The sequence below is a fragment of the Shinella fusca genome (assembly GCF_014203155.1).
In the GTDB taxonomy this organism is placed as follows: domain Bacteria; phylum Pseudomonadota; class Alphaproteobacteria; order Rhizobiales; family Rhizobiaceae; genus Shinella; species Shinella fusca.
Genome location: NZ_JACHIK010000003.1, coordinates 56,139 through 110,561 on the forward strand (window position 1 = coordinate 56,139; position 54,423 = coordinate 110,561).

The window sequence follows — 54,423 nt, forward strand, 5'->3', positions numbered from 1 at the left end:
CGCGTGTCGCCGACCGTCGCCGAGCCGAGCGCGTTGACGGCGACGAGGGCGCCGACGGTAAAGCCTTCCTCCGTGACGGCGGAGGCCGAGCCGAGGCCGCCCTTGAACGTGGCGGTGAGGGCGCCGGTGCCGGCTCCCGCGCTGCCGGTTTCAAAGGTTGTCGAAGCAGCGGTGAGCGCCGCATGGCCGAGCTCGCGATAGGGCGGGTAGCGGCCCCAGTCCTTCTCGCCGCCGTTCATCAGGTCGAAGAGGATGGCGGCCGGGACGATGGGCACGCGATAGGGACCGACGGCAAGGCCTCGGCCCGTCTCGCGCAGGCCCGCCTGCACGCCGGAGGCCGCATCGAGCCCGAAGGCCGAGCCGCCGGAGAGCACGACGGCATCGACCGTCTGCACGGTGTTGTGCGGGGCGAGCAGATCCGTCTCGCGCGTGCCCGGCGCGCCGCCGAGCACCTGCACTGCCGCCACCGCCGGTTCCTCGCAGAGGACCACCGTGACGCCGGAGCGCAGGGCATGATCCTCGGCATTGCCGACGCGAAGGCCGGCGACGTCGGTGATGAGGTTTTTCGGCCCCGGCCTCATTCCGCGCGATCCTCCGCAGGCACGAACGCCCCGGCACGCCAGACGAGCAGGCGATAGGGATTGTCGCGCAGCTCATGGTCGGCGCCGAAGGAAAGCGGGCCGATGGCCGTCGTGAAGCTGCCGGCGGCGAGCCGGTCCGCAAGGTCGCCGCCTTCCGTGGCTGCGGCGGCCGCAAGGGCGGTCATCGCCGCATGGGCGGGCAGCACATAGCCTTCCGCGACGATGCCCTTTTCCTTCATGGCATCCGCGACCGGGCGGCCCTCGGGCGTGAGCGCATAGTCGGGCAGGGCGATGGCTTCCACGCCGTCCGTCATCGGCACGGCGGGGTCGGCGCCGACGAGCGCCTCGCCGCCGAGCAGGCGGAAGGGTGCCTTCTCCGCCTTCGCATCGCGGGCGATGATGGCGGCATCCGTCCGGTCGCCGCCGATGAAGACGCGGGTGACGCCGGTTTTCGCAAGGCGCCGCACGAGGGCGATCTGCTGTTCCTGCGCGGGGCGGAAGGTGTCGACGAAGGCGGCCTTCATGCCGACGTCCTCCAGATGCAGGCGAACGGTCTCCACCAGTTCGCGCGCATGGATCGTGCCGTCGTCGATGAGGGCGAAGGGCTCGGATTTCCAGTCGCGGGTGATGGTCTCGACGGCCTTTTCCGCCTCGGCCTTCGGGCCGGGCGCGAGGCGGAAGAGTGGCCATTTCTTCTTCAGCGCATCCTCCATGAGGATGCCGGAGCGCACGGAAAGGGTGATGGCGGGCACCTTCGCCTCGGCGAGCGCCGGCAGGGAGGCGGAAAGCCCCTCCGTGCAGAGGAAGCCGATGGCGGCGGCGGCGTCCGCGGCGAGAACCGCCTTGGCGATGCCCGCTCCGTCGCTCTCGTCGCAGGCTTCGGCAATCTCCACCACCGTGTCGCCGTCCGCTTGCGCCGCAAAGCGCGCGCCGTCGCGGACCTGCTGGCCGAGAATGGCAAGGGGGCCCTCCTTCGGCGCGACGACGGCGACGGTAAGGCCCCAGGCGGCGGCCGGGGGAGCGGCAAGCGCCAGAGCGCCGATGAGGCTGGCGAGAAGGGCGGTCTTCATGCTCGATCCATGGCTTGCGATCCCGCCCTTTGTAAGGATCAGGCCCGGGGCGTCAAAGGAAATATCGCGGCTTTCCCTTTGCCCGCCCCGCGCCGTGCGGGAAAATTCCGCCGCAGGGGTTACATTTTTCTTCATTTTCGCCATGTATCTCTTTTGTCGAAGGAGAACAGCGTGTTGGACAGATTGGTGGTGGATCCGTCGCTCTACCGGGACGCCATGAGCCGCTATGCAGGCCATGTGCAGATCGTGACGACGGCGCACGAGGGCGAAAAGCGCGGGGTGACGATCACCGCCGCCTGCTCGGTGTCGGACAATCCCGCCATGGTCCTTGCCTGCGTCAACGCCTCCAACCCCAAGAACGCGATCTTCGAGAGAAGCGGGCGCTTTGCGCTCAACACGCTTTCGGCCGACCAGATCGACCTTGCCAACGCCTTTTCCGGCCGCGATCCCTCGCTCACCTCCGAGCAGCGTTTTGCCATCGGCAACTGGCAGGAACTCGTCACGGGCGCGCCCGTCCTTTCGGATGCGCTTGCCGCCTTCGATTGCCGCCTCGTCGAGCTCAAGGTCATGGCGACGCACATGATTTTGATCGGCGAGGTGATGGGCGTCACCTTCGGCGAGACGAAGCCGGCGCTTCTTTATATGGACCGTAGCTACCGGGCGCTATAAGTTCTCTTCCGGACCCGGAGGAACGACGTGCCCCATCATCGCGGACAAATCCCGCAATCCATCGACGAAACCGTGGACATGCTCTCGGCCGGCAATTACCTCGCCGGGCGGTCGCTTGCGACGGTGCTCTTCCTCGCCCTGCGCATGAAGCGGCCGCTCTTCCTCGAGGGCGAGGCCGGCGTCGGCAAGACGGAGATCGCCAAGGTTCTCGCCGCCGCGCTCGACCGGCCGCTGATTCGCCTGCAATGCTACGAGGGGCTGGACGTCTCCTCGGCGGTCTACGAGTGGAACTATCCGGCGCAGATGCTGGAAATCCGCCTTGCCGAAGCCGCCGGCACCACGGACCGCGGCCGCATCGAGGCCGATATCTTCTCCGAGCGCTACCTGATCCGCCGGCCGGTGCTTCAGGCGCTCTCCTCGCCGGACGGGCGTGCGCCGGTCTTCCTCATCGACGAGCTCGACCGCACGGACGAGGCCTTCGAGGCCTTTCTTCTGGAAGTGCTTTCCGATTTCCAGGTGACGGTGCCGGAACTCGGCACGATCCGCGCCGCCGAGCCGCCCATCGTCATCATCACGACGAACCGCACGCGCGAGGTGCACGACGCCCTGAAGCGCCGCTGCCTCTACCATTGGGTGGATTATCCCGAGGCCGCGCAGGAGCTGGAGATCATCCGCCGCAAGGTGCCGGGCTGCAACGCGGCGCTGTCGCGGCAGGTCGTCGCCTATGTGCAGAAGCTGCGCACACTCGACCTCTTCAAGAACCCCGGCGTCGCCGAGACCATCGACTGGGCGAGCGCGCTCACCGAGCTCGACCGCGTGGCGCTCGATCCCGAGACGGTGTCGGACACGCTGGGAACGCTCCTCAAGTACCAGGACGACATCGCCCGCATCGAGGGCGCGGAGGGCCGCCGGCTGCTCGACGACGTGAAGGCCGAGCTGGCGGCGACGGGGTGACCATGACCGGCGCGGCGCACATCGCGGCCTTGGATGCGGACGGGCGGCTTGCCGACAACATCGTGCATTTCGCCCGCGTGCTGCGCAAGGCCGGTCTGCGCCTCGGCCCGGCGGCGGTGACCGACGCCATCGAGGCGGTGCAGGCGATCGGCATCGGCGACCGCGAGGAATTCTACACGGCCCTCCATGCCACGCTCGTCAAGCGGCACGAGGACGAGGCCATCTTCGACGAGGCGTTCCGCCTGTTCTGGCGGGCGCGCGATCTCGTGGGAAAGATGATGGCGCTGATGTCGCCGGTCGTTACCCGGAACGAGGAGCGCGAGAAGCGCAAGGCGGCGGAGACGCGTGTTTCCGATGCGCTCTTCGGCGGACGGCAGGACGAGAAGCGCCTGTGCGACGAGCCGGAGATCGAGATCGACGCACGCTTTACGGCCTCCGGCAGCGAGGTGTTGCGCAAGACCGACTTCGCGCAGATGAGCGCTGTGGAACTTGCCGAGGCCCGGCGCGCCATCGCCCGCCTCGTGTTGCCGCTGGACGAGGTGCGCACGCGGCGCTTCCGCCGCAGCACGAGGCCCGTCGCCATCGATGCGCGCGCCACCATGCGCCAGGCCATGCGCACCGGCGGCACGCTGATCCTGCCGCGTCACCGCGCGCCGAAGACCGTGCATCCGCCGCTCGTCGTGCTCGCCGACATTTCCGGCTCCATGAGCCAGTACACCCGCATCTTCCTGCATTTCCTGCATGCGCTCGGCGAGCATCGCCGCCGCGGCCACGCCTTCCTCTTCGGCACGCGCCTCACCAATGTCACGCGCCAGATGCGCAACCGCGACCCGGACGTCGCGGTCGAGGCGTGCAGCCGGGCGGTGAGCGACTGGTCGGGCGGCACGCGCATCGGCGAGACGCTGAAGGAATTCAACCGGCTCTGGTCGCGCCGCGTGCTGGGGCAGGGCGCCGTGGTGCTTCTCATCACCGACGGGCTGGAGCGCGAGGGGATCGAGTTGCTCGAAACGGAGATGGACCGGCTGCACCGCTCCTGCCGGCGGCTCGTCTGGCTCAATCCGCTGCTGCGCTTCGAGGGTTTCGAGGCGCGGGCGCGGGGCGTCCGGGCCATGCTGCCGCATGTCGACGAATTGCGGCCGGTGCATAATCTGGAAGCCATGGCCGACCTGGTGGCGGCGCTTTCCGGCGTTGCACCCCGCAAAGCCGGCGATCCGCGGCGTTTCCTGCCGGCCGCATGAGGAGGACGAAGACATGAACGAGACCGCAGACGACGTGCTCGACCCGCTCGCCATCGCCGAGCGCTGGATGGATGACGGGCGCATGGTGGCGCTTGCCACGGTGGTCGAGACCTGGGGATCGGCGCCGCGCCCGGTCGGCAGCCATCTGGTGATCGACGGCGAGGGCAATTTCCACGGCTCCGTCTCCGGCGGCTGCGTGGAAGGGGCGGTGATCAGCGAGGCGATGGACGTGATAAGCGACGGGGAGCCGCGCATGCTGGAATTCGGCGTCGCCGACGAGACCGCCTGGCGCGTCGGCCTTTCCTGCGGCGGGCGCATTCGCGTCTATGTGGAAAGGGTCGGCTGATGGATCCCTATCTGCTGCGCAAATTGAACAGGGAGCGCGCCGCGCGCCGCGCCGTCATCCACCTGACGGACCTCGGCGACGGGCGCGACCGCGTCATCTGCGAGGGCGACCCGGTGGCGGGGCCCCTCGGCGAGGCGGTCGCGGCGGCCTTCCGCTCCGGCAAATCGGGCATTGCGGAGGCTGACGGGCGCACCTTCTTCCTCAACGTCCACCTGCCGCCGGCGCGCATCGTCGTCATCGGCGCGGTGCATATCAGCCAGGCGTTGGCGCAGATGGCGAAGATCGCCGGCTTCGACATCGCCGTCATCGATCCGCGCACGGCCTTCGCCACCGAGGAGCGCTTCGCCGGCATCGACCTTGTCGCGGACTGGCCGGAGGACGTGCTGAAGGGCCGCCCGCTCGATGCCTATACGGCGCTCGTCGCCGTGACGCACGATCCGAAGATCGACGATGTCCCGCTCTCGCAGGCGCTGTCCGCCGACTGCTTCTATATCGGCGCCCTCGGCAGCCGGAAGACCCATGCTAGGCGCGTCGAGCGGCTGACGGCGCTCGGCCATACGGAGGCGGAGATCGGCCGGATTTCCGCGCCGATCGGTCTCGATATCGGCGCGGCGAGCCCGGCGGAGATCGCCGTCGCCATTCTCGGCGACATCATCCAGCACCTGCGCCGCCGGGCGCTGCGCGGGACCGCGGCGTGAGCGTCGCCGCCCTCGTTCTGGCCGCCGGCAGCGCAAGCCGCATGAACGGCCGCCACAAGCTGCTCGCCGCCTTCGACGGCACGGCGCTGGTGCGCCGTTCGGTGGAGGCGGCGCTTGCCGGTGCGCCGGACCGTGTCGTGGTCGTGACGGGGCACCGGGCGGAGGAGATCGAGGCGGAGCTTGCCGGGCTTGCGGTCGGGATCGTGCGCAATCCGGATTATGCCGAGGGCATGTCGACCTCGTTGCGGGCCGGCATCGCGGCGCTCGATCCCGATTGCGACGGGGTTGTCGTGATGCTGGCGGACATGCCGCATGTCACGGGCGCCGACGTGCGCCGGCTGCTCGACGCCTTTGCCGAAGCCGGCGGCCGCGCCGTCGTGCGTGCGGTCTCCGGCGGCAGGCGCGGCAATCCGGTCGTGCTGCCGCGCGCGACCTTCGCCGCGGTCCTTCGGCTCGAGGGCGATGTCGGCGCGCGGCATGTCATCGAAAGCGCCGGGCTCGACGTGGTGGACGTGGAGATCGGCGCGGCGGCGCAGGTCGACGTGGATACGCCCGAGGCGGTGGCGGCCGCGGGCGGCGTGCTGAAAGGATAGGGGATGGATCGCGACGGGATCGAGGAAATGTTCCAGGCGCTGGGGCCGGTGACCATCAAGCGCATGTTCGGCGGCAAGGGCATCTATCACCAGGGCATCATCCTGGCGCTGGAATATCGCGGCGATATCCTGCTCAAGGCCGATGGCGAGAGCGCGCCGGACTTCGAGGCGGCCGGCAGCCGGCAATGGACCTATGAGGGAAAGCGCGGCCAGCCGGTGAAGATGCCCTACTGGTCCGTGCCGGATGCGGCTTATGACGATCCGGACGAAATGGCCGTCTGGGTGCGGCGGGCCTACGAGGCGGCGCTGAGGGCGCGGTGACGCGCGCCAAGCGCCGCCACGGCATCGGCCGCGAAGCGCGAGAGCGGCGCGGGCAGCGCGTCGAGCGCGAACCAGCCGAATTCCGGCAGCTTTTCCGGCTCCATGACGCGCGGCTCGCCGGAGAAATCCTCGCTCACATAGATCAGCGAGAGCCAGTGCTGGCGCTCTTCCACGATGATCTGCTCGGAGACACAGAGGAAATCGACCTTGCCGATGACAAGGCCCGATTCCTCCTCCGCCTCGCGGCGGGCCGAGTGGGCGGCGCGCTCCATGTGGTCGACCTTGCCGCCGACGATGTTCCAGGTGCCGGCCTCGGGCGCGCGAAGGCGCCGGTAGAGCAACAGCTTGCCCTCACGCAAAAGCGCCAGGCCGCAACCGAGGCCTGGCACGTCGATACCGGGAACGGGCATGGAGCCGATCAGGCCTTGCCGGCGATCAGCATGAAGGCCGGGACCTCGTCGCCGAAGCCGAGCGGCGTCGGGCCGTCGTCGTCGTCGCGGCGGTAACGGCTGCGGCGATCGCGGCTGTCGTCGTTGGCCGGGCGCGGGGCGGCATGGTTTGCGGCTCGCGGGTTGCGGGCGGGAGCCTGCGGGCGCCCTTCGGTCTTGCGTTCAGCTTTCACGGCTTCCACCTTCTCTTGCGCCTCACTGGTCTCGGTACGGGTTTCCGCACGGGGCTCGCCCCTGGTGTTCCGGCCGCGCGAACGGTCACGGTCGCGACCGCCGCGTTCGCGGCCGCCGCGGGGGCGTTCCTCGCTCTCGGCCTGCGGCGGCAGCGCGTCGATATCGCCGTTCAGCCATTCGATCTTCTGGTCGATCAGCTTTTCGATGGCATCGACGAACTTTCCGTCGCGCTTGGAGACGAGGGTGAAGGCGGCGCCCGAGCGGCCGGCCCGGCCGGTACGGCCGATGCGGTGGACATAGTCCTCGGCATGGATCGGGACGTCGAAGTTGAAGACGTGGCTCACGTCCGGGATATCGAGGCCGCGCGCGGCGACGTCGGACGCCACGAGCAGCGTGAGCTTGTTTTCCTTGAAGTTCGCCAGCATCGTCGTGCGGGCCCGCTGGTCCATGTCGCCGTGCAGCGCGCCGACGGAGAAGCCGTGGCGGTCGAGCGAGCGGAAGAGGTCGGCGACGTCGACCTTGCGGTTGCAGAAGATGATCGCGTTCTTGAGGTCGTCCTGTGCGCGGATGAGGTCGCGCAGCACGGAGCGCTTCTCGTAATCCTTGCTGTGGGTGGCGACGAGCCGCTGCGTCACGGTCTTGGCCGTGGAGGAGGGCGGGGCGACCTCGATACGTTCCGGGTTCTGCAGGAAGCGGTCGGCCAGCTTCTGGATTTCCGGCGGCATGGTGGCCGAGAAGAACAGGGTCTGGCGGGTGAAGGGGATGAGCTTGGCGATGCGCTCGATATCCGGGATGAAGCCCATGTCGAGCATGCGGTCGGCTTCGTCGATGACGAGGATCTCGACGCCGGTCATCAGCAGCTTGCCGCGCTCGGTGTGGTCGAGGAGGCGTCCGGGGGTGCAGATGAGGACGTCCGCGCCGCGCTCCAGCTTGCGGTCCTGCTCGTCGAAGGAGACGCCGCCGATGAGGAGGGCGACGTTCAGCTTGTGGTTCTTGCCGTATTTCTCGAAGTTTTCCGCGACCTGCGCGGCGAGTTCGCGCGTCGGCTCGAGGATGAGCGTGCGCGGCATGCGGGCGCGGGCGCGGCCCTTTTCGAGAAGCGTCAGCATCGGCAGCACGAAGGAGGCCGTCTTGCCGGTGCCGGTCTGGGCGATGCCGAGGATGTCGCGCCGCGCGAGCGCCGGGGGAATTGCTCCGGCCTGAATCGGGGTCGGGATCGTGTACCCCGCATCGGTGACGGCGGACAGGACTTTCGGGCTTAGGCCAAGATCAGCAAATGTGGTCAAAGGGAAATCAGTTTCCGTTTCGGTTCTTGCGAACGCAATGGGTTCAGCGGCCAGAACGCCGCGAGATGCAGCGCACATAGGCCGAAAGCGCCGGAAAGTCAAGAAAATCAGCGAATTTGGTAAATCAGCAAGTGATTTGAAGGCTATGGCGGCGATTCTGCCACGCTTGTAGCGCCCGGCCTTGCCGTGCGTCAATCCATGTAGGTCGTCAGCTTCATGCCGGCGGTCAGGAAGCCCATCGGGTCGACCGCCCGGCCGTTGCGGCGCACTTCATAGTGGATATGCGGGCCGGTGGAGCGGCCCGTCGTGCCGGAAAGGCCGACCGCATCGCCCGCCTTCAGCCGGTCGCCGACCTTCACGAGCACGCGGGAAAGGTGGGCGTAGCGGGTGGTGAGGCCGTTGCCGTGGTCGACCTCGACCATGTTGCCGTAGCCGCCGTTGCTGCCGGCGAGCGTGACCTTGCCGGCGCCGGTGACGTGCACCTCGGTGCCCGTATGCGCCCGGAAATCGATGCCGGCATGCAGCGCAAGGCGCCCGAGGAACGGGTCGGTCCGGTTGCCGAAGCGGCTCGTCACGGTGCTGCCCGGCGCGGGATTGCCGAAGGGCAGCTTCTTTGCGGTGCGGCGGGCGGCGTCGAGGCGGTCGAGCGCGGTGTCGAGGCCGTTGATGGAATCCTCGAAGGCGTCGGAGGCCGTCTCCGGCTCGACGAAGGGACCGCCGATCGCCGTATCCGAATCGTCGTCCGCCGTCGCCTCCTCGGCGACGTCGAAGCCGCTGCGGCGCAGGATCGTCTGGATCGCGTCCGCACGCTCGGAGGCGCCTTCGGTCAGCGACTGGATGCGGGTAAGCTGCTCGTGCTCGAGATCCTTCAGCGAGAGCGTCACCTTGGAGAAGAGGCGGTCGGTGCGGTCGGCGGCCGATTCGGCCGTTTGCGCATAGGCGAGCTCCGTCGTCTTGCGCGGCGTGATTCCCATCAGCGCCTCGATGGCGTGGGCGGCGCTGGCGCTGCGGCCGTCGTCGTCCTGCGGCTTCTTGTCGGCGGCGTCCTTCGCAAGGCCGCTGTCTTCGGCGCGGCTCAGCAGGGCGTCCAGCTTGCCGTGGCGCTCGGAGAGGGCCATCTGCTGCTGCATCAGCTTCTCGACTTTCTCCTCCACAACCTGCTGGTCGAGGAGCTGGCGGCTGGTGACGCGGTCGACCTGGGCGCGAAGGGCGGAGATGCGGTCCTCGTAGTCGTGCTGCATGCGGGCCTGCCGCGCCATGGTGGCGCCGATCAGGTCGTCGCGCAGCACGAGGTAGGAGGTGGCGGCGAGATAGCCGACGGTGAACATGCCGGCGACGCAGAAGGTGACGGCCGCCATCCACGGGCGGATCGTCATGTGGCGGATCTTGTCGCCGCTCGCCAGAATGACGACATGCTGCTTCGCGCGCTTTCCGAAGACGCGGTTTTCAGGACGCTCCGCCACTCTTTTGACTCCCCGACCGATTCTGCTGGTCTTGCCGGGGAATTACACCTTGTTAGGGTTAACAAAGCCTTTCCCGGTGGAGTTGCGGGCGGTAAATATCAGCTCTGGCTCACGGAAACGAGGGCGCGGTAGAAGGAGGGCGTCAGCCCTGCCTCGGCGCGGGCGGCATCGTTGAACGGCGGCTTCAGCGGCCCGCGGAAGTTCGTGCGCACCAGCTCCCTGAAAGTCGCGGCCGGGTCTTTCTTCTCGCGGGCGCACAGGAAGCGGAACCATTTCGCCCCGACCGCCACATGGCCCTTCTCGTCGTTGTAGATGATGTCGAGGATATCGGCGCTCTCGTGGTCCCCGGTCTCGCGCATCTTCATCTGCAGGGTCGGCGTCACGTCGAGGCCGCGCGCTTCGAGGATAAGCCGCACGACGGCAAGGCGCGCGGTCAGGTCGTTGCGGGTGTCGTGCGCGGCCTGCCACAGGCCGTCATGAGCCGGCAGGTCGCCGTAGTCCGCGCCGAGGTCGCGCAACCGGTCGCGCACGAGGCGGAAGTGCTTGGCCTCCTCGAACGCCACCTGCATCCAGCCGTCGAAGAAGGAATGCGGCACGCGCTCGGTGGTGAAGCGCGCGACGATGTCGAGCGCGAGGTCCACCGCGTTGAGCTCGATATGGGCAAGCGCATGGAGGAGGGCGATGCGGCCCTTCTCGGTATGCAGCGAGCGCTTTTCCATGTGCTTGGGCGGAATGAGCTCCGGCTTTTCCGGTCGGCCGGGACGGACGGGCAGGGCCGGATCGCGCGGCGAGCGCATCGAAAGCGTGCGGGCGAACCAGCGCCGGGCGGTCTCCTGCGCCAGTGCGGTCTTCATGTCGAGATCGGCGGCGAGGATTGCGGCCGTCGCGCCGCCGCGGAGGCTTTCGATGTGTGGGAGGGGAGTCATTCCAATACCTTGCCGACGTTGCCTAAAGTTTCCTGGCGGCGTCGAGCACCGCCTCGACATGGCCCTTGACCTTCACCTTGCGCCAGATCTCGGCGATCCTGCCGTCCGCATCGACGAGCACGGTCGTGCGCTCGACGCCCATATAGGTGCGGCCGTACATGCTCTTTTCCTTCCACACGCCATAGGCTTCCAGCGTGGAAAGATTTTCGTCGGAGGCGAGCGCAACGCCGAGATCGTGCTTCCTGATGAACTTCTCGTGCTTTCCAACCGGATCGGGCGAAATGCCGAGGAGCGCCACGCCCGCGGCGTCGAAATCGGCCTTGGCGGCGGTGAAATCCTTCGCCTCCGTGGTGCAGCCCTCCGTATCGTCCTTCGGATAGAAGAAGAGGACGACGGGACGCCCGCGGAACGCGGACAGCGTGACGGTGCCTCCGCCGTCGCGCGGAAGCGTGAAATCCGGGGCTTCGATGCCCGGGGCCAGTTCTGCCATGGGATTTCCTTTCTTTGGCCGGCTTTTTGAGTCAAGGACGCGGCTTCCCGCATATATAGTGACAGGCAGAATCGTCCAGCGGCGAGCGGACGAGGCTTTGCGATTTCGCGGGATAACGCGGACGTCAGGGGCAGAGGAAACAGGCGCGAGATGGGAGAAATCCGCGGCGAGAAAGTCGTCTTCCGCAGGAAGGACATCGTTCCGCTGCACGAGCTGCCGTCCGCGCAGGCGCACGAACCCATCGTCCTGCATGCGGTCGACGCCAGCCGCTTCGGCATCTTCTGGCGCATCGTCGCCGCCACCGTCGCGCTCGTCCTCTTCCTCGGCGCGGGGATCGTCGGGCTGGTCGAGACGGGGATTTTCGACAGCACGCTCAATGCCCGCGCCGTCACCGCGCTCAACCAGGCGCTCGGGCCGCGCTACCGCGCCTCCGTCGACCATACGGTGCTGCGCCTCGCCGGTTTCAGCGGCTTCGCGCTCAAGGCGGAGAACGCCCGCATCATCGAGGTCGCGTCGGAAAAGGAACTGGCGACGACCGCATCCGTCGGCATCGTGCTCGATCCCTTCGCGCTGGTTTCCGGCCGCATCGCCGTCTCCCGGCTCGATGTGGACGGCGTCACCTTCAACGCGGCGCTCCTGCCGAAGAGCAAGCCGCTCGATCTTTCGGCCGTGCGCATTTCCGACGTGCCCGACTATCTTTCCACCGCCTTCGAGCGGCTGGACGGCCTCGACCGCCTCGTCGACGCCAACCGCATGCAGGCGGTGACGCTCTCCGACCTCGGCGCCACCTTCGCGGGGCCGGGCGGCAAGCCGGTGACGCTTGCCATCGCCAACCTGAAATTCTCCCATACCGGCGACGGCGTCATGTCCATCGAGGGCGCCTTCACGCTCGACGGCAACGAGGGCGAGATCGACCTGACGGCGCGGACCGGCGGCGGCATCGCCCACACCATCGACGGGGAAGTGCGCAACATCGCGCTCGGGAACTTCTTCCTCAGCCACACCGCCGAGGGCGAGGTGCATGCCGGCCTCGACACGAGCGCGGACATCGCCGTCCATGCGCGGCGGGAGGCCGACGGCACCGCCCCGCAACTGGCGCTCGACGTGAAGCTTGCCGCCGGGGCGGTCTACGGCGACGGCATCGCCGCGGAGCTGCGCCCGTCCTCGCTGAAGGCGACCTACAATTTCGCCAAGGGGACGATCGAGCTCGCCTCGTCGGATGCCAGCGTCGGCCAGTCGCAATTCCCCTTCACAGGCGGCCTCATCGATCTCGACCGCGTATCGGACAAGCGGGATCCGGGCTTTGCCATCGACCTCGTCTTCCGCGACGCCATCAGCCATCCGGTCGATTCCAGCGAGGCGCCGATCCGCTTCGACGCCAAGGTCAGCGGCTATTACCTGCCGAAGGCCAGGCGGCTCGCCTTCGAGGAGATGGCGGTCTCGAGCGAGAAGGGCAATGTCGCGGGCTCGCTAGCCATGCGCTTCGGCGACCGCGAGCCCGAGGTGAGCTTCGTGATGATCGCGAGCGAGTTGCAGTCCGCCGCGGTCAAGCAGTTCTGGCCCTTCTGGATGGGCAGGACGGCGCGCAACTGGGTGATCAAGAACATCTACGGCGGCACGGTCACCAACGGCCGCATCGAATTCTACCTGGCCGAGGGGCGCCCGCGCGAGCCGGGCGTGCCGATGCACCTCAACGCGGACGAGTTGAAGATCGACTTCGACATCGAAGGGGCGCGCATGAACGTGGCCGGCGATATCCCGCCGCTGCGCGACACGTCCGGCAAGTTCCACCTGCGCGGCCCGCGCACGGAGATCGAGATTGCCGGCGGTACGGCCTACTTCCCCTCGGGCCGTTCCGTCGGGCTTACCGGCGGCACCTTCGTCCTGCCCGACAACTATGCCCGGCCGCTGATGGCGGACATGGACATCAATGTCGAAGGCGATGCCGACGCCGTCGCCGAGCTCGTCACCTACAAGCCGATCCGCGCGCTGCCTGCGACCGGCTTCGTCCCGGAGGATTTCAGCGGCCTCGTCAAGGCGAAGGTGAAGGCGCATTTCGGCGTGATCTCCGCGCATAACCCGCCGCCGCCGGAATGGACGGCGGCCCTCACGTTCGACGACGTCGACGTGCACAAGCCGGTCACCGGGCATGCGGTGAGCGGCCTGCACGGCGTCCTCACGATCGATCCGAAGCAGGCCGATCTCGACGCCAGGGCGAATATCGACGGCGTTCCGCTCAATATCGAACTGGTGGAGCCGGTCGACAAGAGCGCGGGCGCCAGGCGCAGGACGATCCTTTCCGGCACGCTCGGCAACAACGACCGCCGCAAGCTGATGCCGGGCCTTGAAGACGTTCTCGAAGGAGAGATCGCCATCAGGCAGGAGCAGGAGGGCGACGGCCCGCGGATCGTCGAGGCCGATCTTTCGGGCGCCGCCGTCTCCATCCCGTGGATCGGCTGGACGAAGGGCGCGGGGATCGGCGGCAAGGTGACGCTGACGGCGGAGACGAAGGACGGCATAACCCGGATTTCCGATTTCCGCTTCACCGGCGACGGGTTCAATGCGGCCGGCGACCTGGTGCTTCGCGGCGCGGCGCTCGATTCGGCGAATTTTTCGACCGTCAAGCTTTCGGCCGACGATCGGTTCCGGCTGAAGGTGGAGCGCAGCAAGTCCGGCTATGCGGTGACGGCGGACGGCGAGGCGGCGGACGTGCGGCAGGTGCTGGCGCGGCTCAAGACCGCCTCCGGGGGCAAGGGCGCCGGCAATGACGCAAAGCAGGACATCAGCGTCGCCGCCGCCTTCTCGCGCGTGACCGGCTTCAACGGCGAGAACCTTTCCAGCGTGAAGTTCCGCTACGGCACGTCGATGGGGCGCATTTCCGCGCTCGACCTTTCCGCCGTGACGGCAAGCGGCGCGCCGGTGGTCGGCCAGCTTCTCACGGGCGGCCAGTCGGACATCATCCAGTTGACCAGCGGGGACGCGGGTTCCATCGCACGCTTTGCCGACATCTACCGCCACATGCGCGGGGGCCTTCTCAACGTGCGGCTGCGCGAGGGCGGAAACAACGGCTGGATCGGCTCGGTCGACATCCGCAATTTCGCGCTGGTCGGCGAGGAGCGGCTGCGCTCGCTCGTCTCCACCCCGACCGGCGAAGGCGGCCGCAGCCTCAACGATGCCGTGCGCCGGGAGATCGACGTCAGCGCCGTGAAGTTCTCGCGCGGCTTCGCGCAGGTGCGGGCCGGCGGCGGTTCGCTGCAGGTCGACAACGGCGTGGTGCGCGGGGAGATGGTGGGCGCGACCTTCCAGGGCACGGTGCGCGATGCGAGCGGCCAGACGGACATGACCGGCACCTTCATGCCGGCTTACGGCCTCAACCGGCTCTTCGCCGAACTGCCGCTGATCGGCATCCTCCTCGGCAACGGCAACGACCGCGGCCTGATCGGCATCACCTTCAAGCTCTCCGGCGCCTTCGACAAGCCGAATCTCACGATCAACCCGCTGTCGATCATCGCCCCCGGCGTCTTCCGCAACATCTTCGAGTTCCAGTGACAGGCGGCCATGGCGGTGGATTCTCGGGTCGAGCCCGAGGATGACGAAAGGGGAAAAGTCGGCGGCCAAGGCAGCGGTGCTGCATGCCGAGCCGTTCGATGGGCAGGTTGCGTTTCCTCCCCACCGTCATCCTCGGCTCGACCCGAGGATCCACCGCCACGGACGCGGCGGTACCACTATGTCTGAAACGGCCTGCCCGTCCGTCAGGCCGGGCGGACCAGGATGTGCTTCTTCTTGCCGAGCGAGAGCTTGATGACGCCGTCGGCGGAGACGTCGGCGGTGCCGATGACGCGGCGCTCGTCGGAGATCGCGGCGTCGTTGATGCGCACCGCGCCGCCCTGGACGTGGCGGCGGGCCTCGCCGTTCGAGGCGGCAAGGCCGGCCTTGACGATGAGGCTGAGGAGGCCGATGCCGGCCTCGAGCTCGCCCGCGGCGACGTCGATCGACGGCAGGTTTTCCGAAAGCCCGCCTTCCTCGAAGGTCTTGCGCGCGGTCTCGGCGGCCTGCTCGGCGGCGGCGCGGCCATGCAGCATCGCCGTCACCTCCGTTGCGAGGATCTTCTTCACCTCGTTGATCTCCGCGCCGCCGAGGGCGGAAAGGCGGGCGATCTCGTCCATCGGCAGCGTTGTGTAGAGCTTGAGGAAGCGCGAGACGTCCGCGTCTTCCGTGTTGCGCCAGTACTGCCAGAAATCGTAGGCCGAGAGCATTTCCGGGTTGAGCCAGACGGCGCCGGAGAGCGACTTGCCCATCTTCGCGCCCGAAGCGGTGGTGAGCAGCGGCGAGGTAAGGGCGTAGAGCTGCGGCGTGCCCATGCGGTGGCCGAGGTCGATGCCGTTGATGATGTTGCCCCACTGGTCCGAGCCGCCCATCTGCAGGCGGCAGCCATAACGCTTCGACAGCTCGACGAAGTCGTAGGCCTGCAGGATCATGTAGTTGAATTCGAGGAAGGACAGGGAGTGTTCCCGGTCGAGCCGCGTCTTCACGCTGTCGAAGGCGAGCATGCGGTTGACCGAGAAGTGCCGGCCGACATCGCGCAGGAATTCGAGGTAGTTGATGGCGAGCAGCCAGTCGGCGTTGTTGATCATCAACGCGTCCTTGGGGCCGTCGCCGTAGGTCAGGTAGTTGGAGAAGACCTTCTTGATGCCGGCGATGTTGGCGTTCAGCGTCTCGGGCGTGAGGAGCTGGCGCGCCTCGTCCTTGAAGGACGGATCGCCCACCATGCCCGTGCCGCCGCCCATCAGCGAGATCGGGCGGTGGCCCGTCTGCTGGAACCAGTGCAGCATCATGATCTGGATGAGGCCGCCGGCATGCAGGCTCGGCGCCGTCGGGTCGAAGCCGATATAGGCCGTCACGGTTTCCTTGGCGAGAAGATCGTCGAGGCCGGTTTCATCGGATACCTGGTGGATGAAGCCGCGCTCTTTCAGCGTGCGAAGGAAATCGGATTTGAATTCGGACATGGCCTGTCTCTCTGGTGGGATTGTTTCGGCCGGGCGTTTATCACCTTTATGGTGAGTTATCACTTCAAAAGTGAGTCTGGAGCGGATGGCATGATGCGGACGGCAATCGGTTTGATGAGCGGCACCAGCCTCGACGGCATCGACGTCGCGCTGCTGCGCACGGACGGCGAGGCCGTCGTCGAGCGCGGCCCGTCGATGGGGCGGCCCTATGACGCCGCCTTTCGCCGCCGCCTGCAAGGCGCGCTGGAAACGGCAAAAGCCATCGGCGAGCGGATGGAGCGGCCGGGCGATCTTGCCGATATCGAGCGGGAACTGACGCTGCGCCACGGCGAGGCCGTGCGCGCCTTCCTTACGGAAAATTCCCTGAAGCCTGCCGACATCGACGTCGTCGGCTTCCACGGCCAGACGGTACTGCACCGGCCGAATGTCGGCCTGACGGTGCAGCTCGGCGACGGGGCGCTGCTCGCCCGCGAGACGGGTATCGACGTCGTCTACGACATGCGGGCGAACGATATGGTGCATGGCGGGCAGGGGGCGCCGCTCATCCCGGCCTATCATGCCGCGCTTGCCGCCGGCCTTGCCGAGACGGCCGGCAAGCCGGTGGTCTTCGTCAATATCGGCGGTATTTCCAATCTCACCTTCATTGGCAGCGAGATCGTCGCCTTCGACAGCGGGCCGGGCAACACGCTGATCGACCAGTGGGTCGAGGCCCATGCCGGCATTCCCTACGACCAGGGCGGCATGATCGCCTCGGAGGGCAGGGTGGATCGCGGCCTTGCCGAAAGATATCTGGGTCATGCCTTCTTCACCGATCCGGTGCGCCGCTCGCTCGACCGCAACGATTTCCGTCCGCCGGAGGGCGCGGCGGCGACCCTTGAGGACGGCGCGCGCACGCTGGCCCATGTCACGGCCGCCGCGATCCTGCGCTCCGCCCGCCACCTGCCGGAACGTCCGGCGCTCTATGTCGTGTGCGGCGGCGGACGGCTCAACCGGGCGATCATGGGCGATCTTGCGGCCCTCGCCGGGGAAGAGGGCGCGCGTGTCGTTACGGCGGAGGCGGTCGGCCTCGACGGCGACAGCATGGAGGCGGAAGCCTGGGCCTATCTCGCCGTGCGCTCGCTGCGCGCCCTGCCGCTGACCTTCCCGGGAACGACCGGCGTGACGGCGCCTGTTTCGGGCGGGCTGCTCGCAAGGGCGGCTTCCGGCGATTAACGTTTTTTTCGCTGCCGCGGCTTAGCCTTGGCGCGGGTCGTGCCGGGGTGTATGCGTCGGCCGACGATGTTTCTTGTCCAGGGTGGCCAATGAGTGGCGCGGGCTTTCTGCTGGCGGTGAATTTCCTCATCGCGCAGTGTTTCTGCATGTTCTTCCTGGCGGTTTCCGCCCGGAGCCGCAACCGCGTTGCCGCCCGCTGGTTCGCCGGCTGCTTTGCCGTCGCCTCCCTTTCGGCCGTCTTCGAATTGCTCGTCGCCTACGTGCCGCCGGCCAGACCCTGGGCGATCCTCGCCTTCGCCTCGATGCTCTGCGGCATGTTCATGCTGCGCGTCGGCATCGGCCATCTCTACGGGCTGAGGACGAACCGCCTCGTGCTCGCCCTCGTCTTCTTCGCCTTCGTCGAGCTCGATCTCGTGATCTACGACCTGCCGCGGGGCACGTTCCGGCATGCGCTGTCCTACCAGACGCCCTTTGCCGTCGCCCTCGGCATGAGCGCCTGGGCCGCCTACCGTGCGCAGGCGAAAAACCTCGTCGACCGTGCGCTGGTGGTGCTCCTTGCGGTCACGAGCGGGCATTTCCTCCTGAAAGCCTTCGCGGCCGTGCTTGCCGGCTCGGGCAATACGGCGAGGGACTATATGGCGAGCCAGTTCGCCCTCATTTCCCAGAGCATGGGCGCCGTGCTGATCGTCGCCGTCGGCTTGATGCTGCTCTGCGTGCTCGTGCTGGAGATCGTCGCCGAGGAGAAGGTGAATGCCGAGGTCGATCCGCTGTCGGGCCTGCTGAACCGCCGCGGCTTCGACAACCGCGTCGATGCGCTGAAGGCGCAGCCCGGTCCCCACAGCATCGTGCTGTGCGACCTCGACCGCTTCAAGGCGGTGAACGACACTTACGGCCATCAGGGCGGCGATGCCGTCATCCGCTCCTTCGGCGAGATGCTGAAGGCCGCCGTGCCGGTGGGGGCGCTCGCCGCGCGCATCGGCGGGGAGGAGTTCGTGCTGTTCCTGCCGCAGACGGGCAAGGAGGCGGCCCTGCTCTTCGCCCATGCGCTGCGGGCGAACCGGGCCGTCTCGCCGGTGCCGGGCCTTCCGGCCGGCGTGCGGGTGACGGGGAGCTTCGGCGTTGCGGAAATCGGCGGGAACGAGCCGCTGCGCTTTGCCATGCGCCGCGCCGACGACGCGCTCTATGCGGCCAAGAATGCCGGGCGCGACTGCGTGCGCGAGGCCGAGCCGCCGGCCGTCGTGCTGGATGTCGTGCGGCAGGCCAATTGAAAAAGCCCGGCGGCGGGGCCGTCGGGCTTTGAGGTCTTCGGTGCTTTCGGCCGCTCAGCGGATGCGCTTGGCGGCCGGCTCCGGCGTCAGTTCGCCGGCAAGGCGGCGGTCGAGATAGTCCTCGCATTCGGCCATCAGCGTTTCCGTATGGCCGTTGAAGAAGTGGTTGGCGCCCGGAACCGTGCGGTGGGTGATGAGGATGCCCTTCTGCGTCTTCAGCTTCTCGACGAGGCCGTTGACGTCCTTTTCCGGGGCGACCTTGTCGGAATCGCCGTTGATGATGAGGCCGGAGGACGGGCAGGGCGCCAGGAACGAGAAGTCGTAGATGTTCGGCTGCGGGGCGATCGACATGAAGCCTTCGATCTCCGGGCGGCGCATCAGGAGCTGCATGCCGATCCAGGCGCCGAAGGAATAGCCGGCGACCCAGCAGCTCTTGGAATCGGGATGCAGGCTCTGCACCCAGTCGAGCGCGGAGGCGGCATCCGACAGTTCGCCCGCGCCGTGGTCGAATTCACCCTGCGAACGGCCGATGCCGCGGAAATTGAAGCGCAGCGTCGTGAAACCGCGCTTCTGGAACATGTAGAAGAGCTGGTAGACGATCTGGTTGTTCATCGTGCCGCCGAACTGCGGGTGCGGGTGCAGCACGATGGCGATGGGGGCGTTCTTCTGCTTGGACGGCTGGTAACGGCCTTCAAGGCGACCGGCGGGTCCGTTGAAGATGATTTCGGGCATTCTTACTCCGGCAAGCTCGCGTTCGAAACGGATTCTTGTCAACTGAAGTCTTGACGAAAGCACTCAGCTTTTCTAGAACCCAGTTTAGAACTATTCGAAACTGATGGGCGCATATCGGGCGCCGTGAGCTTGGTGTCATAAGGCAAGCCCGGCGGAAATTTCAAGAAAAATGCGCCGCCGCGAATTCAGCGCGCGCAGACGGACTGCCAATGACGAAGACGGAGCGCACATATCTGGACTGGAATGCGACGGCGCCGCTCCTGCCGGCGGCGCGGCAGGCCGTCCTCGCTGCGCTCGACATGACGGGCAATCCGTCCTCCGTCCACGGCGAGGGCCGGGCGCTGCGCATGCTGGTGGAAGCCGCCCGCCGGGACGTTGCCGCGCTGGTCGGCGCTGCGCCCGCCCATGTGATCTTCACGAGCGGCGCGACGGAGGCCGCGAACCTCGTCCTGACGCCCGACTACCGGATGGGCCGCACGCCGCTTGCCGTCGGCCACCTCTATGTGTCCGAAATCGAGCATCCGGCCCTTCGCGAGGGCGGGCGCTTTGCGCGGGAAGACGTAACGACCGTTCCCGTCACCCGAGCCGGCATTGTCGATCTCGATGCGCTGGAAACCCTGCTGCAGGGCCACGACAAGGCGAAGGGCCTTCCGATGGTCGCCGTCATGCTGGCCAACAACGAGACGGGCATTCTCCAGCCGGTGAAGGCGACGGCGGAAATCGCACATCGTCACGGCGGGCTCCTCGTCGTCGATGCGGTACAGGCCGCCGGCCGGGTGCCGGTGGATATCGAGGTACTGGAGGCCGATTTCCTCATCCTCTCCTCGCACAAGCTCGGCGGGCCGAAGGGGGCGGGCGCGCTCGTCTCGCGCGGCGAGGTGCTGATGCCGGCGCCGCTCATCCGCGGCGGCGGGCAGGAGAAGGGGCACCGCTCCGGCACGGAAAACCCGGCGGCGCTCGCCGGCTTTGCCGCGGCGGCCCGCTTTGCTGCGGCGGACCTTGCCGCGCGCAATGCCCGGATCGCCGCCCTGCGCGATGGCCTTGAAGCCGGCATGCGGATTGCGACCAATGACGTGATCGTCCACGGCGTGGATGCCGAGCGCGTTCCCAACACTTCCTTCTTCAGCCTGCCGGGCCTGAAGTCGGAAACGGGGCAGATCGCCTTCGATCTCGAAGGCATCGCGATTTCGGCGGGGTCGGCCTGCTCCTCCGGCAAGGTCGGGCAGAGCCATGTGCTGACGGCGATGGGGTTCGACGCCGCGCTCGGCGGGCTTCGCGTCTCGCTCGGGCCGGGCTCGACGGAGGCCGATGTGGACCGTTTCCTGGCCGCCTTTTCGCGCATCGTGTCGCGGCGGCGGGCGGCCTGACGGGAATCTTGCGGAAACCCAAGTTTTCGCTTGCCAAAGGGTGGGAAAAGCCGCCTTTGGCGCTTACATAACCGGCGGCGAGCCGCCACACGTTGACAAACTGCCGGACCTTGGATCCGGCAAGATTGGAGAACGATATGCCTGCGGTGCAGGAAACGATCGATCAGGTCCGTCAGATAGACGTCGACCAGTACAAGTACGGCTTCGAGACGACGATCGAGATGGACAAGGCCCCGAAGGGCCTTTCCGAAGAGATCATCCGCTTCATCTCGGCCAAGAAAAGCGAACCCGAATGGATGCTCGAATGGCGCCTTGAGGCCTATCGCCGCTGGCTGACCATGGAAGAGCCCACCTGGGCGCGCGTGGATTATCCGAAGATCGACTTCAACGATCTCTATTACTACGCCGCGCCGAAGAACCAGAGCGGCCCGAAGTCGCTCGACGAGGTCGATCCGGAGCTGCTCAAGACCTATGAGAAGCTCGGCATTCCGCTGCGCGAGCAGGAAATCCTCGCCGGCGTGGAAAAGTCCAAGATCGCCGTCGATGCGGTCTTCGATTCGGTCTCCGTCGTCACGACTTTCAAGGAAGAGCTGAAGAAGGCCGGCGTGATCTTCATGTCGATCTCGGAAGCCATCCGCGAGCATCCCGACCTCGTGAAGAAGTATCTCGGTTCCGTCGTGCCGACGACCGACAACTTCTATGCGACGCTCAACTCGGCGGTCTTCACCGACGGCTCCTTCGTCTTCGTGCCGAAGGGCGTTCGCTGCCCGATGGAGCTGTCGACCTACTTCCGCATCAACGAGAAGAACACCGGGCAGTTCGAGCGCACGCTGATCATCGCCGAGGATGGCGCGTACGTCTCCTATCTCGAAGGCTGCACGGCGCCGCAGCGCGACGAGAACCAGCTTCACGCCGCCGTCGTCGAGCTGGTCGCGCTCGACGATGCCGAGATCAAGTATTCCACCGTCCAGAACTGGTATCCGGGCGACAAGGAAGGCAAGGGCGGCATCTACAACTTCGTGACGAAGCGCGGCGATTGCCGCGGCAAGAACGCGAAGATCTCGTGGACGCAGGTCGAGACCGGCTCCGCCATCACCTGGAAATACCCGTCCTGCATCCTGCGCGGTGACGGCTCGCGCGGCGAGTTCTACTCGATCGCCGTGTCGAACGGCCACCAGCAGATCGACAGCGGCACGAAGATGATCCACCTCGGCAAGAACACGTCGAGCCGCATCATCTCCAAGGGCATTTCCGCGGGCTTCTCCAACAACACCTATCGCGGCCAGGTTTCGGCCCACCGCAAGGCGGAGAACGCGCGCAACTTCACCCAGTGCGACTCGCTTTTGATCGGCGACAAGTGCGGCGCGCATACCGTGCCCTATATCGAGGCGAAGAACGCCACCGCCCAGTTCGAGCACGAGGCGACCACCTCGAAGATCTCCGAGGACCAGCTTTTCTACTGCCTCCAGCGCGGCATTCCGGAAGAGGCGGCGATCGCGCTGATCGTCAACGGCTTCGTCAAGGAAGTCATCCAGGAACTGCCGATGGAATTCGCCGTCGAGGCGCAGAAGCTCATCGGCATCTCGCTGGAAGGTTCGGTCGGCTGACCGGGTAGCAATGCCCCGGCGGGTTTTCCGCCGGGTGGCCGGACAGGCCTTTCGATGAAGTTCCCGCGTGATCCGTTATATCAGCGGGTGCGGTTCTCATCGGGAGAGACGACATGGATCCGGTCAATCTGACGTATTACGCCGTGGTTTGCGGTGGACTGGCAGCGTATGCGCCCAACGTTCGGAACGTGGGTCTGCGCACGGTGGTGGGGCTTGGCCTCGGCGGTTTTTCCGCCATGATGCTTCCGGTGGTCCATTTCTTCCTCGGCTTCTGAAACGAAGACGGGAGCGTGAGCGCTCCGAACGCAGGACCGAGACATCATGCTTGAAATCAAGAATCTGCACGCTCGCATCGCCGAAGACGGCACCGAGATCATCCGCGGCCTGAACCTCACGGTGAAGGCCGGCGAAGTCGCCGCCATCATGGGCCCGAACGGCTCGGGCAAGTCGACGCTCTCCTACATCCTGTCGGGCCGCGAGGACTACGAGGTCACCGAAGGCGACATCCTCTACAACGGCGAGAGCATCCTGGAGCTCGACCCGGCCGAGCGCGCCGCCAAGGGCATCTTCCTCGCCTTCCAGTACCCGGTCGAAATCCCGGGCGTCGCCACCATGCAGTTCCTCAAGGTCGCGATGAACGAGCAGCGCAAGGCGCGCGGCGAAGCGGAACTGACGACGCCGGACTTCATGCGCCGCGTCAAGGAAGCCTCGGCCGAGCTGAAGATCGCCCCGGAAATGCTGCGCCGTCCGCTCAATGTCGGCTTCTCCGGCGGTGAGAAGAAGCGCGCGGAAATCCTGCAGATGTCGCTTCTGGAGCCGAAGCTGTGCGTGCTCGACGAGACCGATTCCGGCCTCGACATCGACGCCCTGAAGATCGTCGCCGACGGCGTCAACGCGCTGCGTTCGCCCGACCGTGCGGTCATCGTCATCACCCACTACCAGCGCCTGCTCGACTACATCGTGCCGGACACGGTGCACGTCCTCTACAAGGGCCAGGTCATCAAGTCCGGCGACAAGACGCTGGCGCACGAGCTGGAAGCGAACGGCTACGCCGACATCATCGGCGCCGCTGCCTGAAGGCAGGTGAAGGAGTAATTCCATGAACATGCAGACAGGCAAGACGCTTTCGGCGGCCGAAGCCGCGCTTTGCGAAGCCTACGACCATGCGGTCGGCGAACTGCCGGGCGATGCCGCCGTGCTCGCCGCCCGCGACACGCTGATCAGCGATTTCAAGCAGGCGGGCCTCCCGACCCGCCGTGTCGAGGCCTGGCACTATACGGACCTCAAGGCGATGCTGCGCGCGCTGCCGGCCTTCGATCCGGCCGCCTCCGCCGCCAAGGCTTCTCCGCTGGTCGAGGGCTCGACGGTGCTCTCCGTCGTCAACGGCGTTGCCGATGCCCGCGGCGCAGCGAAGGCCGTGACGGTTCGCCGTTTCGCCGAAGCGCTCGCTGACGGCACCGCCGCCGAGGGCCTTACCGCCCGCGACGCCGACGACACGATCGGCCGTATCAACGGCGCCTTCGTGCGCGACGGCTTCGTCATCGACGTGCCGGCCGGCACCGAGCTCGCCGCCCCGCTCGAAATCCAGGCCGTGCAGAATGCCGGCCAGACGCATACGCGCTTTCCCGTCACCTTCGGCGCCGGCGCAAAGGCGACCGTCGTCGAGCGGCACCTTGCCGCGGGCCAGAACCCTGCCTTCGTGACGACGTTGAGCGACATTTCGCTCGCCGACGGCGCGGACATCACCTGGATCATCCTCCAGGCGCAGGGCGCGGCGGATACGCATCTCGGCGAGATCCGCATCACGCTCGGCACGGACGCCAAGCTGCGCCTCTACGTGGTCAATGCCGGCGGCAAGGTCGTGCGGCAGGAAATCCATGTCGTCGTGGCGGGCGAGGGCTCCGACCTCAAGCTGCGCGGCATCAACCTGCTCGGCGGCGAGACGCACAACGACGTGACCTTCACGGTCGGCCATGACGTGCCGAACACGACGTCGACGGAAGTCATCCGCAACGTGGTCTTCGACCGTGCGCGCGGTGTCTTCCAGGGCCAGATCCGCGTGGCGCCCGATGCGCAGAAGACCGACGCGAAGATGTCGTGCAACACGCTTCTGCTTTCGGACGAAGCCGATTTCTCGGCCAAGCCCGAGCTGGAGATTTTTGCCGACGACGTCCAGTGCGGCCACGGCGCGACCGTGATCGACATCGACCATACGCAGCTCTTCTACCTGATGGCCCGCGGCATCCCCGAAAACAAGGCGCGCGCCATGCTGGTCAACGCCTTCGTCGCCGAGATCGTCGAGGAACTGGAAGACGAGCCGCTGGTGGAAGCGCTGGAAGGCGTCATCGCCGCCTGGCTGGAAAAGCACGCCTGACAGGGCGGATAGGAAGACGAGATGGAACATGCACCCGCAAAGGCCTATGACGTCGAGGCGATCCGCAAGGATTTCCCGATCCTGTCGAAAACGGTCTACGGCAAACCGCTGGTCTATCTCGACAACGGTGCCTCTGCGCAGAAGCCGCAGGTGGTCATCGACGCGATCGCGAACGCCTATTCCAACGAATACGCCAATGTGCATCGCGGCCTTCACTTCCTGTCCAATGCCGCCACCGACGCCTATGAGGCGGCGCGCGAGAAGGTGCGCCGTTTCCTGAACGCCGCCTCGGTCGACGAGATCGTCTTCACGAAATCCTCGACGGAGGCGATCAACACGGTCGCCTACGGCTACGGCATGGCCAAGCTCGGCGAGGGCGACGAGATCGTCCTATCGATCATGGAGCACCATTCCAACATCGTGCCGTGGCATTTCATCCGCGAGCGCAAGGGCGCCAAGCTCGTCTGGGCGCCGGTGGACGAGACGGGTGCGTTCCATATCGAGGACTTCGAAAAGTGCCTCACCGAGCGCACCAAGCTCATCGCCATCACGCATATGTCGAATGCGCTCGGCACCGTCGTGCCGGTCAAGGAGATCTGCCGCATCGCCCGCGAGCGCGGCATTCCGGTGCTGGTCGACGGCTCGCAGGGCGCCGTGCACATGCCGGTGGACGTGCGCGACATCGATTGCGACTGGTACGTGATGACCGGCCACAAACTCTACGGCCCCTCGGGCATCGGCGTGCTCTACGGCAAGATGGACCGGCTCAAGGAGATGCAACCTTTCCAGGGCGGCGGCGAGATGATCGTCGACGTGACGGAGGACATCGTCACCTACAACGATCCGCCGCACCGCTTCGAGGCCGGCACGCCGCCGATCGTCCAGGCGATCGGCCTCGGCTATGCGCTGGACTATATGGAAAAGATCGGCCGCGCGGCGATCTCCGCCCATGAGGCGGACCTGCGCGACTACGCCCATGAACGGCTTTCGGCGATCAATTCGCTGCGTATCTTCGGCACGGCCGAGGGCAAGGGCTCGATCTTCTCCTTCGAGCTGGAAGGCATCCATGCCCATGACGTGTCGATGGTCATCGACCGGCAGGGGGTCGCGGTACGCGCCGGCACCCATTGCGCCCAGCCGCTCTTGAAACGCTTCGGCGTTACCTCCACATGCCGGGCATCGTTCGGCATGTACAACACGCGCGCCGAAGTCGATGCCTTGGCCGATGCGCTCGACCACGCGCGAAAATTCTTTGCCTGAGGAGGTGGACCCATGTCCCTCGACGCAACGGAAGACAAGATCGATGTCCGCGACGGCATCGTCCATTCGGCGATCCCGGCCGACGAACTGGCCCGCCTTTCCGACGATATCATCTCCGCGCTGAAGACGGTCTACGACCCGGAAATCCCCGCGGACATCTTCGAGCTCGGCCTGATCTACAAGATCGATATCGAGGACGACCGCATGGTCAAGATCGACATGACGCTGACGGCCCCCGGCTGCCCCGTCGCCGGCGAGATGCCGGGCTGGGTGGAGAATGCGGTCGGTGCTGTCGAGGGCGTCTCAGGCGTCGAGGTCAGCATGACCTTCGACCCGCCGTGGACCCCGGACCGCATGTCGGAAGAGGCGCAGGTCGCCGTCGGCTGGTATTGAGGCGAGGGGCAAGCGCCCCGACGCCGTTACTTGATCCGTCAGCCCGGCGATACTAGATTCGGATTCGCAAGCCGCCGGGCCTTGAACCCGGCCGGCGAAGGAGAAACGATCCATGGCCTTTGCAGTCATGACACTCACGAATGCCGCGGCGGACCGCGTCAAGGCGATCGTCGACAATGCGGGCGGCGAGGCCAAAGGCATCCGCGTCGGCATCAAGAAGGGCGGTTGCGCGGGGATGGAATATTCCATCGACCTCGTCACCGAGCCCAATGCCAAGGACGACCTGATCGAGCTCAACGGCGCCCGCGTCTGGGTCGCGCCGGAAGCCGTGCTCTATCTCCTCGGCACGCAGATGGATTTCGAGGTGACGACGCTGCGCTCCGGCTTCACCTTCAACAACCCGAACCAGACGTCCGCCTGCGGCTGCGGCGAATCGGTCGAGCTGAAGCCGGCCGACCTTGCGGCCCTTGCCGCCGCCGGCCAGCCGGTGGTGCGCACCTGAGAGGGGCGGAAAGCCCCTCAACTTGCTCTTCCTTTCGCCGCCGCTTTTGCTAGTCTCCCGCTGCCGGCATGAAAGGGTCGTGCCGGAGTGATCGCCCGGGAGGGGCGCGAGCGATGACCGGCTTTGCCGCATCCCTTTATCGTGATCTGCCGTTCCCCGTCGTCATCGTGGACGACAAGGCGCATGTCGTCTCGCACAATGCCGCCGCCGCGCGCACCTTCGGCTGGAAGCAGGACGGCGGCGATGCCGTCACCGTCCTGCCGGTGCTCGACGGGGCGGAGGCCGCCGACATCCTCAGCCGCCGCGCCGCCACGGGCCGCGAGAACGCCCATCCCTTCGTCTTCCGCCACGACAACGGCTCGCATTTCGAGGCGACCGCCCATGTCATCCCCGTCGAGGGCGATCATCCCGGCGGCCCGCACTATGCGCTGCTGCTGCGCAGTCTTCTCAGCGGCGGCAGCCATGGCGAGGATATCCTGCTCGGCCAGCGCATCGCCGCCGCGCTCGACACCATGACGGAGGGCTTTGCGATCTTCGACCGGGAGGACCGGCTCGTCATGTTCAACCGCTCGTACAAGGATCGGTGCGGAGAGGCGCGCGATGCCGTGCGGGTCGGGGCGACGCTCGAGGCCATCACCCGCGCCTGCATTTCCGCCGGCCGGTTTCCGGGCATCGGCGAGGGAACACCGGAGGCCGAGGCGCTGGTGCGCGCACGCCTTGAAAGCCACCGCAACACCGACGGCGACGGGACGGTCTTCGAATTCGGCAAGGGCCGGTGGATCCGCGGCGAGAGCCGGGTCGCCGAGACGGGCGATATCGTCGCCACGCGCGTCGACATTTCCGAGTTGAAGCGCACGGAGGCGGCGCTGGAGGAGAAGCGGCGCGAATATCTTTCGCTGCTGCAAATCCTGCCCGACATGATCCTGCGCTTCGACAGGCATCTCGCCATCCGCTTCGCGAACGACAAATACGCCAATTTCGTCGGCTCGACGACGGATGAGCTGATCGGAAAGTACCTGCCGGACATCGCCTGCGCCCCGGAGCAGACGGCCTCCCTGACCGACATCGCCAACTACACGCGCGAAGCGCCGGTGCGCACGCAGGAGATCTGCATCGACGGGCCGGATGGCGAGGAGATGTGGATGCTGTGGACGGCCGTGGCGATCTTCGACGGGAAGGGCGTCAGCGAGGTCGTCAGCGTCGGCCGCGACGTCACCGAGGCCAAGCGCCAGCAGCGCCAGGTGGAGGCCCAGACGAACGAGCTTCGCCGCAAGAACGAGGCGCTCGACCAGTTCACCGCCACCGTCTCGCACGATCTCAAGGCGCCGCTGAGGCATCTTTCCATGTTCGCCGAGATGATCTCGGAGGACGTGCACCGCGGCGCGTTCGACGAACTGCCGCACTATGCCGACCATGTGCGCAAGAGCGCCGCGCGCATGCGGCGCATCATCGACAGCCTGCTCGAATTCTCGCAGATCGCCTATCGCATCGTCGTGCCGAAGCCTGTTGCGCTGTCCGGCGTGATGCGCGAGGCGCTGACGCTGCTGGAGGGCCAGTTGCAGGAATGCGGCGGCACCGTCGAGGTCGCTCCGCTGCCCGAGATCATGGGCGACCAGGAGCTCCTGAAGCGCCTTGCGCAGAACCTCATCGGCAACGCGCTGAAATATTGCCGCCCCGGCGAGGCGCCGAAGGTCCGGATCTACTGCCGGGAGGACGGGGAGAACATCCGACTTGTCGTGGAAGACGAGGGGATCGGCATCGACCCGCAATATATCGAGCGGATTTTCGAGGTCTTCCAAAGGCTTCACCGGGACGAGTCGATTTACCAGGGCACCGGCCTCGGCCTTGCGCTGGCGCGCCGGATCGTCGAGAGCCACAACGGCGCGATCGCGCTTGACACGGCCTATGGTCCGGGCGCACGCTTCGTCGTGACGTTTCCGCAACCCGTGAAGCCGAAAGGGGAGCGATCGTGGGAAGTTCGGTCAGAAGACTGATCGTGGTCGACGACGACCCGGTGGACGTCCGCTTCGTGATGCGGGCCTTCAGCGATGCCGGCAACAAGGTCGAGATCACCCATGTCGCCGATGCCGAGGCTGCCAGTGACCGGCTCGATGCGGAAGCCTTCGACTATATCCTCCTCGACATCAACATGCCCGGCACGAGCGGCGTGGACCTCCTGAAGCGCCTGCGCGGGCGCACGCGTACCGCCGTGACGCCGGTGATCATGCTGTCCTCCTCCTCGAACGTCGCCGATGTGAACCGCGCCTACGAGAACGGCGCGAACGCCTATGCGGTCAAGCCCTCGACCCTGAGCGGCTACCGCGCCTTTGCCGAGGGTTTCACCCGCTTCTGGGTGGACGTCGCCGTCGCGCCCTGATCCCATCCCTGCCCGCAACGGAAAACCCCGGCCGATGGTATCGGCCGGGGTAAGGCCTGCTCACCTCTCCTTCGTCATGGTCGGGCTTGACCCGACCATCCATCCGCCGACACGCCTCGAATGTGGATCCTCGGGTCAAGCCCGAGGATGACGGCAGAGGAGGAAGCGGGTAAGACATACCCCCCCGGGAACAGCTACTCGGCCGCTTCCGCGTAGTCCTCCAGCGGCGGGCAGGAGCAGACGAGGTTACGGTCGCCGTAGACGTTGTCGACGCGGTTGACCGGCGACCAGTACTTGTCGACGCGGAAGGCGCCCGGCGGGTAGCAGGCCTGCTCGCGCGAATAGGGACGATCCCATTCGCCGACGAGGTCTTCCACCGTATGCGGGGCATTCTTGAGCGGGTTGTTCTCCCGGTCCATCCGGCCTTCCTCGATGGCGCGGGCCTCCTCGCGGATCGCCAGCATCGCCTCGCAGAAGCGGTCGATCTCCGCCTTGGTCTCCGATTCGGTCGGCTCGATCATCAGCGTGCCGGCAACCGGCCAGCTCATGGTCGGCGCGTGGAAGCCGCTGTCGATGAGGCGCTTGGCGACGTCGTCGACCGTAACGCCCGCGCTCGCCGCGAGCGGGCGCGTGTCGATGATGCATTCATGCGCCACGCGGCCCTTGGAGGAAGCATAGAGCACGTCATAGGCGCCCTTGAGGCGGGCGGCGATGTAGTTGGCGTTGAGGATCGCCACCTTCGTCGCCTGCGTCAGGCCTTCGCCGCCCATCATCAGGCAGTAGCTCCAGGAGATCGGCAGGATGGAGGCCGAGCCGAAGGGGGCGGCCGAGACCGCGCCGGCTTCCCCGGTGGTCGGGCTCGTCGGCAGGTAGGGCGCAAGATGCGCCTTCACGCCGATCGGCCCCATGCCCGGCCCGCCGCCGCCGTGCGGAATGCAGAAGGTCTTGTGGAGGTTGAGGTGCGAGACATCCGAGCCGATGTCGCCGGGGCGGGCAAGGCCGACCATGGCGTTCATGTTCGCGCCGTCCATGTAGACCTGGCCGCCGTGCCTGTGCACGATCTCGCAGACCTCGCGCACGTTCTCCTCGAAGACGCCGTGCGTGGAGGGATAGGTGATCATGCAGCAGGAGAGGTTTTCCGCGTGTTGCTCTGCCTTCGCGCGGAAATCGTCCATGTCGATGTCGCCGTTCTCCGAGACCTTCACGACGACGACCTTCATGCCGGCCATCTGCGCGGAGGCGGGGTTGGTGCCGTGCGCGGAAGTCGGGATGAGGCAGACGTCGCGATGCGCGTCGCCGTTGGCGAGGTGATAGGCGCGGATCGTCAGGAGGCCGGCATATTCGCCCTGCGCGCCCGAATTCGGCTGCATGGAAACCGCGTCGTAGCCGGTGATGTCGCAGAGCTTGTGCGACAGGTCCTCGATGAGGTGGCGATAGCCCTCGGCCTGGTCGGCCGGCACGAAGGGGTGGATCTCGGAAAATTCCGGCCAGGTGATCGGCAGCATTTCCGCGGTCGCGTTCAGCTTCATCGTGCAGGAGCCGAGCGGGATCATCGCCCGGTCGAGCGCAAGGTCCCGGTCCGAGAGGCGGCGGATGTAGCGCACCATCTCGCTTTCCGCGCGGTTCATGTGGAAGATCGGATGCGTCAGGTATTCGCTGGTGCGCAGCAGGTCTTCCGGCAGGCGATAGTCCGGCTCGAACTCGGCGATCTCGAAATTGCCGCCGAAGGCGCGCCAGACGGCCTCCAGCGTGACGGGGCGCGAACGCTCGTCGAGGCTGATGCCGATGCGGTCGTCGCCGATCCTGCGCAGATTCACCTCTTCGGCCACCGCCGCTTTCAGGATGATGCCCTGCAGCTTGCCGACATGCACGGTGATCGTGTCGAAGAAGACCTCCGGCTCGACGGTATAGCCGAGCTTTTCGAGGCCCTTGGCAAGGAGCACCGTCTTCTGGTGCACGCTCTGGGCAATCGCCTTCAGGCCCTGCGGGCCGTGGAAGACCGCATACATCGAGGCCATGACGGCGAGCAGCACCTGCGCGGTGCAGATGTTCGACGTCGCCTTCTCGCGGCGGATATGCTGCTCGCGCGTCTGGAGCGACAGGCGATAGGCACGGTTGCCGCGGGCATCGATGGACACGCCGACGAGGCGGCCGGGCATGGAGCGCTTGTAGGCGTCCTTGACCGCCATATAGGCCGCATGCGGCCCGCCGTAGCCGACCGGCACGCCGAAGCGCTGGGTACAGCCGATGGCGATGTCCGCATCCATGTCGCCGGGCGACTTGAGGAGCGCGAGTGCCAGCGGATCGGCCGCCATGACGGCGATGGCGCCGGTCTGGTGCAGGCGGGCGATGAGACCCGAGAAATCGCGCACATGGCCGTAGGTGCCGGGATACTGGAAGATCGCGCCGAAGACGTCGACGGGGTCGAGATCGGTGAAGGGATCGCCGACGACGATGGTCCAGCCGAGCGGTTCGGAGCGGGTCTTCAGCAGAGCGATCGTCTGCGGGTGGCAGTTCTCGTCGACGAAGAAGGCGGTCGCCTTGGATTTCGCGACGCGCTGCGCCATTGCCATCGCTTCGGCGGCGGCGGTCGCCTCGTCGAGCAGCGAGGCATTGGCGACGTCGAGGCCGGTGAGGTCGCACACCATGGTCTGGTAGTTGATGAGCGCTTCCAGGCGCCCCTGGCTGATCTCCGGCTGGTAGGGCGTATAGGCCGTGTACCAGGCGGGGCTCTCCAGGATGTTGCGCTGGATGACCGGCGGCGTGATCGTGCCGTAGTAGCCCTGGCCGATCAGCGAGACGAGCTTCCTGTTGCGGTTGGCGGTCTCGCGCAGCTTGTCGAGCGCCTCGCGCTCGGTCATCGGCGCGCCCCATTCGAGCGGCTTTTGCTGGCGGATCGATTTCGGCACGGTGTCGTCGATCAGCGCGTCGAGGCTGTCATAGCCGATCACCTTCAGCATCGCCTCCATTTCCTTCGGCGAGGGGCCGATATGGCGGCGGTTGGCGAAATCGTAGGGCTGGTAATCGGTAAAGGCGAAGTCCTTGGGCAGGTTCATCAGCCGACAAGCTCCTTGTAGGCGGCTTCGTCCATCAGGCCGTCGGCATCGGCCTTGTTGGCGAGCTTCAGCTTGAAGAACCAGCCGGCGCCCTGCGGGTCGGAGTTGACGAGGGAGGGATCGGCGGTGATCGCCTCGTTGACCTCGACGATCTCGCCGTCGAGCGGGCAATAGACGTCGGAGGCCGCCTTGACGCTCTCCACGGTGGCCGCATCGCCGCCCTTCTCGAAGGTGGCGCCGACGTCCGGCAGCTCGACGAAGACCAGGTCGCCGAGCTGTTCGGCCGCGTGGGTCGTGATGCCGACGGTCGCGACATCGCCCTCGATCTTCAGCCACTCGTGTTCTTCGGTGAATTTCAGCATGGTTGTTCCTCTCTCGGAATGGAATGGTTCGGGGTTGCCCCTCATCCGCCTGCCGGCACCTTCTCCCCGCAGGCGGGGCGAAGGAGGCTTGCCGCGCCGCTTCCGCTCCCTCGCCCCGCTTGCGGGGAGAGGGCTGGGGTGAGGGGCGATGGCTCGGCCGGGACGGTCATGGGGTCAGCGCTTGAAGGTGTTCTTGACGAAGGGCATGGCGGCTACGGTGACGGGCAGGAATTTTCCGCGCACGCCGGCATAGAGCGGCGTGCCGGGCTCGGCCGAGGCGGTCGCGACGTAGCCCATGGCGACGGGGCCGTCGACATTGGGGCCGAAGCCGCCGGAGGTCACCGTGCCGACGACGTCCTCGCCTTCCGGATCGGTGGCGAGCACCGCGCCGGCGCGCACGGGCGCGCGGCCCTCGGCCCTGAGGCCGACGCGGCGGCGCTCCGGGCCGTTTTCGAGCTGGTCGAGGATGACGGATGCGCCGGGGAAACCGCCTTCGCGCGCACCCCCCCTGCGGCGGGCCTTCTGGATCGCCCATTCGAGGCCGGCTTCCACCGGCGTCGTGCCGGTATCGATGTCGTTGCCGTAGAGGCATAGGCCGGCTTCGAGGCGCAGCGAATCGCGGGCGCCGAGGCCGATCGGCAGCACGTCCGGATGGTCGAGCAGGCGGCAACAGACCGTTTCGGCAAGGTCGGCCGGAATGGAGATCTCGAAGCCGTCCTCGCCGGTGTAGCCGGAGCGCGAGACGATGCAGCCGGCATCGTGCAGGTCGCAGGCCCGCACGTCCATGAAGCGCATGGAGGAGATATCGGCCCACAATTCGGCCAGCACCGCCTCGGCGCGCGGGCCTTGCAGGGCGACGAGGGCGCGGTCGTCGTGCAGCGTCAGCTCGCAGGCCTCGCCGATCTTCGCCCGCATATGGGCGAAATCCGCCTCCTTGCAGGCGGCGTTGACGACCACGTAGAAATGGTCGCCGCGGTTGGCGATCATCAGGTCGTCGAGGATGCCGCCCTCGTCATTGGTGAAGAGGGCATAGCGCTGGCGGCCTTCAGGAAGGCCGGCGACATCCACCGGCACCAGCGTTTCCAGCGCGCGGGCCGCGTCCGCATTGTCGCCGGAGCGGGCGCGCACGGTCACCTGGCCCATGTGCGACACGTCGAAGAGGCCGGCGGCCGCGCGGGTGTGCAGGTGTTCCTTCATCACGCCGGCCGCATATTGCACCGGCATTTCATAGCCGGCGAACGGCACCATGCGGGCGCCGAGCGACAGGTTCAGCGCATGAAGCGGGGTTTTCTTGAGATCAGACGATACGTCCAAAAGGCGCCCTCCAAGTCCTTGGCGCCCTTTCTCCTCGGGCGCCGGCTCACACTTTCGGCGCGAACGCGCCGTTTTGCCTGAGCCCCCTCTGTCCCTTCGCCTGAGATTGTTATCCCTTCGGCGAGCGCTTTCGCGCTTCTCTCCAGAGTTCCGACGGCACCTTGCTGGTCCTTTTGCCTGAGAGTTTCCGGGGCGGTTGCTCCTTCGGCACCGGATTTGCCCGGTTTCTCCCAGCGAGGTCGGCTCCAGATAACGGCCTCGCCCATATTTTGGCAAGAGGCGGCGTCGCTCTCGAACAAATTTTTGTCGTTCGAGAAAAGGGACAAAAGAAAGCCCCCGGAAAGGGGGCTTGCAAAGTTGGAGGACGGCTGTTCTTCGAGAGGATCAGGCGGGCTCGGTTACGGCGGTTCCGCCGTTCTCCTCATAGAGGCGCTGCGCCTCGGCGACCGTCACCTGCGGCGTCTCGTTCGGCGCCGTGATCAGCGCGAGCGCGAGGGCCGGCGGATGGATGACGTTGAGCACGGCGACGACATGCGCGTCGCCCCGGGTCCTGGCATCCTCGCTCCAGGCATGGATGCGCTCCTCGAACAGCGTGCCGGTGCGCGTGTTCGACCGCATGCCCTGGGAGGCATAGGCGGCTGTGGTCGGCGAGACTGTCACGATCTGGGTCATGGCGCTTCAACGGGTTTGTTTGGTTTATCGAATTTAACAGTTGCGGCTTACCTGGAAATGAAACGCAAGGGTTGCATTTTCATCGAATTTTAACGGTTCTCCGGTGGCGCGGCCGGCCTTGCCTTTGCCCCCTCAATTCCGCCATAAGAGGCGAAGAAAGCCGCCGGAGTCGCGGCCGATCATGATGCCGCCGATGGCGCGGGAGGACCGATGAAGCCGATTTTCGTGCAATTGCAATGTGCTCCGGGCAAGACCTACGAGGTGGCCGATGCGCTTTACGCTACGGAACTCATTTCGGAGCTCTACTCCACCAGCGGCGACTACGATCTCCTCCTGAAGATCTATGTCGACAGCGAGGAGGATATCGGCAAGTTCATCAACGACCATGTCGCCTCCATTCCGGGCATCGTGCGCTCGCTGACGACGCTGACCTTCCGCGCCTTCTAATTCCTTCGTTCTTGCGCTAAGAGCGGCGCAACGAAAGAAGGCGAAGATGGCAGGCATCGAACACAAGCAGGTGGAAGGCGACGAGGCGGGCATGCGCCTCGACCGCTGGTTCAAGGTCCATTACCCGGGCCTCGGCTTCGGCCAGCTCCAGAAATTGCTGCGCTCCGGGCAGGTGCGCATCGACGGCGGGCGCGCCAAGAGCGACACGCGCGTGCAGCCCGGCCAGACGATCCGCATTCCCCCGATGGAGGTGGATGCGAAGAAATCCGGCCCCATCGCCGGCCGCGACCTGAAGCATTCCCCGGACGGCGAGCTCCTCTCCCGCATGCTGCTGCACGAGGACGACAAGGTCTTCGTGCTCAACAAGCCGGCCGGCATCGCCGTGCAGGGCGGCTCGGGCGTCACCCGGCACATCGACAAGATGCTGGAGGCCTGGACGAGCCAGAAGGGCGAGAAGCCGCGCCTCGTGCACCGGCTCGACCGCGACACCTCGGGCGTCCTCGTCATCGCCCGCACGCGCGGCGCGGCGCAGAAGCTCACCGCCGCCTTCCGCGAGCGCGACACCAAGAAGACCTACTGGTCGCTGGTCAAGGGCGTGCCGAAGAAGCGCGAGGACAAGATCTCCACCTGGCTCGTCAAGGAGCAGACGCCGGACGGCGACCGCATGCGCATCGCCAGGCACGGCGAAGACGGGGCGGACCATGCCGTCTCCTTCTACCGCGTCGTCGAGCAGGCCGGGCAGAACTTCGCCTGGCTGGAGATGGAGCCCTATACGGGGCGCACGCACCAGCTTCGCGTCCACGCCGCCCATATCGGCCACCCGATCCTCGGCGATCCGAAATATTTCGACGCGGATACCAACTGGGCGTTTCCGGGTGGCGTGCAGAACCGCCTGCATCTCCATGCCCGCCATATCGACATCCCGCACCCCTCCGGCGGGCGCCTGCGCGTGACCGCGCCGCTGCCGCCGCACATGGTGCAGACCTGGAACCTCTTCGGCTTCGACCAGAACGCGGCGGACGAGGAAGACTGATGCGCCTCGTCCTCTTCGATTGCGACGGCACGCTGGTCGACAGCGCGAAGCTGATCCACGAGGTCATGGCGCGCACCTTCGTCGATTTCGGCTATATGCGACCGGACGTTTCCGAGACCAAGGCGATCATCGGCCTGACGCTCGACATCGCCATCGCCCGCATGCAGGGCAAGCCGCATGTCGACGAGGAGGCGCTGGCGATGACGGCGCACTACAAGGCGACCTTCTCCGGCGTGCGCGCCGAACCCGGCTTCCAGGAGCCGCTCTTTCCCGGCATCGACGCCATGATGGCGCGGCTGGAGCGCGAGGACGACCTGATCCTCGGCGCCGTCACCGGCAAATCCCGCCGCGGCCTCGATCTCATCCGCGCCGCGCACGGCTTCGACAAGACGTTCTTCGTCTCGCGCACGGCGGACGACTGCCCCTCCAAGCCGCATCCGGCCATGGTCATGGAATGCTGCAGCGAGGCGGGCGTCGATGCGGCCCGCACGGTTGTCATCGGCGATGCGATTTACGATATGCAGATGGCGAAGGCGGCCGGCGCTTCGGCGATCGGCGTTTCCTGGGGCTATGCCTCTGTGCCCGAACTCGTCGAGGCCGGCGCGGACCACATCCTTCGCACGCCCGCCGACCTTCTCGAATGGCTGGAGATTTCCGATGCGTGACATTCTGAGCGACCTTTCCGATGCGATGAGCGATCCCGATCCGGTGCGCCGCGCGCAGATCCAGATGAAGCGGCCGCTGCCGAAGCGCTTCTACAAGGAGGTCTCGACCGACCGGACGGACGAGGGCTACCGCATCCTCATCGACGGGCGCCCGGTGCGCACGCCGGTCAAGAAGCTACTGGCCGTGCCCTCGCAGGCCATCGCCGACCGGCTGAAGGCCGAATGGGACGGGCAGGGCGAGGAGATCGACCCGGCGACGATGCCGGTGACGCGCCTCGTCAACACCGCCATCGACGGCGTTGCCGGCAATTTCGACGCCGTCTTCGACGAGATCGTGCGCTTCGCCGGTACGGACATGCTCTGCTACCGCGCGGATTCGCCGGCTGGCCTCGTCGAGCGCCAGCGCGAGGGCTGGGACCCGATCCTGCGCTGGGCGGCCGAGGCCAAGGGCGCGCGCTTCATCCTCGTCGAGGGCGTCATGCACCAGGAACAGCCTGCGCGGGCCGTCGAGGCTTTCGCCTCCGCGCTTTCCGGCTGGCGCGATCCGCTGGCGCTCGCGTGCCTCCACACCGTCACGACGCTGACCGGCTCGGCGCTGCTGGCGCTGGCGCTCGCCGAGGGCGTGATCGATGCCGAGACCGCCTGGACGCTCGCCCATGTCGACGAGGACTGGCAGATCGAGCAATGGGGCACGGACGAGGAGGCCTTCCGCCGCCGGGAACTGCGCCGCGCGGAAATGAACGTCGCCGCCGCGGTGCTCGCCGAGGTCCCGCGCGCCTGAGACGATCTATCTAGAACGGTCCTCTTCAAGCCCCCCGTTTCGCATGTTAAGTCATTGTCGAAACGGGAGGAACCGAGGGACCATGAAGGAAATTCTCCACGAACTGGAAGCCCGGCGCGAGCGCGCCCGCATGGGCGGCGGCGCCGCCCGTATCGATGCGCAGCACAAGCGCGGCAAGCTGACCGCGCGCGAACGCATCGAGGTGTTCCTGGACGAGGGCTCCTTCGAGGAATTCGACATGTTCGTCGAGCACCGCTCGACGGATTTCGGCATGGAGAAGACGAAGATCGCCGGCGACGGCGTCGTCACCGGCTGGGGCACGGTGAACGGGCGCACCGTCTTCGTCTTCGCCAAGGACTTCACCGTCTTCGGCGGCTCGCTTTCCGAGACCCACGCCCAGAAGATCATGAAGGTCCAGGACATGGCGCTGAAGAACCGCGCGCCGATCGTCGGCCTTTACGATGCGGGCGGCGCGCGCATCCAGGAGGGCGTCGCCGCGCTCGGCGGCTATGCCGAGGTCTTCCAGCGCAACGTGCTCGCCTCCGGCGTCATCCCGCAGATTTCCGTCATCATGGGGCCGTGCGCGGGCGGCGACGTCTATTCGCCGGCCATGACCGATTTCATCTTCATGGTGCGCGACACGTCCTACATGTTCGTGACCGGCCCGGACGTCGTGAAGACCGTCACCAACGAGACGGTCACGGCGGAAGAGCTCGGCGGCGCCTCCGTCCACACGACGAAATCCTCCATCGCCGACGGAGCCTATGATAACGATGTCGACGCGCTGCTGCAGGTGCGCCGCCTCATCGACTTCCTGCCGCAGTCCAACACCTCGCCCGTGCCGGAGATCGAGTGCTTCCAGTCGGTGGAGGAGACGGACGCCTCGCTCGACACGCTCGTGCCGGCGAACGCTAACAAGCCCTACGACATCAAGGAACTGATCGCAAAGACCGTCGACGAGGGCGATTTCTTCGAGATCCAGGAGAGCTTTGCGAAGAACATCGTCTGCGGCTTCGGCCGCATCGAGGGGGCGACGGTCGGCTTCGTCGCCAACCAGCCGATGGTGCTGGCGGGCGTGCTCGATTCGGATGCCAGCCGCAAGGCGGCGCGCTTCGTGCGCTTCTGCGACTGCTTCGGCATTCCCGTCGTCACCTTCGTCGACGTGCCGGGCTTCCTGCCGGGGACGGCTCAGGAATATGGCGGCCTCATCAAGCACGGGGCCAAGCTGCTCTTCGCCTTTGCCGAGGCGACCGTGCCGAAGGTGACGCTGATCACGCGCAAAGCCTATGGCGGGGCCTATGACGTGATGGCGTCGAAACACCTGCGCGGCGACATCAATTATGCCTGGCCGACGGCGCAGATCGCGGTGATGGGCGCCAAGGGGGCGGTCGAGATCATCTTCCGCAAGGACATCGCCGACCCGGAGAAGATCGCCGCACATACGAAAATGTACGAGGATCGTTTCCTCTCGCCGTTCGTCGCGGCCGAGCGCGGCTATATCGACGAGGTGATCATGCCGCATTCCACGCGCAAGCGCATCGCGCGGGCGCTCAGGCTCCTGCGCAACAAGGATCTCGAAAACCCCTGGAAGAAGCACGACAACATTCCGCTTTGAACCGCAAGGAGGATTTCCCGATGTTCGATCGCCTTTCCGCCTACCGCCCGCAGGCGCTCGCCGCGCTCCGTATCGTGGCGGCGCTGCTCTTCATCGAGCACGGCACGCAGAAATTCATCGATTTCCCGCCGGCCGAGCAGCCCTTCGGCGACCTGATGAACATCCTTGGCGTGGCGGGCGTGCTGGAGGTCGTCGGCGGCGTGCTGATCCTCATCGGTCTCTTCACGCGGCCGGTCGCCTTCGTGCTCTGCGGCTTCATGGCGGTCGCCTATTTCATGGCGCATGCGCCGCAGAGCTTCTTTCCGATCAACAACCGCGGCGATGCCGCGGTCCTCTTCTGCTTCGTCTTCCTGTACCTCACGGCAGCGGGGCCGGGCGCCTTCGCGCTCGACAACGGCCGCCGCAGTTAGGCGACGAACTTCAGGCCGAGGATGCCGGTGACGATGAGCGCGATGCAGCCGAGGCGCATCGCCGTCGCCGGCTCGGCGAAGAGGACTATGCCGAGGATGACGGTGCCGACCGTGCCGATGCCGGTCCAGACCGCATAGGCCGTGCCCATGGGCAGCGTCTTCACGGCAAGGCCGAGAAGCACGATGCTGACCAGCATGGAGCCGGCGGTGAGCGCCGTCGGAAGGGGCTTGGTGAAGCCGTCGGTATATTTGAGGCCGATGGCCCAGCCGATTTCAAAGAGGCCGGCAAGGGTGAGAAGGATCCAGGGCATTCTGCCTACTCCGTTTCAAGGAGCGAGGCCGTCCCCGCGATCGTGACCGGATCGTTCCGGCGGTAGCCGTCTACCGGAGTGGACTATCGTTCATCCGCGCTGTGGTCGCAAGGGCAGGGGCGGCATGCCAGCCATGCGCCCCCGCCATATCCGTTCTCACCCAAGGCGCTCGGCGTGCCATTTCAGGTGATCGTCCATGAAGGTCGAGATGAAGTAGTAGGAATGGTCGTAGCGCTCGTGCATGCGCAGCGTCACGTCGATGCCGGTGCCCTTCACCGCCTCCTCGAAGAGCCAGGGGCGAAGGCCGTTTTCGAGGAAGCCGTCCGCCTTGCCCTGGTCGATCAGGAATTCCGGGAAGCGGGCGCCGTCGGCGACGAGCGCGCAGGCATCGTATTCACGCCATTTCGCCCTGTCCGTGCCGAGGTATTTCTCGAAGGCGGGCACGGACCAGTCGGCGGTCGAGGGCTCGACGATGGGGGCGAAGGCCGAGCAGCTCCTGAAGCGGTCCGGGTTCTTCAGCGCGATGGTCATCGCGCCATGGCCGCCCATCGAATGGCCGAAGATGCCCTGCCGGTCCATGTCCATGCGGAAGTGCTGGCTGACGAAATTCGGCAGCTCCTCCGTGACATAGCTGTACATCTGGTAGTTTTCCGCCCAGGGCTCCTCGGTGGCGTCGAGGTAGAAGCCGGCGCCCTTGCCCATCTGCCAGTTGGTCAATTCGTCCGGCACGTCGTTGCCGCGCGGGCTGGTATCCGGGCAGACGACGATGAGGCCGAGTTCGGCGGCCATGCGGCGGTATTCGCCCTTTTCCATCACATTGGCGTGGGTGCAGGTGAGGCCGGAGAGATACCAGAGCACCGGGCGCGGCTCGCGGATTGCCTGCGGCGGCACGAAGACGGCAAAGGTCATCTCGCATTTGCAGGCTTCGGAGTCATGGGCGAAGACGCCCTGCATGCCGCCGAAGGCCGTGTTCTGGGAAAGCACTTTCATGGAAAACTCCGGTTGTTTCAGGATGCGAGCGCCACGGCGGCATTGACCGCGGCCGCCACAAGCACCGTGTTGAAGAAGAAGGAGACGACCGCGTGCACGAGATTGATCTTGCGCATGTCGGTGGCGGTGATCGCGACGTCCGAGGTCTGCGCCGTCATGCCGATCACGAAGGCGAAATAGAGGAAATCGTAGGCGTCCGGCGGGGCCTTGCCGGGAAAGTCGAGGCCGCGGCCGGCATCGGTGCTCGCCTCCGTGCTGCCGGGCCGCCAGTAGATATGGGCGTAGTGGATGGCGGCCATCGTGTGGATCGTCAGCCAGCCGAGGGCGACCGAGGAGAAGGCGAGCGTGAATTCCAGGCCCGTCGCGTTCGGCCGGTTCAGCACCACGAAGAGCGAGCCCATGGAAATGGCGACGGCCGCGAAGGTGACAGTGAAGATGATGGCGGCCGGCTCGTCGGTATCCGTCGCGTAGTGTTCGAGATAGGCGGCCGTCAGGTGCGGCAGGCGTACCGCCGTCAGCCCGAGATAGCACAGGAAGAAGGTGTTGGCCGCGATGTCGACGGCGAACAGCGGCTTCAGCCAGAGGGCGACGGCAAGCGCGACCGCGGATGCGGCGAGGCCGACATAGAACGGCAGGTGCCGGCCGAAGGTCCTGGGTCCGGGATCGGCCTTCATGGCGCCGACCTGCCGGGCGCCGTCTTCGCGCGGCGGCAAAGGCGATCGAGCGTTTCGAGGAAGGCGGAGCGGTCGCGCGGCGAGAACGCGGCGTTGTAGCCCTTGCTTTCGCCGGTCTCGCGCAGGTGCGCGCCGAGATCGCGCATGGCGCTCGCCATGCCGATGTTCGCCTTGTCGAAGAGCCGTCCGGTCGGGCCGGTGACATGGGCGCCGGCGGCGACCGTGCGCCCGGCAAGCGGCACGTCGGCGGTCACGACGATGTCGCCCTCGCGCACATTCTCCGCGATCCAGTCGTCCGCCGCGTCGAAGGCGCCGGAAACGATGACGTTGCGCACCATCGGATCGCGGGACGGCCGCAGGCCGGAATTGGCGACGAAGGTCACCGGCAGGCCGTGCCGTTCCGCAACCTTGAGGATTTCCGGCTTCACCGGGCAGGCGTCGGCATCGACATAGATGGTTGGAAGGCTTTCTGTCATCCGCTCCGCTCGTTTTCCTTTTCCGCCGTCACCGCCGCGCGGCGCCCTTGCCGTCGGGCGTCGCGGCGCTGGCGGGCACGTTGGCGGTGCTTTTCGCGGTCGTCGCGGACTTTCTGCCGTCGTTCGGGCGCCAGAGCTCCGTGCCGAGCGCCTTTCCCTTCATGCTGGACCAGACCCCCGACCACGACCCGTCACCCTGGAGCTCGTAGAGCGCGATGCCGTGGCTCTTGCCGGCGTCGTAGCTGACGGCGAAGGTGCGGTCCGAGCCGGCCGCCAGCGTGCCGATGCCGTGTGTCTCGTCCTTCCCGAAGCGCCAGGTGACGGCATAGGTCTCGCCGGTCCTGCGCACCTCGACCACGCCCTTGTAGGGACTGTGGTCGCCGGGATTGGTGCCGGTCATGGCATAGGTGCCCTCCGGTCCCGCGAGCGCCTGCCACGGCAACAGGCCGGCCGCCGCGAAAAGGGTGGCGGCGGCGATGCGTCTGCCCTGCATTCCCGGCTTTCTCGCGATGGTCATGGCTGTCCCCCTTGAATGACCGCTCCGTCTCTCCCGTCCTTTTACACCGGATCAGGCGGTTTGCGGATGCCTTTCGGCAGGGCGCAGCATGTCGATATGGGGAATGCCGTCCTCGACATATTCTTCCGACGTCGGCGCAAAGCCGAGGGCGCGGTAGAAGCCTTCGAGATGGCTCTGCGCGGAAAGCGCGATGGGCGCGCCGGGGAAATGCGCCTCGCAGGCGCCGATCGCCTCGCGCATCAGCACCTCGCCGAGGCCTTTTCCCCGGTAACCGGGCGCGACGACGACCCGGCCGATGCGCGGCGGCTCGCCGTCCGGCCGGAAGAGCCGCGCATAGCCGGCCGTATCGCCGCCGACCAGCAGGCGAAGGTGCAGCGCCTCTTCATCCCAGCCGTCCAGCTCGGGATAGGCGCAGGCCTGCTCGACGACGAAGACGTCCACGCGCAGCTTGAGGAGCGCATAGAGCTCGGCGGCGGAGAACGCGTCCATCCTCCGCACGTCGACGCTGTAGGCGGGTGCCGCGGTCAATAGATCACCACGCTGCGGATGGACTTGCCTTCGTGCATCAGGTCGAAGCCCTTGTTGATGTCCTCGAGCGGCATGGTGTGGGTGATCATCGGATCGATCTCGATCTTGCCCTCCATGTACCAGTCGACGATCTTCGGCACGTCCGTGCGCCCGCGCGCGCCGCCGAAGGCCGTGCCCATCCAGGTGCGGCCGGTAACGAGCTGGAACGGGCGGGTGGAGATTTCCTGCCCCGCGCCGGCAACGCCGATGACGACCGACTTGCCCCAGCCGCGGTGGGACGCTTCGAGCGCCTGGCGCATCACCTTCGTGTTGCCGGTGCAGTCGAAGGTGTAGTCGGCCCCGCCGATCTGGTCGGCGCCGCGCTTCGTCATGTTGACGAGATAGGGCACGATGTCGCCGTCGACTTCCTTCGGGTTGACGAAATGGGTCATGCCGAAGCGTGTCCCCCATTCCTTCTTGTCGTTGTTGAGGTCGACGCCGATGATCATGTCGGCGCCGGCAAGGCGCAGGCCCTGGATGACGTTGAGGCCGATGCCGCCGAGGCCGAAGACGATGGCCGTGGCGCCGATCTCGACTTTCGCCGTGTTGATGACGGCGCCGATGCCGGTCGTGACCCCGCAGCCGATGTAGCAGATCTTGTCGAAGGGCGCGTCCGGGTTGACCTTGGCGAGCGCGATCTCCGGCAGCACCGTGTAGTTTGCGAAGGTCGAGCAGCCCATGTAGTGGAAGATCTTGTCCTTGCCGATGGAAAAGCGCGAGGTGCCGTCCGGCATCAGGCCCTGGCCCTGCGTGGCGCGGATGGCGGTGCACAGATTCGTCTTGCGCGACAGGCAGGACGGGCAGGAGCGGCATTCCGGCGTATAGAGCGGAATGACGTGGTCGCCCTTCTTCAGGGAGGTGACGCCCGGGCCGACGTCGACGACGATACCCGCGCCCTCATGGCCGAGGATGGCGGGGAAGATGCCTTCCGGGTCTGCGCCCGACAGGGTGAATTCGTCGGTATGGCAGATGCCCGTCGCCTTCACCTCGACCAGCACTTCGCCGGCGCGCGGGCCTTCGAGCTGTACGGTCATGATCTCCAGCGGCTTTCCGGCCTGCACGGCAACGGCGGCGCGAACGTCCATCTTTGTCTCCCTTCACGGATTCTCTTGTCGGCCGACCATTGCAGAGCCGGCACGGTGCCTCAAGGGCGGTTGGTGGAAAATTCAGCCTCTGTCCCGGGCGATCAGCCGGGCGATCTCGGCTTCGAGCGCGGCGATCGCCCGGCCCGTCTCATCGTGCAGATGGCGGACCTCGCGCAACTGGCGCAGAAGCGGATGCAGGTGCTCGTCGCCGGGCGGGTCGGCGGGCGCCTCGCCGATGCCGGCGATCAGCCAGGAGGGGGAAACCGAAAGCACGCCGGCCAGCATGAAGAGCGCCTTGGTGTCCGGTTCCGCATGGTCGCGCTCCCAGCCGCCCACCGTGTCTTCCGGCAGGCCGATGCGGGCGGCAAGGTCTTCCAGCGACAGGTTCAGCGCGTCGCGCGCGCGCCAGATGCGCCCGCCCAGCGTGTCGCCATCGGCGCGGCCCGAGGGGAAGGGGATGGTGTTGCTCTCTCCGGGGAAGGTCATGGCGGCCTCCGTTTTTCGTCGCGCGAGCTTACAGGCAAGAACGCGGCGCGGGCTACCTCAAATGCGCCGCTTCGCGCCGCGCGCGGGCGGCAGGATTTCCGGCATTGCCAGCCGGCGGAAAAGAGCTATTGGAAGAGCGAGCGAAGGAGTGACCGATGACCGCCAGCACCACCGAGCCGCAGGACGGCGGCATCATGCAGGGCGTGCTGCTGATGGCGATCGCCATGCTGCTTCTGCCCTGCATGGACGCCATCGCCAAATACATGGCGAACTTCGCCGGCATGTCGCCGGGGCAGGTGACGTTCTACCGCTTCTTCTTCCAGGTGGTGTGCACCGTGCCGCTGATCTTCACGCCCGGCGGCAGCGCCATGCTGCGGCCGAAGCGGCCCTGGCTGAACCTCCTGCGCGGCGTGTTCCACGGTGCGGCGAGCCTCATGTTCTTCGCCGCCGTGAAATACATGCCGCTCGCCGACGTCTTCGCGATCTATTTCGTCGAGCCCTTCATCCTCACTGCGATGTCTGCGGCCTTCCTCGGCGACAAGGTCGGCTGGCGGCGGTGGCTCGCCATCGTCGTCGGCTTCGGCGGCGCGCTCATCGTCATCCAGCCGAGCTTCGTGCTGTTCGGCTGGACGGCGCTGCTGCCGGTCGCCTGCGCCTTCCTCTATTCGATCTACCTCTTCATGAACCGCGCCATCGGCAATGCCGATTCGCCGCTGACCATGCAGACCATCGCCGGCTTCGGCGGCACGCTCTTCATGGGGGCGGCGCTGTTCATCGGCGATTCGGCCGGCATCGCCGATTTTACGCCGTCGCTTCCCGGCTCGGTGCTGGCGCTGATGCTGCTCCTCGTCCTTGGCGCTCTCTCCGGCTATGCGCACATGCTCGTGGTGCGGGCGTTCCGCATGGCGCCGCTCTCGCTGCTCGCGCCCTTCCAGTATTTCGAGATCATCTCGGCGACCGTGCTCGGCTATGCCATCTTCGGCGACTTCCCGACGCCGTCGAAATGGCTCGGCATCGCCATCATCGTCGGCTCCGGCCTCTTCATCATCTGGCGCGAGCACAAGAGCCGGAAGGCGAAGCCCGACATCGCCGCCTTCGAGTAAGACTATCGGCGCCGTTGAACGGGCGCGGCCTTCTGGCTAAGACTTTGCGCCTGAGACTGCCGGGAGGAAAGCATGTTCAAGAAGATCCTGATTGCCAATCGCGGCGAGATCGCCTGCCGCGTGATCAAGACGGCACGCAGGATGGGGATTGCCACCGTCGCGGTCTATTCCGATGCCGACCGCGATGCGCTGCATGTGGAGATGGCCGACGAGGCGGTGCATATCGGCCCGGCCGCCGCCGCCGAAAGCTATCTCGTTGCGGAAAAGATCATCGCGGCCTGCAGGGAAACGGGCGCCGAGGCGGTTCACCCCGGCTACGGCTTCCTTTCCGAGCGGGCGTCGTTCTGCGAGGCGCTGGAGGCGGAAGGCATCGTCTTCATCGGCCCGAAGCCGAAGGCGATCCGCGCCATGGGCGACAAGATCGAATCGAAGAAATTCGCCAATGCCGCGAAGGTCTCGACCGTGCCGGGCTTCCTCGGCGTCATCGAGGATGCCGCCCATGCCGAGCGCATCGCCGGGGAAATCGGCTATCCGGTGATGATCAAGGCTTCGGCCGGCGGCGGCGGCAAGGGCATGCGCATCGCCTGGAGCGAGGGGCAAGTGCGCGACGGCTTCGAGCGCGCCCGCTCGGAGGCGAAAAGCTCCTTCGGCGACGACCGTGTCTTCATCGAGAAATACATCGTCGATCCGCGCCATATCGAGATCCAGGTGCTGGCCGATGCGCATGGCACCGCGCTCTATCTCGGCGAGCGCGAATGCTCCATCCAGCGGCGAAACCAGAAGGTCGTGGAGGAGGCGCCGTCGCCCTTCCTCGACGAGGCGACCCGGCGGGCGATGGGCGAGCAGTCCGTGGCGCTGGCGAAGGCCGTGGACTACCAGAGCGCCGGTACGGTGGAGTTCATCGTCGACCGCGACCGCAATTTCTATTTCCTCGAAATGAACACCCGCCTGCAGGTCGAGCATCCGGTGACGGAGCTCGTCACCGGCATCGACCTCGTCGAGCAGATGATCCGCGTCGCCGCCGGCGAGAAGCTGGCGCTGGCGCAGGCGGACATCAAGCTGAGCGGCTGGGCGGTGGAGAGCCGGCTCTATGCCGAGGATCCCTACCGCAACTTCCTGCCCTCCATCGGCCGGCTCACCCGCTATCGTCCTCCGGCGGAGGGGCGGAACGGCGAAGCGGTCGTGCGCAACGATACCGGCGTCTACGAGGGCGCGGAAATCTCGATGTACTACGACCCGATGGTCGCAAAGCTCTGCACCTTCGCGCCGACGCGCCTTGAGGCCATCGACGCGATGAGCGATGCGCTCGACGGCTTCGTCGTCGACGGCATCGAGCACAACGTGCCGTTCCTCGCCGCGCTGATGCGCCATCCGCGTTGGCGGGAAGGGCGGCTTTCGACCGGCTTCATCGCCGAGGAATATCCGGACGGTTTCGCGCCGATGGCGCCGACGGACGAGGAGGCGGGCATCCTTTCGCGTGTCGCGCTTGCCGCCCATCTGGTCGACGCAGAACGCCGCGCCGGCCATCTCGACCGGCTGCGGCCGGCCGGTGCCCAGCGCACTGACTGGGTGGTGAAGCTCGACGATGCCTATCACGCGGTGACGGCGGACGAGAGCGTTAAAAGCGACTGGCGTCCGGGCGAGCCGGTCTGGCGCGGCACGGTCGGCGGGCGTAGTGTGACGGCGCAGATTCGCCCGCTTGCGAACGGCATGCGCATCGACTGGCAGGGGCTTTCCGTGCGCAGCCGCGTCTTCACCCCGCGCCTTGCCGAGCTCGACGCCTTGATGCCGGTGAAACTGCCGCCGGACACCTCGAAGATGCTGCTCTGCCCGATGCCCGGCCTCGTCGTCTCCATCGCCGTCGCCGAAGGGCAGGAGGTCAAGGCGGGCGAGACGCTGGCCGTCGTCGAGGCGATGAAGATGGAGAACGTGCTGCGCGCCGAGCGGGACCTGACGGTCGGGGCAATCCGCGCGAAAGCCGGCGAAAGCCTCGCGGTGGATGCGGTGATCATGGAATTCGCCTGAGGCGCCTCAGGCGGCGGGCCGACAGTCCGCCTCCGGGACGGTCGGGCCGAACACCCGCTCGAACGAATCGCGGATACGCACGTCCACGTCGCTCATCATGACGGGCAGGCCGAGGTCGACGAGGCTGGTCACGCCGTAGCCGCGGATGCCGCAGGGCACGATGCCGGAGAAATGTTCGAGGTCCGGATCGACGTTGAGCGAGAAGCCGTGGAAGCTCACCCAGCGGCGCAGGCGGATGCCGATGGCGGCGATCTTGTCCTCGGCGGGCGAGCCGTCCGGCAGCGGCGGGCGCTCGGGCCGGCGCACCCAGACGCCGACGCGGTCCTCGCGCCGCTCGCCGCGCACGTTCATCGAATCCAGCGCATCGATCACCACCGCTTCGAGCGCCGCCACGAAGGCGCGCACGTCCTGCCGGCGCCGCTTCAGGTCGAGCATGACATAGACGACGCGCTGGCCGGGGCCGTGATAGGTGTATTCGCCGCCGCGGCCTGTGGAAAACACCGGGAAGCGATCCGGTGCGACGAGGTCGGCGGCGTTCGCGCTCGTGCCGGCCGTATAGAGCGGCGGATGCTCGACCAGCCAGACGAGCTCGTCCGCCTCGCCGTTTGCGATGGCCGCAGCCTCCTTTTCCATCGTTTCCACGGCCTCGTCATAGCCGACGAGGCCGGGCGCGACGCGCCAGCGCACCGGTGGAGAGCCGGGAATGGCAAGAAGGGAAGCGGAAATGTCCTGACGCTGCATCGGTGGGCCGTCCTTTTGTTCCGTTCTGCCAGATATAGGCGCGATCGTGCAAGGATTTCAGGGGTTTCAGGCCATCTGTGAAGGGCCTGTTGAAATTGTTCGTCTTCCCGTCATTTTTCTTATCGGACGGCCTTGTGCACCCCAAATGCTTTTGCTACATGCACCCCCGTCGCCGCAAGACGACGCCTACCACGATGCGGTCGTGGCGGAATTGGTAGACGCGCAGCGTTGAGGTCGCTGTGGGGCAACCCGTGGAAGTTCGAGTCTTCTCGACCGCACCAAGAACCCGGCTTCGGCCGGGTTTTTTGCTTTCTGGGCTCCCTCAAAGCTTCCTGAATTTCTTGACGACGCGCTCGCGCTTCAGCCGCGACAGGCGGTCGATCCAGAAGATGCCGTCGAGCTGGTCGATCTCGTGCTGGAGGCAGACGGCGAGGAGGCCGTCCGCTTCCTCCGCGCGGCTTTCGCCGGCAAGGTTCCGGTAGGCAAGGCGGATGCGGGCAGGGCGCTCGACCTCCTCCGTCACGCCGGGCATGGAGACGCTGCCTTCCATGTGGCGCTGCAGTTCCGGCGAGAACCATTCGATTACGGGATTCACATAGACGCGCTGCGAGGCGGGGCCGTCGAGCTCGATCACCGTCAACCGTTCGAGAATGCCGGCATGGGCGGCGGTGATGCCGATGCCGGGCGCGGCGCGCATCGTATCGGCAAGGTCGCCCGCCAGTGCCGCAAGGCGTGCGTCGAAAACCTCCACCGGCTTGCAGGGCATGCGAAGGCGGGGATCGGGATAGCGTAGAAGGGGAAGGATCGCCATGAAGGGCTCCGGCCGGTTGGTCCTGCCCCTTCCTATCCTGTTTGCGCCGGTGCGAAAACGCCGGCGGTGCGAATCGTGCGATTTGCATGAAATTGCAACAGCTTGCGAAATTTTTTCCGGCGACGCCCATTTGCCGCTTTCGGCGATGGACCGGCCGGGCGCTTTGCGCTAGCACGGAGGCATGCGGCGCGGAACGAGGCGCCGCACCAACCCTGCAGCAATTCCGTCGTCCCAGCCCCCGCTGACGCCCGGGCCGGGCGACCCCGGCAAGAGGAGCGGCCCGATGGAAGACACCGGCGACGATAGCCGCGTTCTCGAAACCGAGGCAGGGCACAGCACCTTCGACGGCGAGGATATCTATGCCGAGGACGGTTCGATCCGCTCGGACTTCCTCATGCATGTCGGCGCGGCCATTGCCGACGGCGACCTCCTGTTCCTGCGCCGCCATGTCGCGCGGCTGCACGAATCGGAAATGGGCGACCTTCTGGAGGCGATCCAGCCGGAACAGCGACGCCAGCTCGTCTCGCTGCTCGGCGCGGACTTCGACCTTGCCGCGCTGACCGAGGTGGACGAGGCGATCCGCCTCGATATCGTCGAGCATCTGCCGAACGAGCAGATCGCCGCCGCCATCGGCGAGATGGATTCGGACGACGCCGTCTACATCCTGGAGGACCTCAACCAGGAGGACCAGGAAGAGATCCTCTCCAAGCTGCCGTTCACCGAACGGATCCGCCTGCGCCGCTCGCTGGATTATCCCGAGAGCACGGCCGGCCGGCGCATGCAGACTGAGTTCGTCGCCGTGCCGCCGTTCTGGACGGTCGGCCAGACGATCGACTACCTGCGCGAGGACGCCGACCTGCCGGAGAGCTTCTCGCAGGTCTTCGTCATCGACCCGACCTTCCGCCTGCTCGGCGCCGTCGACCTCGACCGCATCCTGCGCACGCCGCGGGGCACGAAGATCGAGGCGATGATGCGCGAGACGAACCATCCCATCCCGGCGGAGATGGACCAGGAAGAGGCCGCGCAGCTCTTCGAGCAGTACGACCTGCTCTCCGCCGCCGTCGTCGACGAGAACGGCCGCCTCGTCGGCGTGCTCACCATCGACGACGTGGTCGACGTGATCCAGGAAGAGGCCGAGGAGGACTTGATGCGCCTCGGCGGCGTCGGCGACGAAGAACTGTCGGACAGCACCATCGAGACGGTGCGCTCGCGTGCGCCCTGGCTGCTGGTCAACCTCCTGACGGCCTTCCTCGCGGCCTCCGTCATCTCGCTGTTCGAGGCGACCATCGAGGATATCGTGGCGCTCGCCGTGCTGATGCCGATCGTGGCGGGCATGGGCGGCAATGCCGGCTCGCAGACGATGACCGTGACGGTGCGCGCGCTCGCCACCCGCGACCTCGATATCCACAATGCCTGGCGCGTCGTGCGGCGCGAGGCGGGCGTCGGTTTGCTGCACGGCCTCGCCTTCGGCCTGATGATCGGCCTCGTCGCCGGCTTCTGGTTCCATGACGGCAATATCGGCCTCGTCATCGCGGCCGCCATGATGATCAACATGTGCGCGGCGGCGCTCGCCGGCATCATGATCCCGATGCTGCTCGACAGGGCCGGCGCGGACCCGGCCGTCTCCTCCAGCGTCTTCGTGACGGCGGTGACGGATATCGTCGGATTCTTCGCGTTTCTCGGGCTCGCGACCTGGTGGTTCGCCATCCGCTGAGCGAGAAAATTGACTTATACGTAAAAGTCAATAAAATGCCTGCCCAGAGAAGATCGGAGCAGGCGTGGACAAGTTTTATACCATAACCGAGCTGACGCGCGAATTCGGGGTTTCCACCCGCACCTTGCGCTTCTACGAGGACGAGGGGCTGATCAATCCCGAGCGGCGCGGCCGCACGCGGCTTTTCCGCCCTGCCGACCGCCGGCTGATCCAGGAAATCCTGCGCGGGCGCCGCATCGGCTTCACCATTGCCGAGATCCGCGAGATCATCAAAGTCTACAAGGACCCGCCGGGCGAGATGGGTCAGCTCGAAATGCTGATGCAGAAGGTCAGCGAAAAGCGCGAGGACCTGCGCCAGAAGCGGCGCGATATCGAGGAAACGCTCGCCGAGCTCGACAATGTCGAGGAAGCCTGCCTCACGCGCCTTGCCGAGATCGGCGTCGGCACCTGAGCCTAGATCCAGCGCGCCGTCCCGTTGCAATAGCGTTCGAAATCGATGCCGAAGCGCGAGAGGAGATGCAGTTCCTCGCGCTTGATGGCGACGATGTTCGTAAGCCCGGCCGCCACCATCGCCGTCACGATGCACCAGGGATTGAGCATGACGAGGCCGAGGCCTGCGGTCGCCAGCGTATAGCCGAGATAGATGGGGTTGCGCGTGAGGCGGTAAGGGCCGCGCGTCACCAGATGGGTGGAGCAGCGGTTCGGCATGATCGCCGTCTGGCAGTCGAGCAGGGTGCGCATCGCCCAGACGTCCAGCACCGCCGCCGTCGCGATCAGCACGCCGCCCGCCGCCCGGGCGATCCAGACCTCCGTCTGCGCCGTCTCGAGCGGACACCACGCCTGGAGCAGGAAGGCTGCCGCTATGGCTGCGGCATAGATCAGCGGCGGCCAGGGAAAGGCGAGTGGCTTCACGCGATAGGCGTTCATGATCCTACTCCTTGAGGTCGGGCCTCGTTTCGGCATTTGCCGTGCATTGCGACGAGATCGCCGAGATGCGCTCGTCCGTGGTGACGTCGATTGCGCCGCTGTTGAGGTCGGCGAAGAGGTTTGCCTGCTGCAGCCTGTCGAGCGTGCAGCCGCAGAAGCTCTCGCAGAAGCCTCCGTCGCGTTCGTTGGTGCAGGCGCGGGTGCAGCTCTTCATGTAGCTTTCGACGGGATCCGGCGCGGGGGCGGGAAAGACCAGCGAGAAGCAATAGACCAGCGCGATCAGGATGGGCTGGTGGACAAGGTAGATGGCGAGACTGTGACGGCCGGCCGTCGCCAGAAGGGTTTTCCACCGCGCCTTTGTCGCAGTCCCCACGCCGGCGAGCCGCTCGGGAAGCGGGCTTGCGAGGAAGAGGCGGGCGAGCGCGATGCCGAGGAGCACGGGGGCGATCCAGGGCAGCAGCGGCACATAGTCGTTCGAGCGCGGCACGTCGACGGAAAGGCCGACCCACCAGAGCGCCGGATGGTCGAAGACGGGCGAACGCAGGTAGAGCGGCGCGGCGACGGCCGCCGCCGCGGCGAGCAGCGTGACGATTACCGGCAGGCGGAGGAAAAGGAGGCCGACGAGGCTTGCCGCCGCGATGGCATGCAGGATGCCGAAGAAGATGAAGGTCTGCGGGAAGAGGAACCAGGTGGCGAGCGTGATCAGCGCCGCCGCAAGGCCGATCTTGCCAAGCCGGATGAGGAACGGCCGCGGGCGAAAACCCTGCGCATGGCCGAGCACGAGGCTGAAGCCGGCGAGCGCCAGGAAGCTGCCGGCGATCAGCCGGGCGAAGATGCGCCAGCCGCCGGTCGTCGCGGTCTCCGGCTCGATATAGCCGAAATAACCGAGGTCCCAGGTGAAGTGATAGATCGCCATGGCGATCAGCGCGACGGCGCGGGCCTGGTCTATGAGCGGAATGCGCGGCAGGCGGCGCGTTCGCGCGCTGCCTTCCTCCACACTGCCGTCAATCACCGTCGTCGTCATGGTTCGCGGTCGCCGCATTGCCTGGGTCCATGGGAATATGCCACGCCAAACTTGCGCCGGGCGGATGGCGGAAAGGTGGCTGGCCGGGGTTGATGGAGATCAGTCGAGGCTTTCGAGCACGGCCGCGCGCGCAGCCGAATAGAATTGCCGGCGCACGAGCACGACGGTGATGCCGGCGGTCGTCGCCATGAAGAGATAGGGGCTGGCGAACCAGCCGAGATAGCCGATCGACAGGAAGATGGCGCGAAGGCCCATGTTGAACTGCTTGGCCGCCAGGATGTTCATGTGGATGACCTTGTCGGCCGCAAGCTCGGCCCCGGCCGGGTCCTTGTGGATGTCGCCGCTCATCGGCATCGCGCCGAGCAGGATCGTGCAATAGTTGAAGAGCCGGTAGGACCAGCCGAACTTGAAGAAGGCATAGCCGAAGATGATGGCAAGCCCGCCGACCTTCAGCTCGAAGCCGGCGCGGCTGCCGTGGAAGAAGTACGGCAGGTCGTTGAAGATGGCGAAGACCTGCTCGGTGGCGCCCAGAAGCGCGAAGCAACTGCCGAGCGCCAGCAGCGAGGTAGAGGCGAAGAAGGCCGTGCCGTTCTGCAGGCCCGCCATGATCTGCGTGTCGATCATGCGCAGGTCCCGGTGGAGCGCGTTGCGGATCCATATGGTGCGCTGCGAGCTCATCGCCCGCGTGAGGCTCACCCGGTCGAGGAATTTCGCCCGGTCGGTGATCCAGGAATACCCGATCCACAGGGTGATGAAGACGACGAGGGCGGCAAGGTCGGGTGTGCTCATGGTCCTGCCTTGTGCCACGGATTGCGCAATTTGCAAGCGGGCCGCGACGGTCCGATCAAAGCTGTTAAAACATGGGGCGGCAAAGAGGCATGGCCCGCCCGCTGCCGCTACCTATAACTGTCTGATTTTGCGACAGGTCATGCGCCCGGTGCGTGGCTCCTATGCCATTCGTGCCTTGGTTCTGCCATTTTTGGCGATTGCGGTTTCATCAAATCTTCACTAAACAGGGCCCCGAGCAGCGCCGAAGACGGCTGCTGCGACGACATCTTCCATCGGGGAAATCATGGAAAGTACCGTTCAGAAGTCCTGCTGGGGCATCACCGTCCGCGCAGTTCTCGGTTTTGGCGCCGTTCTCGCCATCGCTCATCTCTTCGGCGGCATCTGAAAATCCCGGGCCATCGACCTTACATAAGCAGCGCGCTCCCTCGGACGCGCTGCTTTTGTTTTGGCGGCATGTCGCGTTGGTAAAACC

General features: G+C 66.4%; 55 protein-coding genes, 1 tRNA gene, 1 pseudogene and 1 riboswitch (1 of these 58 cut by a window edge). Of the genes and pseudogenes, 31 read left to right on the plus strand and 26 right to left on the minus strand.

Going from position 1 to position 54,423, the window contains the following annotated elements; translation table 11 throughout:
• Together HNQ66_RS04770 and HNQ66_RS04775 are read right to left on the minus strand one after the other, a co-directional pair.
• Window positions 1-581 carry the 5' portion of a P1 family peptidase gene (locus HNQ66_RS04770; RefSeq protein WP_184141435.1) on the minus strand. The gene continues 421 nt to the left of window position 1, outside the view, so the window shows 581 of its 1,002 coding nt (coding positions 1-581); its start codon is at window positions 579-581; its stop codon lies beyond the left edge, outside the window.
• On the minus strand, window positions 578-1,651 hold the full coding sequence (locus HNQ66_RS04775; protein WP_184141437.1) for an ABC transporter substrate-binding protein: 1,074 nt from the start codon (window positions 1,649-1,651) through the stop codon (window positions 578-580). Before HNQ66_RS04775 ends, HNQ66_RS04770 begins: the two co-directional genes overlap by 4 nt.
• Before the next feature lie 216 nt (window positions 1,652-1,867).
• On the opposite strand from HNQ66_RS04775, the gene HNQ66_RS04780 reads away from it, so the two are divergent.
• The 7 genes and pseudogenes from HNQ66_RS04780 to HNQ66_RS04810 all read left to right on the plus strand — a co-directional run bounded on the left by HNQ66_RS04780 (window position 1,868) and on the right by HNQ66_RS04810 (window position 6,470).
• Window positions 1,868-2,320 carry a flavin reductase family protein gene (locus HNQ66_RS04780; RefSeq protein WP_184142213.1) on the plus strand — a complete coding sequence of 151 codons (453 nt, stop codon included), beginning with the start codon at window positions 1,868-1,870 and terminating at the stop codon, window positions 2,318-2,320.
• 78 nt (window positions 2,321-2,398) lie between these two features.
• Window positions 2,399-3,274 carry an AAA family ATPase gene (locus tag HNQ66_RS04785; protein ID WP_184142215.1) on the plus strand — a complete coding sequence of 292 codons (876 nt, stop codon included), beginning with the start codon at window positions 2,399-2,401 and terminating at the stop codon, window positions 3,272-3,274.
• 2 nt (window positions 3,275-3,276) lie between these two features.
• Window positions 3,277-4,512 carry a vWA domain-containing protein gene (locus HNQ66_RS04790; RefSeq protein WP_184141439.1) on the plus strand — a complete coding sequence of 412 codons (1,236 nt, stop codon included), beginning with the start codon at window positions 3,277-3,279 and terminating at the stop codon, window positions 4,510-4,512.
• A 13-nt stretch (window positions 4,513-4,525) separates the two neighbouring features.
• Window positions 4,526-4,858 carry an XdhC family protein gene (locus tag HNQ66_RS04795; RefSeq protein WP_184141441.1) on the plus strand — a complete coding sequence of 111 codons (333 nt, stop codon included), beginning with the start codon at window positions 4,526-4,528 and terminating at the stop codon, window positions 4,856-4,858.
• The gene (locus tag HNQ66_RS04800) at window positions 4,858-5,556 is read left to right on the plus strand and encodes an XdhC family protein (protein ID WP_184141443.1); all 699 of its coding nucleotides are present in this window, start codon (window positions 4,858-4,860) and stop codon (window positions 5,554-5,556) included. Before HNQ66_RS04795 ends, HNQ66_RS04800 begins: the two co-directional genes overlap by 1 nt.
• Window positions 5,532-6,149: pseudogene (locus tag HNQ66_RS04805) on the plus strand (nucleotidyltransferase family protein); the annotation flags it as partial. The gene HNQ66_RS04800 and the pseudogene HNQ66_RS04805, both read left to right, overlap by 25 nt.
• 3 nt (window positions 6,150-6,152) lie before the next feature.
• Window positions 6,153-6,470 carry a TfoX/Sxy family protein gene (locus HNQ66_RS04810; RefSeq protein ID WP_184141445.1) on the plus strand — a complete coding sequence of 106 codons (318 nt, stop codon included), beginning with the start codon at window positions 6,153-6,155 and terminating at the stop codon, window positions 6,468-6,470.
• Here HNQ66_RS04810 and HNQ66_RS04815 read toward each other — a convergent pair.
• The 5 genes from HNQ66_RS04815 to HNQ66_RS04835 all read right to left on the minus strand — a co-directional run bounded on the left by HNQ66_RS04815 (window position 6,443) and on the right by HNQ66_RS04835 (window position 11,258).
• Window positions 6,443-6,880: an NUDIX domain-containing protein gene (locus tag HNQ66_RS04815; RefSeq protein ID WP_184141447.1), complete on the minus strand. Its 438-nt coding sequence runs from the start codon at window positions 6,878-6,880 to the stop codon at window positions 6,443-6,445. The genes HNQ66_RS04810 and HNQ66_RS04815 overlap by 28 nt on opposite strands.
• A gap of 8 nt (window positions 6,881-6,888) precedes the next feature.
• On the minus strand, window positions 6,889-8,379 hold the full coding sequence (locus HNQ66_RS04820) for a DEAD/DEAH box helicase (protein WP_184141449.1): 1,491 nt from the start codon (window positions 8,377-8,379) through the stop codon (window positions 6,889-6,891).
• 191 nt (window positions 8,380-8,570) lie between these two features.
• Window positions 8,571-9,842: a M23 family metallopeptidase gene (locus HNQ66_RS04825; RefSeq protein ID WP_343059436.1), complete on the minus strand. Its 1,272-nt coding sequence runs from the start codon at window positions 9,840-9,842 to the stop codon at window positions 8,571-8,573.
• A gap of 98 nt (window positions 9,843-9,940) precedes the next feature.
• Window positions 9,941-10,768, minus strand: coding sequence for a ferritin-like domain-containing protein (locus HNQ66_RS04830; RefSeq protein WP_184141451.1), 828 nt, complete (start codon window positions 10,766-10,768; stop codon window positions 9,941-9,943).
• A gap of 22 nt (window positions 10,769-10,790) precedes the next feature.
• Window positions 10,791-11,258 carry a peroxiredoxin gene (locus HNQ66_RS04835; protein ID WP_184141453.1) on the minus strand — a complete coding sequence of 156 codons (468 nt, stop codon included), beginning with the start codon at window positions 11,256-11,258 and terminating at the stop codon, window positions 10,791-10,793.
• 150 nt (window positions 11,259-11,408) lie between these two features.
• Here HNQ66_RS04835 and HNQ66_RS04840 point away from each other — a divergent pair, with 150 nt between their 5' ends.
• Entirely contained in the window at window positions 11,409-14,807 is a 3,399-nt protein-coding gene (locus HNQ66_RS04840; protein WP_184141455.1) for a YhdP family protein, read from the plus strand.
• Between the two features lie 203 nt (window positions 14,808-15,010).
• Here HNQ66_RS04840 and tyrS read toward each other — a convergent pair whose 3' ends face one another.
• Window positions 15,011-16,264 carry a tyrosine--tRNA ligase gene (tyrS, locus tag HNQ66_RS04845; protein WP_184141457.1) on the minus strand — a complete coding sequence of 418 codons (1,254 nt, stop codon included), beginning with the start codon at window positions 16,262-16,264 and terminating at the stop codon, window positions 15,011-15,013.
• A gap of 90 nt (window positions 16,265-16,354) precedes the next feature.
• On the opposite strand from tyrS, the gene HNQ66_RS04850 reads away from it, so the two are divergent.
• Complete coding sequence (locus tag HNQ66_RS04850) at window positions 16,355-17,476, plus strand: anhydro-N-acetylmuramic acid kinase (protein ID WP_246434215.1); 1,122 nt, start codon at window positions 16,355-16,357, stop codon at window positions 17,474-17,476.
• Window positions 17,477-17,565: 89 nt separating this feature from the next.
• Entirely contained in the window at window positions 17,566-18,744 is a 1,179-nt protein-coding gene (locus tag HNQ66_RS04855) for a GGDEF domain-containing protein (protein ID WP_184141461.1), read from the plus strand.
• A gap of 54 nt (window positions 18,745-18,798) precedes the next feature.
• Here the strand turns inward: HNQ66_RS04855 and HNQ66_RS04860 are convergent, their stop codons facing one another.
• A complete protein-coding gene (locus HNQ66_RS04860; RefSeq protein WP_184141463.1) occupies window positions 18,799-19,476 on the minus strand; it encodes an alpha/beta hydrolase in 678 nt (225 codons plus the stop codon).
• Between the two features lie 209 nt (window positions 19,477-19,685).
• On the opposite strand from HNQ66_RS04860, the gene HNQ66_RS04865 reads away from it, so the two are divergent.
• The 10 genes from HNQ66_RS04865 to HNQ66_RS04910 all read left to right on the plus strand — a co-directional run bounded on the left by HNQ66_RS04865 (window position 19,686) and on the right by HNQ66_RS04910 (window position 29,356).
• Window positions 19,686-20,843 carry a cysteine desulfurase family protein gene (locus tag HNQ66_RS04865; RefSeq protein WP_184141465.1) on the plus strand — a complete coding sequence of 386 codons (1,158 nt, stop codon included), beginning with the start codon at window positions 19,686-19,688 and terminating at the stop codon, window positions 20,841-20,843.
• A 137-nt stretch (window positions 20,844-20,980) separates the two neighbouring features.
• Entirely contained in the window at window positions 20,981-22,450 is a 1,470-nt protein-coding gene (gene sufB, locus HNQ66_RS04870; protein WP_184141467.1) for a Fe-S cluster assembly protein SufB, read from the plus strand.
• Window positions 22,451-22,563: 113 nt separating this feature from the next.
• Complete coding sequence (locus tag HNQ66_RS04875) at window positions 22,564-22,725, plus strand: hypothetical protein (RefSeq protein ID WP_184141469.1); 162 nt, start codon at window positions 22,564-22,566, stop codon at window positions 22,723-22,725.
• A gap of 46 nt (window positions 22,726-22,771) precedes the next feature.
• A complete protein-coding gene (sufC, locus tag HNQ66_RS04880; RefSeq protein WP_184141471.1) occupies window positions 22,772-23,527 on the plus strand; it encodes a Fe-S cluster assembly ATPase SufC in 756 nt (251 codons plus the stop codon).
• 22 nt (window positions 23,528-23,549) lie between these two features.
• The gene (sufD, locus tag HNQ66_RS04885) at window positions 23,550-24,824 is read left to right on the plus strand and encodes a Fe-S cluster assembly protein SufD (RefSeq protein WP_184141473.1); all 1,275 of its coding nucleotides are present in this window, start codon (window positions 23,550-23,552) and stop codon (window positions 24,822-24,824) included.
• 21 nt (window positions 24,825-24,845) lie between these two features.
• Window positions 24,846-26,084 carry a cysteine desulfurase gene (locus HNQ66_RS04890; RefSeq protein WP_184141475.1) on the plus strand — a complete coding sequence of 413 codons (1,239 nt, stop codon included), beginning with the start codon at window positions 24,846-24,848 and terminating at the stop codon, window positions 26,082-26,084.
• A gap of 12 nt (window positions 26,085-26,096) precedes the next feature.
• Window positions 26,097-26,477, plus strand: coding sequence for an SUF system Fe-S cluster assembly protein (locus HNQ66_RS04895; RefSeq protein WP_184141477.1), 381 nt, complete (start codon window positions 26,097-26,099; stop codon window positions 26,475-26,477).
• Between the two features lie 112 nt (window positions 26,478-26,589).
• Window positions 26,590-26,979 (plus strand): Fe-S cluster assembly scaffold SufA, encoded by a 390-nt coding sequence (gene sufA / locus HNQ66_RS04900; protein WP_184141479.1) that lies wholly within the window; start codon window positions 26,590-26,592, stop codon window positions 26,977-26,979.
• 113 nt (window positions 26,980-27,092) lie between these two features.
• Entirely contained in the window at window positions 27,093-28,973 is a 1,881-nt protein-coding gene (locus tag HNQ66_RS04905; protein WP_184141481.1) for an ATP-binding protein, read from the plus strand.
• Between the two features lie 2 nt (window positions 28,974-28,975).
• Window positions 28,976-29,356, plus strand: coding sequence for a response regulator (locus HNQ66_RS04910; RefSeq protein WP_184141483.1), 381 nt, complete (start codon window positions 28,976-28,978; stop codon window positions 29,354-29,356).
• Window positions 29,357-29,550: 194 nt separating this feature from the next.
• Here the strand turns inward: HNQ66_RS04910 and gcvP are convergent, their stop codons facing one another.
• The 4 genes from gcvP to HNQ66_RS04930 form a co-directional block, all read right to left on the minus strand.
• Entirely contained in the window at window positions 29,551-32,412 is a 2,862-nt protein-coding gene (gcvP, locus tag HNQ66_RS04915) for an aminomethyl-transferring glycine dehydrogenase (RefSeq protein WP_184141485.1), read from the minus strand.
• A complete protein-coding gene (gene gcvH / locus HNQ66_RS04920; protein WP_184141487.1) occupies window positions 32,412-32,774 on the minus strand; it encodes a glycine cleavage system protein GcvH in 363 nt (120 codons plus the stop codon). Before gcvH ends, gcvP begins: the two co-directional genes overlap by 1 nt.
• A 174-nt stretch (window positions 32,775-32,948) precedes the next feature.
• The gene (gene gcvT / locus HNQ66_RS04925; protein ID WP_184141489.1) at window positions 32,949-34,088 is read right to left on the minus strand and encodes a glycine cleavage system aminomethyltransferase GcvT; all 1,140 of its coding nucleotides are present in this window, start codon (window positions 34,086-34,088) and stop codon (window positions 32,949-32,951) included.
• Window positions 34,089-34,243: 155 nt separating this feature from the next.
• A riboswitch (glycine riboswitch) is annotated at window positions 34,244-34,331 on the minus strand.
• Window positions 34,332-34,472: 141 nt separating this feature from the next.
• Window positions 34,473-34,760 carry a hypothetical protein gene (locus HNQ66_RS04930; RefSeq protein WP_184141490.1) on the minus strand — a complete coding sequence of 96 codons (288 nt, stop codon included), beginning with the start codon at window positions 34,758-34,760 and terminating at the stop codon, window positions 34,473-34,475.
• A gap of 210 nt (window positions 34,761-34,970) precedes the next feature.
• Here HNQ66_RS04930 and HNQ66_RS04935 point away from each other — a divergent pair, with 210 nt between their 5' ends.
• The 6 genes from HNQ66_RS04935 (at window position 34,971) to HNQ66_RS04960 (ending at window position 39,711) form a co-directional block, all read left to right on the plus strand.
• Window positions 34,971-35,207 carry an Lrp/AsnC ligand binding domain-containing protein gene (locus tag HNQ66_RS04935; RefSeq protein WP_024271053.1) on the plus strand — a complete coding sequence of 79 codons (237 nt, stop codon included), beginning with the start codon at window positions 34,971-34,973 and terminating at the stop codon, window positions 35,205-35,207.
• 46 nt (window positions 35,208-35,253) lie between these two features.
• Window positions 35,254-36,240: an RluA family pseudouridine synthase gene (locus HNQ66_RS04940; protein WP_184141492.1), complete on the plus strand. Its 987-nt coding sequence runs from the start codon at window positions 35,254-35,256 to the stop codon at window positions 36,238-36,240.
• Entirely contained in the window at window positions 36,240-36,905 is a 666-nt protein-coding gene (locus HNQ66_RS04945; RefSeq protein ID WP_184141494.1) for an HAD-IA family hydrolase, read from the plus strand. Before HNQ66_RS04940 ends, HNQ66_RS04945 begins: the two co-directional genes overlap by 1 nt.
• A complete protein-coding gene (locus tag HNQ66_RS04950) occupies window positions 36,898-37,686 on the plus strand; it encodes an ATP12 family chaperone protein (protein WP_184141496.1) in 789 nt (262 codons plus the stop codon). The genes HNQ66_RS04945 and HNQ66_RS04950 overlap by 8 nt, the downstream gene beginning before the upstream one ends.
• Window positions 37,687-37,768: 82 nt before the next feature.
• Complete coding sequence (locus tag HNQ66_RS04955) at window positions 37,769-39,301, plus strand: acyl-CoA carboxylase subunit beta (protein ID WP_184141498.1); 1,533 nt, start codon at window positions 37,769-37,771, stop codon at window positions 39,299-39,301.
• 20 nt (window positions 39,302-39,321) lie between these two features.
• Window positions 39,322-39,711, plus strand: coding sequence for a DoxX family protein (locus HNQ66_RS04960; RefSeq protein WP_184141500.1), 390 nt, complete (start codon window positions 39,322-39,324; stop codon window positions 39,709-39,711).
• Here HNQ66_RS04960 and sugE read toward each other — a convergent pair.
• From sugE to HNQ66_RS05000, 8 genes are all read right to left on the minus strand, one after another.
• A complete protein-coding gene (gene sugE, locus HNQ66_RS04965) occupies window positions 39,708-40,022 on the minus strand; it encodes a quaternary ammonium compound efflux SMR transporter SugE (protein WP_184141502.1) in 315 nt (104 codons plus the stop codon). The two genes, HNQ66_RS04960 and sugE, sit on opposite strands and share 4 nt — an antisense overlap.
• A 156-nt stretch (window positions 40,023-40,178) precedes the next feature.
• On the minus strand, window positions 40,179-41,012 hold the full coding sequence (gene fghA, locus HNQ66_RS04970) for an S-formylglutathione hydrolase (protein ID WP_184141504.1): 834 nt from the start codon (window positions 41,010-41,012) through the stop codon (window positions 40,179-40,181).
• A 17-nt stretch (window positions 41,013-41,029) separates the two neighbouring features.
• The gene (locus HNQ66_RS04975; protein WP_184141506.1) at window positions 41,030-41,686 is read right to left on the minus strand and encodes a DUF1345 domain-containing protein; all 657 of its coding nucleotides are present in this window, start codon (window positions 41,684-41,686) and stop codon (window positions 41,030-41,032) included.
• Window positions 41,683-42,162 carry a YaiI/YqxD family protein gene (locus tag HNQ66_RS04980; protein WP_184141508.1) on the minus strand — a complete coding sequence of 160 codons (480 nt, stop codon included), beginning with the start codon at window positions 42,160-42,162 and terminating at the stop codon, window positions 41,683-41,685. Before HNQ66_RS04980 ends, HNQ66_RS04975 begins: the two co-directional genes overlap by 4 nt.
• Window positions 42,163-42,190: 28 nt before the next feature.
• Window positions 42,191-42,655 carry a hypothetical protein gene (locus tag HNQ66_RS04985; RefSeq protein WP_184141510.1) on the minus strand — a complete coding sequence of 155 codons (465 nt, stop codon included), beginning with the start codon at window positions 42,653-42,655 and terminating at the stop codon, window positions 42,191-42,193.
• Window positions 42,656-42,730: 75 nt separating this feature from the next.
• Window positions 42,731-43,168 (minus strand): GNAT family N-acetyltransferase, encoded by a 438-nt coding sequence (locus HNQ66_RS04990; RefSeq protein ID WP_184142221.1) that lies wholly within the window; start codon window positions 43,166-43,168, stop codon window positions 42,731-42,733.
• Window positions 43,169-43,203: 35 nt separating this feature from the next.
• On the minus strand, window positions 43,204-44,331 hold the full coding sequence (locus HNQ66_RS04995; RefSeq protein WP_184141512.1) for an S-(hydroxymethyl)glutathione dehydrogenase/class III alcohol dehydrogenase: 1,128 nt from the start codon (window positions 44,329-44,331) through the stop codon (window positions 43,204-43,206).
• An 81-nt stretch (window positions 44,332-44,412) separates the two neighbouring features.
• Window positions 44,413-44,817: a helix-turn-helix domain-containing protein gene (locus tag HNQ66_RS05000; RefSeq protein ID WP_184141514.1), complete on the minus strand. Its 405-nt coding sequence runs from the start codon at window positions 44,815-44,817 to the stop codon at window positions 44,413-44,415.
• Between the two features lie 155 nt (window positions 44,818-44,972).
• Between HNQ66_RS05000 and HNQ66_RS05005 the strand changes: the two genes are divergently transcribed.
• Window positions 44,973-45,920, plus strand: a complete 948-nt coding sequence (locus HNQ66_RS05005; RefSeq protein WP_246434216.1) for a DMT family transporter — start codon at window positions 44,973-44,975, stop codon at window positions 45,918-45,920.
• Between the two features lie 72 nt (window positions 45,921-45,992).
• Complete coding sequence (locus tag HNQ66_RS05010; protein WP_184141516.1) at window positions 45,993-47,945, plus strand: acetyl-CoA carboxylase biotin carboxylase subunit; 1,953 nt, start codon at window positions 45,993-45,995, stop codon at window positions 47,943-47,945.
• Window positions 47,946-47,951: 6 nt separating this feature from the next.
• Here the strand turns inward: HNQ66_RS05010 and lipB are convergent, their stop codons facing one another.
• Window positions 47,952-48,686 (minus strand): lipoyl(octanoyl) transferase LipB, encoded by a 735-nt coding sequence (gene lipB / locus HNQ66_RS05015; RefSeq protein WP_184141518.1) that lies wholly within the window; start codon window positions 48,684-48,686, stop codon window positions 47,952-47,954.
• Between the two features lie 196 nt (window positions 48,687-48,882).
• Here lipB and HNQ66_RS05020 point away from each other — a divergent pair.
• Window positions 48,883-48,967: transfer RNA gene (locus HNQ66_RS05020), tRNA-Leu, on the plus strand.
• 41 nt (window positions 48,968-49,008) lie between these two features.
• Here the strand turns inward: HNQ66_RS05020 and HNQ66_RS05025 are convergent.
• Window positions 49,009-49,497 carry a peptide deformylase gene (locus tag HNQ66_RS05025; RefSeq protein WP_184141520.1) on the minus strand — a complete coding sequence of 163 codons (489 nt, stop codon included), beginning with the start codon at window positions 49,495-49,497 and terminating at the stop codon, window positions 49,009-49,011.
• Window positions 49,498-49,780: 283 nt separating this feature from the next.
• On the opposite strand from HNQ66_RS05025, the gene mgtE reads away from it, so the two are divergent.
• Both mgtE and HNQ66_RS05035 read left to right on the plus strand, forming a co-directional pair.
• Window positions 49,781-51,211 carry a magnesium transporter gene (gene mgtE, locus HNQ66_RS05030; protein WP_184141522.1) on the plus strand — a complete coding sequence of 477 codons (1,431 nt, stop codon included), beginning with the start codon at window positions 49,781-49,783 and terminating at the stop codon, window positions 51,209-51,211.
• Window positions 51,212-51,275: 64 nt separating this feature from the next.
• Window positions 51,276-51,662, plus strand: coding sequence for a MerR family transcriptional regulator (locus HNQ66_RS05035; RefSeq protein WP_184141524.1), 387 nt, complete (start codon window positions 51,276-51,278; stop codon window positions 51,660-51,662).
• A gap of 2 nt (window positions 51,663-51,664) precedes the next feature.
• Here the strand turns inward: HNQ66_RS05035 and HNQ66_RS05040 are convergent, their stop codons facing one another.
• The 3 genes from HNQ66_RS05040 to HNQ66_RS05050 all read right to left on the minus strand — a co-directional run bounded on the left by HNQ66_RS05040 (window position 51,665) and on the right by HNQ66_RS05050 (window position 53,951).
• Entirely contained in the window at window positions 51,665-52,138 is a 474-nt protein-coding gene (locus HNQ66_RS05040) for a methyltransferase family protein (RefSeq protein WP_184141526.1), read from the minus strand.
• A gap of 4 nt (window positions 52,139-52,142) precedes the next feature.
• Complete coding sequence (locus HNQ66_RS05045) at window positions 52,143-53,162, minus strand: acetyltransferase domain-containing protein (protein WP_184141528.1); 1,020 nt, start codon at window positions 53,160-53,162, stop codon at window positions 52,143-52,145.
• Between the two features lie 99 nt (window positions 53,163-53,261).
• On the minus strand, window positions 53,262-53,951 hold the full coding sequence (locus tag HNQ66_RS05050) for a DUF599 domain-containing protein (protein WP_184141530.1): 690 nt from the start codon (window positions 53,949-53,951) through the stop codon (window positions 53,262-53,264).
• Window positions 53,952-54,423: the final 472 nt, after the last annotated feature.

What these genes read in the sequence shown, in the direction of transcription:
- tyrS (WP_184141457.1), bottom strand. Translation starts at nt 16,264, where the DNA reads ATGTCCGAATTCAAATCCGATTTCCTTCGCACGCTGAAAGAGCGCGGC.
- HNQ66_RS04865 (WP_184141465.1), top strand. Translation starts at nt 19,686, where the DNA reads ATGACGAAGACGGAGCGCACATATCTGGACTGGAATGCGACGGCGCCG.
- lipB (WP_184141518.1), bottom strand. Translation starts at nt 48,686, where the DNA reads ATGCAGCGTCAGGACATTTCCGCTTCCCTTCTTGCCATTCCCGGCTCT.
- HNQ66_RS04810 (WP_184141445.1), top strand. Translation starts at nt 6,153, where the DNA reads ATGGATCGCGACGGGATCGAGGAAATGTTCCAGGCGCTGGGGCCGGTG.
- HNQ66_RS04855 (WP_184141461.1), top strand. Translation starts at nt 17,566, where the DNA reads ATGAGTGGCGCGGGCTTTCTGCTGGCGGTGAATTTCCTCATCGCGCAG.
- HNQ66_RS04960 (WP_184141500.1), top strand. Translation starts at nt 39,322, where the DNA reads ATGTTCGATCGCCTTTCCGCCTACCGCCCGCAGGCGCTCGCCGCGCTC.
- HNQ66_RS04985 (WP_184141510.1), bottom strand. Translation starts at nt 42,655, where the DNA reads ATGCAGGGCAGACGCATCGCCGCCGCCACCCTTTTCGCGGCGGCCGGC.
- HNQ66_RS04800 (WP_184141443.1), top strand. Translation starts at nt 4,858, where the DNA reads ATGGATCCCTATCTGCTGCGCAAATTGAACAGGGAGCGCGCCGCGCGC.
- HNQ66_RS05050 (WP_184141530.1), bottom strand. Translation starts at nt 53,951, where the DNA reads ATGAGCACACCCGACCTTGCCGCCCTCGTCGTCTTCATCACCCTGTGG.
- fghA (WP_184141504.1), bottom strand. Translation starts at nt 41,012, where the DNA reads ATGAAAGTGCTTTCCCAGAACACGGCCTTCGGCGGCATGCAGGGCGTC.
- HNQ66_RS04785 (WP_184142215.1), top strand. Translation starts at nt 2,399, where the DNA reads ATGCTCTCGGCCGGCAATTACCTCGCCGGGCGGTCGCTTGCGACGGTG.
- HNQ66_RS04930 (WP_184141490.1), bottom strand. Translation starts at nt 34,760, where the DNA reads ATGACCCAGATCGTGACAGTCTCGCCGACCACAGCCGCCTATGCCTCC.
- HNQ66_RS05045 (WP_184141528.1), bottom strand. Translation starts at nt 53,162, where the DNA reads ATGACGACGACGGTGATTGACGGCAGTGTGGAGGAAGGCAGCGCGCGA.
- mgtE (WP_184141522.1), top strand. Translation starts at nt 49,781, where the DNA reads ATGGAAGACACCGGCGACGATAGCCGCGTTCTCGAAACCGAGGCAGGG.
- sufD (WP_184141473.1), top strand. Translation starts at nt 23,550, where the DNA reads ATGAACATGCAGACAGGCAAGACGCTTTCGGCGGCCGAAGCCGCGCTT.
- sufC (WP_184141471.1), top strand. Translation starts at nt 22,772, where the DNA reads ATGCTTGAAATCAAGAATCTGCACGCTCGCATCGCCGAAGACGGCACC.
- HNQ66_RS04890 (WP_184141475.1), top strand. Translation starts at nt 24,846, where the DNA reads ATGGAACATGCACCCGCAAAGGCCTATGACGTCGAGGCGATCCGCAAG.
- HNQ66_RS04935 (WP_024271053.1), top strand. Translation starts at nt 34,971, where the DNA reads ATGAAGCCGATTTTCGTGCAATTGCAATGTGCTCCGGGCAAGACCTAC.
- gcvP (WP_184141485.1), bottom strand. Translation starts at nt 32,412, where the DNA reads ATGAACCTGCCCAAGGACTTCGCCTTTACCGATTACCAGCCCTACGAT.
- HNQ66_RS04975 (WP_184141506.1), bottom strand. Translation starts at nt 41,686, where the DNA reads ATGAAGGCCGATCCCGGACCCAGGACCTTCGGCCGGCACCTGCCGTTC.
- HNQ66_RS04955 (WP_184141498.1), top strand. Translation starts at nt 37,769, where the DNA reads ATGAAGGAAATTCTCCACGAACTGGAAGCCCGGCGCGAGCGCGCCCGC.
- HNQ66_RS04945 (WP_184141494.1), top strand. Translation starts at nt 36,240, where the DNA reads ATGCGCCTCGTCCTCTTCGATTGCGACGGCACGCTGGTCGACAGCGCG.
- HNQ66_RS04830 (WP_184141451.1), bottom strand. Translation starts at nt 10,768, where the DNA reads ATGACTCCCCTCCCACACATCGAAAGCCTCCGCGGCGGCGCGACGGCC.
- sufA (WP_184141479.1), top strand. Translation starts at nt 26,590, where the DNA reads ATGGCCTTTGCAGTCATGACACTCACGAATGCCGCGGCGGACCGCGTC.
- HNQ66_RS04895 (WP_184141477.1), top strand. Translation starts at nt 26,097, where the DNA reads ATGTCCCTCGACGCAACGGAAGACAAGATCGATGTCCGCGACGGCATC.
- HNQ66_RS04990 (WP_184142221.1), bottom strand. Translation starts at nt 43,168, where the DNA reads ATGGACGCGTTCTCCGCCGCCGAGCTCTATGCGCTCCTCAAGCTGCGC.
- HNQ66_RS04815 (WP_184141447.1), bottom strand. Translation starts at nt 6,880, where the DNA reads ATGCCCGTTCCCGGTATCGACGTGCCAGGCCTCGGTTGCGGCCTGGCG.
- HNQ66_RS04780 (WP_184142213.1), top strand. Translation starts at nt 1,868, where the DNA reads ATGAGCCGCTATGCAGGCCATGTGCAGATCGTGACGACGGCGCACGAG.
- HNQ66_RS04795 (WP_184141441.1), top strand. Translation starts at nt 4,526, where the DNA reads ATGAACGAGACCGCAGACGACGTGCTCGACCCGCTCGCCATCGCCGAG.
- HNQ66_RS04790 (WP_184141439.1), top strand. Translation starts at nt 3,277, where the DNA reads ATGACCGGCGCGGCGCACATCGCGGCCTTGGATGCGGACGGGCGGCTT.
- HNQ66_RS04995 (WP_184141512.1), bottom strand. Translation starts at nt 44,331, where the DNA reads ATGGACGTTCGCGCCGCCGTTGCCGTGCAGGCCGGAAAGCCGCTGGAG.
- HNQ66_RS05000 (WP_184141514.1), bottom strand. Translation starts at nt 44,817, where the DNA reads ATGACCTTCCCCGGAGAGAGCAACACCATCCCCTTCCCCTCGGGCCGC.
- HNQ66_RS04835 (WP_184141453.1), bottom strand. Translation starts at nt 11,258, where the DNA reads ATGGCAGAACTGGCCCCGGGCATCGAAGCCCCGGATTTCACGCTTCCG.
- gcvH (WP_184141487.1), bottom strand. Translation starts at nt 32,774, where the DNA reads ATGCTGAAATTCACCGAAGAACACGAGTGGCTGAAGATCGAGGGCGAT.
- HNQ66_RS04875 (WP_184141469.1), top strand. Translation starts at nt 22,564, where the DNA reads ATGGATCCGGTCAATCTGACGTATTACGCCGTGGTTTGCGGTGGACTG.
- sufB (WP_184141467.1), top strand. Translation starts at nt 20,981, where the DNA reads ATGCCTGCGGTGCAGGAAACGATCGATCAGGTCCGTCAGATAGACGTC.
- sugE (WP_184141502.1), bottom strand. Translation starts at nt 40,022, where the DNA reads ATGCCCTGGATCCTTCTCACCCTTGCCGGCCTCTTTGAAATCGGCTGG.
- HNQ66_RS04840 (WP_184141455.1), top strand. Translation starts at nt 11,409, where the DNA reads ATGGGAGAAATCCGCGGCGAGAAAGTCGTCTTCCGCAGGAAGGACATC.
- HNQ66_RS05025 (WP_184141520.1), bottom strand. Translation starts at nt 49,497, where the DNA reads ATGGCGATCCTTCCCCTTCTACGCTATCCCGATCCCCGCCTTCGCATG.
- HNQ66_RS04905 (WP_184141481.1), top strand. Translation starts at nt 27,093, where the DNA reads ATGACCGGCTTTGCCGCATCCCTTTATCGTGATCTGCCGTTCCCCGTC.
- HNQ66_RS04850 (WP_246434215.1), top strand. Translation starts at nt 16,355, where the DNA reads ATGATGCGGACGGCAATCGGTTTGATGAGCGGCACCAGCCTCGACGGC.
- HNQ66_RS04980 (WP_184141508.1), bottom strand. Translation starts at nt 42,162, where the DNA reads ATGACAGAAAGCCTTCCAACCATCTATGTCGATGCCGACGCCTGCCCG.
- HNQ66_RS05010 (WP_184141516.1), top strand. Translation starts at nt 45,993, where the DNA reads ATGTTCAAGAAGATCCTGATTGCCAATCGCGGCGAGATCGCCTGCCGC.
- HNQ66_RS04950 (WP_184141496.1), top strand. Translation starts at nt 36,898, where the DNA reads ATGCGTGACATTCTGAGCGACCTTTCCGATGCGATGAGCGATCCCGAT.
- HNQ66_RS05040 (WP_184141526.1), bottom strand. Translation starts at nt 52,138, where the DNA reads ATGAACGCCTATCGCGTGAAGCCACTCGCCTTTCCCTGGCCGCCGCTG.
- HNQ66_RS04860 (WP_184141463.1), bottom strand. Translation starts at nt 19,476, where the DNA reads ATGCCCGAAATCATCTTCAACGGACCCGCCGGTCGCCTTGAAGGCCGT.
- HNQ66_RS04940 (WP_184141492.1), top strand. Translation starts at nt 35,254, where the DNA reads ATGGCAGGCATCGAACACAAGCAGGTGGAAGGCGACGAGGCGGGCATG.
- HNQ66_RS04775 (WP_184141437.1), bottom strand. Translation starts at nt 1,651, where the DNA reads ATGAAGACCGCCCTTCTCGCCAGCCTCATCGGCGCTCTGGCGCTTGCC.
- HNQ66_RS05005 (WP_246434216.1), top strand. Translation starts at nt 44,973, where the DNA reads ATGACCGCCAGCACCACCGAGCCGCAGGACGGCGGCATCATGCAGGGC.